The organism is Dietzia aurantiaca, from assembly GCF_021033825.1.
In the GTDB taxonomy this organism is placed as follows: Bacteria; Actinomycetota; Actinomycetes; order Mycobacteriales; family Mycobacteriaceae; genus Dietzia; species Dietzia aurantiaca.
In genome coordinates, this window is sequence record NZ_JAIFXZ010000011.1 from 1 (window position 1) to 56,209 (window position 56,209).

The 56,209-nt window shown below is 70.3% G+C and carries 52 protein-coding genes and 2 pseudogenes; 28 read left to right on the forward strand and 26 right to left on the reverse strand.

All coding sequences use genetic code 11. The features are described from left to right. Positions 1-96: 96 nt before the first annotated feature. From K3888_RS11940 to K3888_RS11950, 3 genes are read right to left on the reverse strand one after another with little or no spacing between them, the layout of a single operon-like run. Positions 97-1,713, reverse strand: a complete 1,617-nt coding sequence (locus K3888_RS11940) for an MFS transporter (protein WP_230930493.1) — start codon at positions 1,711-1,713, stop codon at positions 97-99. Beyond that, positions 1,710-2,744 (reverse strand): glutaminase A, encoded by a 1,035-nt coding sequence (gene glsA, locus K3888_RS11945; protein ID WP_230930494.1) that lies wholly within the window; start codon positions 2,742-2,744, stop codon positions 1,710-1,712. Before glsA ends, K3888_RS11940 begins: the two co-directional genes overlap by 4 nt. Then, positions 2,744-3,739, reverse strand: a complete 996-nt coding sequence (locus tag K3888_RS11950) for a carbon-nitrogen hydrolase family protein (RefSeq protein WP_230930495.1) — start codon at positions 3,737-3,739, stop codon at positions 2,744-2,746. Before K3888_RS11950 ends, glsA begins: the two co-directional genes overlap by 1 nt. Before the next feature lie 134 nt (positions 3,740-3,873). Here K3888_RS11950 and K3888_RS11955 point away from each other — a divergent pair, with 134 nt between their 5' ends. Then, on the forward strand, positions 3,874-4,302 hold the full coding sequence (locus K3888_RS11955) for a hypothetical protein (protein ID WP_230930496.1): 429 nt from the start codon (positions 3,874-3,876) through the stop codon (positions 4,300-4,302). On the opposite strand, the gene K3888_RS11960 is transcribed toward K3888_RS11955, so the two are convergent. Further along, positions 4,299-4,853, reverse strand: a complete 555-nt coding sequence (locus K3888_RS11960) for a P-loop NTPase family protein (RefSeq protein WP_230930497.1) — start codon at positions 4,851-4,853, stop codon at positions 4,299-4,301. The two genes, K3888_RS11955 and K3888_RS11960, sit on opposite strands and share 4 nt — an antisense overlap. 166 nt (positions 4,854-5,019) lie before the next feature. Here K3888_RS11960 and K3888_RS11965 point away from each other — a divergent pair, with 166 nt between their 5' ends. After that, positions 5,020-5,328, forward strand: coding sequence for a hypothetical protein (locus tag K3888_RS11965; RefSeq protein ID WP_230930498.1), 309 nt, complete (start codon positions 5,020-5,022; stop codon positions 5,326-5,328). A 122-nt stretch (positions 5,329-5,450) separates the two neighbouring features. Here K3888_RS11965 and K3888_RS11970 read toward each other — a convergent pair whose 3' ends face one another. From K3888_RS11970 to K3888_RS11990, 5 genes are all read right to left on the reverse strand, one after another. Continuing rightward, complete coding sequence (locus tag K3888_RS11970; RefSeq protein WP_230930499.1) at positions 5,451-6,323, reverse strand: alpha/beta fold hydrolase; 873 nt, start codon at positions 6,321-6,323, stop codon at positions 5,451-5,453. 86 nt (positions 6,324-6,409) lie between these two features. Beyond that, on the reverse strand, positions 6,410-7,396 hold the full coding sequence (locus K3888_RS11975; protein ID WP_230930500.1) for a glycine betaine ABC transporter substrate-binding protein: 987 nt from the start codon (positions 7,394-7,396) through the stop codon (positions 6,410-6,412). Next, complete coding sequence (locus K3888_RS11980; RefSeq protein WP_230930501.1) at positions 7,393-8,154, reverse strand: ABC transporter permease; 762 nt, start codon at positions 8,152-8,154, stop codon at positions 7,393-7,395. Before K3888_RS11980 ends, K3888_RS11975 begins: the two co-directional genes overlap by 4 nt. Next, positions 8,151-9,317 carry an ABC transporter ATP-binding protein gene (locus tag K3888_RS11985; protein ID WP_230930606.1) on the reverse strand — a complete coding sequence of 389 codons (1,167 nt, stop codon included), beginning with the start codon at positions 9,315-9,317 and terminating at the stop codon, positions 8,151-8,153. Before K3888_RS11985 ends, K3888_RS11980 begins: the two co-directional genes overlap by 4 nt. An 86-nt stretch (positions 9,318-9,403) precedes the next feature. Then, positions 9,404-10,048: an ABC transporter permease gene (locus K3888_RS11990; RefSeq protein WP_230930502.1), complete on the reverse strand. Its 645-nt coding sequence runs from the start codon at positions 10,046-10,048 to the stop codon at positions 9,404-9,406. A gap of 116 nt (positions 10,049-10,164) precedes the next feature. On the opposite strand from K3888_RS11990, the gene K3888_RS11995 reads away from it, so the two are divergent. Continuing rightward, positions 10,165-11,097, forward strand: a complete 933-nt coding sequence (locus tag K3888_RS11995; protein WP_230930503.1) for an inositol monophosphatase family protein — start codon at positions 10,165-10,167, stop codon at positions 11,095-11,097. Between the two features lie 177 nt (positions 11,098-11,274). On the opposite strand, the gene K3888_RS12000 is transcribed toward K3888_RS11995, so the two are convergent. Continuing rightward, entirely contained in the window at positions 11,275-11,889 is a 615-nt protein-coding gene (locus K3888_RS12000; protein WP_230930504.1) for a GNAT family N-acetyltransferase, read from the reverse strand. 186 nt (positions 11,890-12,075) lie between these two features. Between K3888_RS12000 and K3888_RS12005 the strand changes: the two genes are divergently transcribed. From K3888_RS12005 to K3888_RS12015, 3 genes are read left to right on the forward strand one after another with little or no spacing between them, the layout of a single operon-like run. Beyond that, on the forward strand, positions 12,076-13,569 hold the full coding sequence (locus K3888_RS12005; protein WP_230930607.1) for an MFS transporter: 1,494 nt from the start codon (positions 12,076-12,078) through the stop codon (positions 13,567-13,569). 6 nt (positions 13,570-13,575) lie between these two features. Then, positions 13,576-14,271 carry an alpha-ketoglutarate-dependent dioxygenase AlkB family protein gene (locus K3888_RS12010; RefSeq protein ID WP_230930505.1) on the forward strand — a complete coding sequence of 232 codons (696 nt, stop codon included), beginning with the start codon at positions 13,576-13,578 and terminating at the stop codon, positions 14,269-14,271. Next, positions 14,268-14,945: an APA family fibronectin-binding glycoprotein gene (locus K3888_RS12015; protein ID WP_230930506.1), complete on the forward strand. Its 678-nt coding sequence runs from the start codon at positions 14,268-14,270 to the stop codon at positions 14,943-14,945. The genes K3888_RS12010 and K3888_RS12015 overlap by 4 nt, the downstream gene beginning before the upstream one ends. Positions 14,946-15,069: 124 nt before the next feature. Here K3888_RS12015 and K3888_RS12020 read toward each other — a convergent pair whose 3' ends face one another. Together K3888_RS12020 and K3888_RS12025 are read right to left on the reverse strand one after the other, a co-directional pair. Then, positions 15,070-15,684, reverse strand: coding sequence for a malonic semialdehyde reductase (locus K3888_RS12020; protein WP_230930507.1), 615 nt, complete (start codon positions 15,682-15,684; stop codon positions 15,070-15,072). A 71-nt stretch (positions 15,685-15,755) separates the two neighbouring features. Beyond that, positions 15,756-16,511, reverse strand: a complete 756-nt coding sequence (locus K3888_RS12025) for a PIG-L deacetylase family protein (protein ID WP_230930508.1) — start codon at positions 16,509-16,511, stop codon at positions 15,756-15,758. Positions 16,512-16,633: 122 nt separating this feature from the next. On the opposite strand from K3888_RS12025, the gene K3888_RS12030 reads away from it, so the two are divergent. Beyond that, positions 16,634-17,791 (forward strand): acyl-CoA dehydrogenase family protein, encoded by a 1,158-nt coding sequence (locus tag K3888_RS12030; protein ID WP_230930509.1) that lies wholly within the window; start codon positions 16,634-16,636, stop codon positions 17,789-17,791. A gap of 170 nt (positions 17,792-17,961) precedes the next feature. Here the strand turns inward: K3888_RS12030 and K3888_RS12035 are convergent, their stop codons facing one another. Continuing rightward, complete coding sequence (locus K3888_RS12035) at positions 17,962-18,396, reverse strand: MerR family transcriptional regulator (RefSeq protein ID WP_230930608.1); 435 nt, start codon at positions 18,394-18,396, stop codon at positions 17,962-17,964. A gap of 100 nt (positions 18,397-18,496) precedes the next feature. Between K3888_RS12035 and K3888_RS12040 the strand changes: the two genes are divergently transcribed. The 4 genes from K3888_RS12040 (at position 18,497) to K3888_RS12055 (ending at position 22,543) form a co-directional block, all read left to right on the forward strand. Then, positions 18,497-20,047, forward strand: coding sequence for a SulP family inorganic anion transporter (locus K3888_RS12040; protein WP_230930510.1), 1,551 nt, complete (start codon positions 18,497-18,499; stop codon positions 20,045-20,047). A gap of 154 nt (positions 20,048-20,201) precedes the next feature. Beyond that, a complete protein-coding gene (gene ectA, locus K3888_RS12045; protein ID WP_230930511.1) occupies positions 20,202-20,717 on the forward strand; it encodes a diaminobutyrate acetyltransferase in 516 nt (171 codons plus the stop codon). 70 nt (positions 20,718-20,787) lie between these two features. Beyond that, a complete protein-coding gene (gene ectB / locus K3888_RS12050) occupies positions 20,788-22,083 on the forward strand; it encodes a diaminobutyrate--2-oxoglutarate transaminase (RefSeq protein WP_230930512.1) in 1,296 nt (431 codons plus the stop codon). A 37-nt stretch (positions 22,084-22,120) separates the two neighbouring features. Further along, positions 22,121-22,543 carry an ectoine synthase gene (locus K3888_RS12055; protein WP_230930513.1) on the forward strand — a complete coding sequence of 141 codons (423 nt, stop codon included), beginning with the start codon at positions 22,121-22,123 and terminating at the stop codon, positions 22,541-22,543. A 45-nt stretch (positions 22,544-22,588) separates the two neighbouring features. Here the strand turns inward: K3888_RS12055 and K3888_RS12060 are convergent, their stop codons facing one another. Next, complete coding sequence (locus K3888_RS12060) at positions 22,589-23,416, reverse strand: PIG-L deacetylase family protein (RefSeq protein WP_230930514.1); 828 nt, start codon at positions 23,414-23,416, stop codon at positions 22,589-22,591. Between the two features lie 60 nt (positions 23,417-23,476). Beyond that, positions 23,477-24,511 (reverse strand): DUF2332 domain-containing protein, encoded by a 1,035-nt coding sequence (locus tag K3888_RS12065; RefSeq protein WP_230930515.1) that lies wholly within the window; start codon positions 24,509-24,511, stop codon positions 23,477-23,479. 383 nt (positions 24,512-24,894) lie between these two features. Between K3888_RS12065 and K3888_RS12070 the strand changes: the two genes are divergently transcribed. The 5 genes from K3888_RS12070 to K3888_RS12090 all read left to right on the forward strand — a co-directional run bounded on the left by K3888_RS12070 (position 24,895) and on the right by K3888_RS12090 (position 28,835). Further along, the gene (locus K3888_RS12070; RefSeq protein WP_230930516.1) at positions 24,895-25,965 is read left to right on the forward strand and encodes a glutathione S-transferase family protein; all 1,071 of its coding nucleotides are present in this window, start codon (positions 24,895-24,897) and stop codon (positions 25,963-25,965) included. A gap of 74 nt (positions 25,966-26,039) precedes the next feature. Next, the gene (locus K3888_RS12075) at positions 26,040-26,573 is read left to right on the forward strand and encodes a GtrA family protein (RefSeq protein ID WP_230930609.1); all 534 of its coding nucleotides are present in this window, start codon (positions 26,040-26,042) and stop codon (positions 26,571-26,573) included. Between the two features lie 9 nt (positions 26,574-26,582). Next, positions 26,583-27,398, forward strand: a complete 816-nt coding sequence (locus K3888_RS12080; RefSeq protein ID WP_230930517.1) for a trimeric intracellular cation channel family protein — start codon at positions 26,583-26,585, stop codon at positions 27,396-27,398. 9 nt (positions 27,399-27,407) lie between these two features. After that, a complete protein-coding gene (locus K3888_RS12085; RefSeq protein WP_230930518.1) occupies positions 27,408-28,103 on the forward strand; it encodes a hypothetical protein in 696 nt (231 codons plus the stop codon). Between the two features lie 60 nt (positions 28,104-28,163). Continuing rightward, on the forward strand, positions 28,164-28,835 hold the full coding sequence (locus K3888_RS12090; RefSeq protein WP_230930519.1) for a DNA-3-methyladenine glycosylase I: 672 nt from the start codon (positions 28,164-28,166) through the stop codon (positions 28,833-28,835). On the opposite strand, the gene K3888_RS12095 is transcribed toward K3888_RS12090, so the two are convergent. Together K3888_RS12095 and K3888_RS12100 are read right to left on the reverse strand one after the other, a co-directional pair. Continuing rightward, complete coding sequence (locus tag K3888_RS12095) at positions 28,824-30,116, reverse strand: glycoside hydrolase family 3 N-terminal domain-containing protein (RefSeq protein ID WP_230930520.1); 1,293 nt, start codon at positions 30,114-30,116, stop codon at positions 28,824-28,826. The genes K3888_RS12090 and K3888_RS12095 overlap by 12 nt on opposite strands. A 104-nt stretch (positions 30,117-30,220) precedes the next feature. Further along, entirely contained in the window at positions 30,221-30,832 is a 612-nt protein-coding gene (locus tag K3888_RS12100) for a TetR/AcrR family transcriptional regulator (RefSeq protein WP_230930521.1), read from the reverse strand. Between the two features lie 147 nt (positions 30,833-30,979). On the opposite strand from K3888_RS12100, the gene K3888_RS12105 reads away from it, so the two are divergent. From K3888_RS12105 to K3888_RS12125, 5 genes are all read left to right on the forward strand, one after another. Beyond that, entirely contained in the window at positions 30,980-31,852 is an 873-nt protein-coding gene (locus K3888_RS12105) for an NAD(P)H-binding protein (protein ID WP_230930522.1), read from the forward strand. Between the two features lie 51 nt (positions 31,853-31,903). Continuing rightward, on the forward strand, positions 31,904-33,232 hold the full coding sequence (locus K3888_RS12110; protein ID WP_230930610.1) for an APC family permease: 1,329 nt from the start codon (positions 31,904-31,906) through the stop codon (positions 33,230-33,232). A 10-nt stretch (positions 33,233-33,242) separates the two neighbouring features. Further along, a complete protein-coding gene (locus tag K3888_RS12115; RefSeq protein ID WP_230930523.1) occupies positions 33,243-34,340 on the forward strand; it encodes an NAD(P)H-dependent flavin oxidoreductase in 1,098 nt (365 codons plus the stop codon). A gap of 367 nt (positions 34,341-34,707) precedes the next feature. Then, positions 34,708-34,851, forward strand: coding sequence for a hypothetical protein (locus tag K3888_RS12120; RefSeq protein WP_230930524.1), 144 nt, complete (start codon positions 34,708-34,710; stop codon positions 34,849-34,851). Between the two features lie 63 nt (positions 34,852-34,914). Beyond that, positions 34,915-35,085, forward strand: coding sequence for a hypothetical protein (locus K3888_RS12125; RefSeq protein ID WP_230930525.1), 171 nt, complete (start codon positions 34,915-34,917; stop codon positions 35,083-35,085). Positions 35,086-35,162: 77 nt separating this feature from the next. Here the strand turns inward: K3888_RS12125 and K3888_RS12130 are convergent, their stop codons facing one another. The 4 genes from K3888_RS12130 to K3888_RS12145 form a co-directional block, all read right to left on the reverse strand. After that, complete coding sequence (locus K3888_RS12130; protein WP_230930526.1) at positions 35,163-35,627, reverse strand: SRPBCC family protein; 465 nt, start codon at positions 35,625-35,627, stop codon at positions 35,163-35,165. 152 nt (positions 35,628-35,779) lie between these two features. Next, the gene (locus K3888_RS12135; RefSeq protein ID WP_182633267.1) at positions 35,780-35,920 is read right to left on the reverse strand and encodes a hypothetical protein; all 141 of its coding nucleotides are present in this window, start codon (positions 35,918-35,920) and stop codon (positions 35,780-35,782) included. 703 nt (positions 35,921-36,623) lie between these two features. Further along, positions 36,624-36,782 (reverse strand): hypothetical protein, encoded by a 159-nt coding sequence (locus tag K3888_RS12140; RefSeq protein ID WP_230930527.1) that lies wholly within the window; start codon positions 36,780-36,782, stop codon positions 36,624-36,626. A gap of 366 nt (positions 36,783-37,148) precedes the next feature. Continuing rightward, positions 37,149-37,316 carry a hypothetical protein gene (locus tag K3888_RS12145; RefSeq protein ID WP_230930528.1) on the reverse strand — a complete coding sequence of 56 codons (168 nt, stop codon included), beginning with the start codon at positions 37,314-37,316 and terminating at the stop codon, positions 37,149-37,151. 299 nt (positions 37,317-37,615) lie between these two features. Between K3888_RS12145 and argJ the strand changes: the two genes are divergently transcribed. Both argJ and K3888_RS12155 read left to right on the forward strand, forming a co-directional pair. Then, on the forward strand, positions 37,616-38,848 hold the full coding sequence (gene argJ / locus K3888_RS12150) for a bifunctional glutamate N-acetyltransferase/amino-acid acetyltransferase ArgJ (protein ID WP_230930529.1): 1,233 nt from the start codon (positions 37,616-37,618) through the stop codon (positions 38,846-38,848). Between the two features lie 23 nt (positions 38,849-38,871). Then, complete coding sequence (locus K3888_RS12155; protein ID WP_230930611.1) at positions 38,872-39,363, forward strand: nuclear transport factor 2 family protein; 492 nt, start codon at positions 38,872-38,874, stop codon at positions 39,361-39,363. Between the two features lie 262 nt (positions 39,364-39,625). On the opposite strand, the gene K3888_RS12160 is transcribed toward K3888_RS12155, so the two are convergent. Continuing rightward, complete coding sequence (locus tag K3888_RS12160; protein ID WP_372459571.1) at positions 39,626-41,503, reverse strand: long-chain-acyl-CoA synthetase; 1,878 nt, start codon at positions 41,501-41,503, stop codon at positions 39,626-39,628. Between the two features lie 107 nt (positions 41,504-41,610). Beyond that, a pseudogene (locus K3888_RS12165) lies at positions 41,611-42,210 on the reverse strand (TetR/AcrR family transcriptional regulator); the annotation flags it as partial. A 180-nt stretch (positions 42,211-42,390) separates the two neighbouring features. Between K3888_RS12165 and K3888_RS12170 the strand changes: the two are divergent. Beyond that, positions 42,391-42,558, forward strand: a complete 168-nt coding sequence (locus K3888_RS12170; RefSeq protein ID WP_230930530.1) for a DUF2613 domain-containing protein — start codon at positions 42,391-42,393, stop codon at positions 42,556-42,558. Positions 42,559-42,593: 35 nt separating this feature from the next. Continuing rightward, on the forward strand, positions 42,594-47,276 hold the full coding sequence (locus tag K3888_RS17980) for a DUF3367 domain-containing protein (RefSeq protein ID WP_372459572.1): 4,683 nt from the start codon (positions 42,594-42,596) through the stop codon (positions 47,274-47,276). Positions 47,277-47,287: 11 nt separating this feature from the next. Here the strand turns inward: K3888_RS17980 and K3888_RS12180 are convergent. Beyond that, positions 47,288-48,388 (reverse strand): annotated as a pseudogene (locus K3888_RS12180) (acyltransferase family protein); the annotation flags it as partial. A 100-nt stretch (positions 48,389-48,488) separates the two neighbouring features. On the opposite strand from K3888_RS12180, the gene pgfA reads away from it, so the two are divergent. After that, positions 48,489-49,967: a cell envelope lipid trafficking protein PgfA gene (gene pgfA / locus K3888_RS12185; protein ID WP_230930531.1), complete on the forward strand. Its 1,479-nt coding sequence runs from the start codon at positions 48,489-48,491 to the stop codon at positions 49,965-49,967. Positions 49,968-50,283: 316 nt separating this feature from the next. Here the strand turns inward: pgfA and K3888_RS12190 are convergent, their stop codons facing one another. Then, positions 50,284-51,465 carry a polysaccharide biosynthesis protein gene (locus K3888_RS12190; RefSeq protein WP_269075145.1) on the reverse strand — a complete coding sequence of 394 codons (1,182 nt, stop codon included), beginning with the start codon at positions 51,463-51,465 and terminating at the stop codon, positions 50,284-50,286. 188 nt (positions 51,466-51,653) lie between these two features. On the opposite strand from K3888_RS12190, the gene K3888_RS12195 reads away from it, so the two are divergent. Beyond that, on the forward strand, positions 51,654-53,798 hold the full coding sequence (locus tag K3888_RS12195) for an MmpA family trehalose lipid delivery protein (protein WP_230930533.1): 2,145 nt from the start codon (positions 51,654-51,656) through the stop codon (positions 53,796-53,798). 121 nt (positions 53,799-53,919) lie between these two features. Here K3888_RS12195 and K3888_RS12200 read toward each other — a convergent pair whose 3' ends face one another. Beyond that, the gene (locus tag K3888_RS12200; protein ID WP_230930534.1) at positions 53,920-55,164 is read right to left on the reverse strand and encodes a glycosyltransferase family 4 protein; all 1,245 of its coding nucleotides are present in this window, start codon (positions 55,162-55,164) and stop codon (positions 53,920-53,922) included. A gap of 185 nt (positions 55,165-55,349) precedes the next feature. On the opposite strand from K3888_RS12200, the gene K3888_RS12205 reads away from it, so the two are divergent. Beyond that, positions 55,350-56,159: a class I SAM-dependent methyltransferase gene (locus tag K3888_RS12205; RefSeq protein ID WP_230930535.1), complete on the forward strand. Its 810-nt coding sequence runs from the start codon at positions 55,350-55,352 to the stop codon at positions 56,157-56,159. The last annotated feature ends 50 nt before the right edge of the window (positions 56,160-56,209 follow it).

A 56,209-nucleotide genomic window follows, 5' to 3' on the forward strand; every position in this document is an offset into this window, starting at 1 on the left:
GACCGACCCTGCAGGCGTGAGGTCAGCCGGCCGCCGACCTGGCCGGCCCGCCGACCCGGCCGGCCCGCCGGCCCGCCGACCCGGCCGGCCGCCGACCTAGCCGACGGGGATCTCGTGCGGCCGATAGCGCGGCAGCCGCGACGCCGGCAGGATCGCCAGCGCGCTGATCCCGGCGAGGATCAGCAGCCCCATCTTGAGGGCCCGCAGGCGCTCCTCCTCGTTGAGCTGCACCGCGTAGTCGATCTGCTCGGCGGTGGCGTCGGTCCGGGCCAGCACCTCGTCGAGGTCGTCGTTGGACACGAAGTTCACGCTGTCCAGGTCCACCTGCGCGATGAGCTCCGGCGGCAGCGCCGGGTGCTCGACCACGGCCCTGCCGATGCCGACGCTGAGCAGCGCCACGAGAAGCGCGCCGACCACGGCCGTGCCGACCGCGGAGGCGAGGTTCTGGGTGCTGCCGCGGATCGAGCCCACGTCGCCGGCGAGCTCGGCCGGGGCGGAGGTGACGAGGACGTTGAACACGAGCGTCACGAGTGCACCCTGGCCGATACCGAACGCCACCAGCCCGATGATCGTGGGCAGCGTCTCCCAGTTGTTGTTCACCACGAATGACAGCCACACCAGGGCGGCGGTGGCCAGTGTGAATGCGGCGATCCCGATCGTGCGCGGGCTGAACCGTTTGTAGAAGCGCACGATCAGCGTCGCGGTGATGAACACGGTGATGTTGAAGGGCATCATCGCCAGCGACGTCTCGAACGGGGTGCGTCCCTGCACCACCTGGATGTAGAGGGGCACGGTGAAGTTCAGGGCCGCCTCGAGCGCCACCACGATGAACATCGCGTACACGGCCGCACGTTCGCGCCCCGAACCGAGAACCGACAGGTCGACCAGCGGGACCTTGCCCTCGCGGATGCGGCGCCTCGTCCACAGGAAGAACGCCTGCCCCAGGATGATGCCCGCCACGATGAGCATCGGGGCGGGCGAGATCCCCCCGAGGTCGAACGGCGCGCCGGGCCCGGCGAAGAACGCGCCCCACGCGTTGAGGTTGTTGAACCCCAGGGTGAGGACCATGATCGCGATGCCGATGAGGAACGCGGCCACCACGTCGATCGTGATCGACGAGTCGCCGCGGTCGGACCGCAGCGTGAAGCTCAGCGCGAACACGGCGACCGCGATCGCGAACACGATCCAGAAGACGGGCCGCCAGCCCACGAGGGTGCCGAGGGTGCCGCCGATGAGGAACGCGCTCACGCCGGCCAGCGCGCGGGCCGACCCCAGCGAGCCGATCGCGGTGGCCTGCTGGTCACCGCGGTAGTTTTCGGCGATGAGGGCCACCAGCGCGGGGACGATGATCGCCGCCGCGGCGCCGGCGAGCGCCTGCCCCGCGATCGCCCAGCCCACCGAGGGGGAGAAGATCATCATGAGCGAGGAACAGGCGAAGACGACGACGACGACTCGGAAGATCCGCACCCACCCGAGGCGTTGACCGAGTTTGGCCCCGGTCATCACCAGTGCCGCCACGACCAGGCCGTAGATGACGATCGTCGACCCGGCGACCGTGGGAGGGACCCCGAAATCGGAGACCATCCCGCCGATCGAGATCGGTAGCGCGGAGACGTTGAACGACATGAGGATCTGGCCGAGGAATAGCCCGACCATCGGGAGCCAGGACCGGCGTTCCTCCAGCCCCGGCATCGTGGACGTCGTGGTGGTCATGAACGTGTCCTTTCCGCAGCGACGGTCCCGCCGATCCGCGCGTCCGCATCGGAGGCGAAGAGGTTGAGCCCGAGGGCGCGCGAGAGGTAGGCGATCGCTCGCTGGCCGCGCACGCTGTTCCCGGCCGAGTTCAGGCGTGGCGAGAACGCGCCGATCGCGCCCTTGCCCGGGGCGATCGCGACGATCCCACCGGCCACCCCGGACTTGGCGGGGATGCCGATCTCGAACAGCCACTCCCCGGATCTCTCGTACATGCCGCTCGCGGCGAGCATGGCCAACGTGTCCCGGCAGACGTCGGGGGAGACCACCTGCTCGCCGGTCACCGGGTTCGCGCCGCCGTCGGCGAGTGTCGCGCCCATGACCGCCAGATCTTCGGCCGTCACCAGGAGGGCGCACTGCCGGGTGTAGACGTCGACGATCTCCAGCGGGTCGGCGTCGAGCCGACCGTAGCTCTCCAGGAGCCGCGCGATCGCGTTGTTCCGGTGGTTGGTGGCCATCTCCGAGGCGTACACCGTGCCGTCCATGGTCAGCTGACGGCCCGCGAACGCGGACAGGCCGGTCCGGATCAGCTCCCACTGCTCGGCCGGGGTGGCGCCGGGCATCAACGAGGTGGTGGCGATCGCGCCCGCGTTGACCATCGGGTTCATGGGGTGGCCGTCGTTCAGTTCGATCGCCATCACCGAGTTGAAGGGCAGGCCGGTGTTGTTGACGCCCACCCGGTCCTTGACCACCTCGTGCCCGTACTCGCGGCAGACGAGGGCGTAGACGAAGGCCTTGGACACCGACTGGACGGTGAAGGTGTGGGCGCTGTCGCCGACCCTGTGGACCGCGCCGCTGACCTCGCTCACGGCGAGACCGAACAGGCCGGGGTCCGCCCCGGCGAGGACGGGGATGTAGTCCGCGACCGTGCCGTCGTGCAGGTCGCGGTAGCGCTCGTGGGCGGTGACGGTGAGCGATTCGACCTCGTCCCAGCCGGGGAGCCGGCCGGTCGACACGCGTTGCGGGACTCCCGCCGATTCCGATGTGATCATCAATCTCCCGTCGCGGCCCGCAGGCCTGCCGTCCGCCCTGACCGCCTGTAGTAACTCCGACCCGCCAGATTCTGTTGGTGCCAGTATCCGCGCACCAGCAGCGGCAGATCCGGAATCCAGAAATCCTCTCCCGCCGGGGTGACGCTTCCCCGGGCCCCGAGCTCGACATCCGCAGAGACGATGCCCGGCCCCTCGGAGGTCCGCCGGGAGGCCAGGACGGTGCCGTCCGGGTCGACGATCTGCGTGGCCCCCACGAACTCGGTCTCGTAACTGACGGAGAGACCCGAGCCCGGTGCCAGCAGGAAGTCCGATCGGATCGATCCGCAATGGGAGGCCTGCAGCACCGGCACCCCCAGCCGCCGGGCGAACTCCGCGGGCGCGTTCTCCGACAGGACGCGGTTGCGCCGGGCGACCGGAGCCAGCGCCCGCGAGGCGAGCCCGCCCCAGTTGCTCGGCACGGTCCACCAGTGCGTGCCCGTCATCGCGATGTCGATCCGACCCCGCAGCCTGCGCACGGTCTGGTTGCGGATGAGCTCCCAGCAGCTCGCGACCCCCACCCCGCCGAGCGCGGTGTCGAACGCGCCGTCGTCGCGGCCTCCGGTGTAGAAGCAGTTCTCCCACATCGTCGGCAGGTCCTTGTCATGAGTGTGGACGCGACCATCGGGTTCGACCAGGTGATAACGGTTGTAGACCTCGTCGTCGTCGGCGATCAACATCGACCCGCCGATCGTCGCGCCGTACCGCGCGGCCAACCGTCGGAACATCTCCACCGCCGCGTTCTCGCGCGGCAGCACCGCCGCGTGGACCTCGGCGCGCATCGGCACCGGCGACGTGCAGAACTCGGGCACCGCGATGAGTTTCGCGCCCCGCTCGCCGGCCTCGACGATCATCGCCTCCAGGCGTTCCAGCGTGAGGTCGACCCGCCCGGGCACGCCCTCCAGCTGGATCGCGGCGGCGTGCACGCGGCGGAGCGGGGAGTCGACGTGATCCGGCATGGATTCTCCTGAGAGACGGTGAGCGAGATTGATGCTGCGCGGCCCTCGAGCAGGCCACGTGACCTAGGATCGAAGTCTACAAATCCCCACGGTTTGTCAGGTGGATTGTTCTCCAGCCTCCCTCGGAAGGACCCATGGAACTCGGAATCGACACCCGGCTCACGCTGCTCGCCGCCGGGCTGATCTTCCTGCTGGCGCTCGTGCTCGGTGTGTGGAAGTACCGGCAGATGGCGACCAGCCCGGAGCACTTCGCGCACCCTTACGTCGACATCGCGCACCGGGCTTCGCTGCTGTATTCGTTCGCCACGCTGCTCATCGCGGCTTTCGTGGAGCTGAGCAGCTGGCCGACGTGGGTGAACCTCGCGGCCGCCGGCGTACTGGTGTTCTTCTTCCTCGTGGCCATCGGGGCCTACATCGTCCACGGCGCGAAGCAGGACACGACCAACCAGTTCGAGAACCCCACGGCGTCGCTGCACATCGGCATGTGGGCGCTCGTCGTGGGCGAGATCGGCGGATTCGCGGTGCTGCTGGCCGGGTTCATCGCCGGGCAGTTCTTCAGCTAGCTTCTCGCCAGGGCGCGGACCCACCGTGAGGTCTGTGACGGATGCGTCAGACGGACAACGCGTAGCCCGGGAAACCGGCTCTCCAACGTCGGTATCACCGGCTTGAGCTTCTTCCGCGTACGCCAACCCCATCGCAGAATGTGGTCCTCGTCGATGAGGGCTTTCCACAGCGGCGGCTCGTAGTTCCCGTTCCAGAGTTCCTCGCGCTGCACGCGTCGGCGGACCGTCCGACGGATGAGTCGGGTCATCTGGATCCTGGTCGGGTAGTCCAGCCACAGGATGGTGTCAGCTCGGGAGACGATGAGGGGCCGCGCTTCGCGGTACTGCAATTCAACGACCCAGCACGGTGCTGAGATCAAGCCCTGTACGTCTTCGAGAAATGCCTCTCGTGGCGTCCAGTTCGGACCGTGGTAGAGACTGTCCAACTCGACGCGCCCGCAACGCAGGACTTCTGCCAGCTCATCGCACAAGGTCGTCTTTCCCGAGCCGGAGACTCCAGCTACCGCGATGCGCTTGGGGCCCCAGCTGATCGTGTCATCTGCATTGAGCACTGTCCTATTATCCGGACTTCGCAAGCAAGGAGGGCGCGAGCTTTCCAGAATCCACTTACTCGCCCGATCAAGTGGGGCACCGCTTAGCTATAGAAGACACGCCCTGGCCGTCCGGGTCGCGGCCGTCGTGGCATCGCGGGCGGGCCGCCGCCAGTACGCTGGCGGTATGCCCATGCGCCCCCGCTCGCGCGGCTCGAAGCCCCGGAATTCGTCCTCCGAGGGCATGGATCTCGGCACCCGCGCCCTGGTCCTGGGGATCGGGTCGCTGCTGTTCTCGTGGGTGCCCCTGCTCAACATCGTGGCGTTCCTCGCGGCGCTGATGGCGGTCGCCTTCGGACTGATCGCCCGCTGGCCGGCGGGCGGCATGATGGCCGGAGGCGAGCCGAACGAGCGGCGGGGCCTGTGGGGCGTGATCCTCGGCGCGATCGCGCTGGTCGTCTTTGTGGTGACCGCGGTGCGCTACTCGGTGATCTAGTACTCAGTGCTCCAGCGGCCGGGGGCCTGTTCCGGGACCTCGGGCAGGCGCTGGAGCGGATGCCGGGGGGGGATCGGGGTTCGCAGGGCGGCGCTCCGGTGAGGGGTTCCGGTGGCGGGTTTTCAGCGCCCGTTGGAGACCACCCAGCCGATCGCGGTGCGCATCCGGCTGGCGAACCGGCCCGGCTGGGTGGCGCAGACCGCGTGGCCGCCCTGGATCGGGAACACCGCGCTGTGCGGCAGCAGGTCGGCCATCTCGTCCTGGATCGACTGCGGGAACGCGATGTCGCGCATCGTCTTGACGATCGCCACCGGCAGGTCGAGTTCATGCAGCCACGAGGTGGAGTTGAAGCGCGCGACCTGACTGATCACCGTGCGATGGGCGGCGAGGGAGACCGACGACAACTCCCGCAACGCCCACGTGGTGGGGCCGGGCGCCTCCTCCTCGATCTCGCGGGCCACCTCCACCGGGACCGCGTTGAGGAGCGGTGCCGTCCGCGCGAACCCGCCGAGAGTGGCCTTCTCCAGGGCGTTGCGCTGCGCGCCGGTGCCGGTGGCGGCCAGCACCAGACCGCCGAGCCGGGAGGGGTCCGGACGGGCGGCCAGCTGCGCCACGATCCCGCCCATCGAGTACCCGCCCACCACGGGCCGCTCCAGCTCCAGGTGGTCGGCGACCCGCAGGACGTCCTCCGACAGGGTCTGGAAGTCGAAGTTCCCGGTGTGGCCCATGCCGTGATGGCGCTGGTCATAGGCGATGAGCCGGTACTCGCCGTGCAGGCGCTGGAAGGTCTGATACCAGTTGAGCATCCCGGTGGCGGCCATCCCGTGCAGCAGGATCACCGGCTGGAGGTGCTCCTCGCCGGTGTCGTACAGCCTGGTCACCACGTCGTCGGCGACGGTGACGATCCGGCCCGTCGGCAGCAGCGACATGTCCGGGGCCATCCGGGGCAGCCGCCGCGCCGAGCGGGGTAGTGCGATGAGCGGGTTGGTGCGCATGGGAATCCTCCTCGCAGACGCCTGACCGGTAGTCGTGTCAGCGATTGTCCGCCACACGCACGATCGCCGCAGCACCCACCTCCGACTCAGCCGGCAGTCACGAGCCCCTCGGCCACCAGGAAATCCCTCGCGACCAGCGCGGGGTCCTCGCCGTCCACGTCGACGCGCATGTTGAGTTCCACCATCACCTCGTTGGTGAGCAGGTCGATCAGAGGCTCCAGAACCTGCTCGATCTGCGGATGCGCGTCCAGGTAGCTGCCCCGCACCACCGTGGCGAGGTTGTAGACGGGGAAGAACCGCTTGTCGTCCTCCAGTACCACCAGATCGAGGCCCTTGACCCGGCCGTCGGTGGTGTAGACCTCGCCGAACGCGCACTCGCGGCCCACGGAGGTGGCCTGGTAGATGATCCCCGGCTGCATGATCGGCGTGGGCACCGTGGCGGCGTCGAAGCCGTAGGCCTCCGCCAGGCCGGGCCAGCCGTCCCGGCGCACCGAGAACTCGGTCTCCATGCAGCTCACGGCCGCCTGCGGATCGGAACGCACCAGGTCGGCGTACTCGGAGAACGTGGTCACCCCGGTGGCCTCGGCCGTGGCCCGGTTCATGGCGAACGAATAGGTGTTGTCCACGGTGGTCGGCGGCAGCCAGCGGATGTCGTGCTCGGCCAGGTCGGCATCGCGCACGGCCTCCCACTGCTGCTGCGGGTCCCGCACCGGTTCGTCGTTGCCGAGGTAGCTCATCCAGGCGGTGCCGGTGTACTCCATGCCGATGTCCACCTGTCCGGTGACCAGCGCCTGTCGGAAACTGTTGGAGCCGGCCAGCGACGACATGTCGGAGACTTCCATGCCGGCCGCGGCGAGCAGGAACTCCACCAGGTAGCTGGCGATTACACCCTCGGTGAAGTCCTTGCCGCCGACAGTCACCTTCACGCCCTCGAGTTCGGGGACGACACCCTGCGGACCGGGGCCCACCGAAAGTGGCACCGAGCCGCCGTTGTTCAGGCCGCAGCCGGTCGCCACGAGTACCACGGCCAGCAGGGAGGCCAACAGCCTCCGCACCCGCGCAACGCTTCTCATCGCAGCCCCTTCGGGTTGAACAGGACCTCGCCGACCGCGCCGAGCCAGTCCACGAGCAGCGCCAGCGCCACCGCGAGGACAGCGCCCACGACCATCGTCTTGTAGTCCTGGAGCCGGTACCCGGTGTCGATAAAGATGCCCAGCCCGCCGGCGTCGACGAGGAAGCTCAGCGTGGCCGTGCCCACCGCCAGCACGAGCGTGGTGCGCAGACCGGCGAGGATGAACGGCACGGCCAGCGGCAGCTCGACCGTGCGCAGGACCCGCGTCGGCGCCATGCCCTGGCCGCGCGCGGCGTCGATGAGTGCGGGGTCGACGTTGTGGATGCCGACGATCGTGTTCCGCAGCACCGGCAGCAGCGAGTAGAACGCCACCGGCAGCACCCCGATCCAGAACCCGGTCCGGTTGGTGACCAGGAACAGCAGCACGAGCAGACCGATCGCGGGCGCCGCCTGCCCGATATTGGCGATCCCGATCGCCACCGGCGCGAGGAACCGGGTGCGCCGCCGGGTCAGGATGATCCCCAGCGGCACGCCCACTGCCACCACGATCAGCGTCACCGTCACGGTGATCTGGACGTGCTGCAGGGTCCGCTCGGTGATCGACGCCGCGTTGAGCGACGCCGCCTGGGTCTCGGTCATCGGGCTCGCGAACGCCCACCACAACACCCCGACCACCGCGATGATCACCGCGACCGGCTGGATGAACAGCCGGGCGGTGTCGCCGCGGGCCAGCGTCTCGGTGGCGGTGGGAGTGCTCATGACGGGTCGCCCGGGTCGGAGCCGGCGGGAGAGGCGGGCTCGTCGTCGTTGTGCCGGTGGTGGATGCGTCGCAACTCGTCGACCAGGTCGTCGATCCCGATCGTGCCCCGGTACGCGCCGTCGCGGTCGACGACCACGGTGGTCGCACTCGCCGTCGACAGCAGCCCGTCCAACGCCTCCTGGAGCGTCGAATCGACCGTGACCGTGCCGCTCACGAGCTGGCCCCCCGAGCCCAGATCCGGCATCTGCGCCACCCGATCCCCGCGGACCCAGCGCACCGGGCGGCCGGCCTCGTCCAGCACCACGGCCCACTCGTCATCGGATCGGCGCAGGCGGGCGGCGAACTCGGCCGGGTCGTCGGACACCCTCGCCGTCGTCGTCGTCCCCAGGCCCACGTCCCCCACGCGCCGGAGGGTGAGGGTCTTGAGCGCGGCGTCGTCCCCGATGAACCCGGCGACCGTCTCGTCGGCCGGATTGGCCAGGATCGCCTCGGGGGTGTCGAACTGCAGGACGGACGAGCCGGGGCCGAGCACCGCGATCCGGTCGCCCAACTTCACGGCCTCCGAGAAATCGTGGGTGACGAAGACGATCGTCTTGTGCAGCTCGGACTGCAGCCGCAGCAGCTCGTCCTGCAGCGACGCGCGCGTGATGGGGTCCACCGCGCCGAATGGCTCGTCCATGAGCAGCACCGGCGGATCCGCGGCCAGCGCCCGGGCCACGCCGACGCGCTGCTGCTGCCCGCCGGACAGCTGCGCGGGATAGCGGTCGCGGTAGTCACCGGGGGCCAGGCCGACGAGCTCGAGCATCTCGTCCACGCGCTCGCGGGTGCGCTTCTTGTTCCACTTGAGCAGCCGCGGCACGGTGGCGACGTTCTGCGCGACCGTCATGTGCGGGAACAGCCCGGAGGCCTGGATGGCGTAGCCGATGCTGCGGCGCAGGGTGTCGGCGTCGAGCCGGCGGTTGTCCTCGCCGTCGATCGTGATGGTGCCCGAGCTGGGCTCGATAAGGCGGTTGATCATGCGCATCGTGGTGGTCTTGCCGCAGCCGGACGGCCCCACGAACACCGTCGTGTGACCGGCCGGCAGGTCGAGCGAGACGCGGTCGACGGCCGGCCGCTCCTGGCCGGGGTAGATCTTGGTGACGTCGTCCAGGACGATCGGCACGCCCGAGACAGCTGTAGTGGGACCGTCGGTGCGGGGGGCGCCCGCGTCGGTCCCGTCGGCGTGGGCCTCGCGGCCGGTGGAAGTGGTCACTGGTTCCCCCTGATGGTGAGGCGGCCGAGTAGGACGAGCAGGGCGTCCAGGACAAGAGCGAGGACGACGACGAGGACGGTCGCCGTGAGCGCCATCGGCAGGGCGGTGGGCGTACCCACGCGGGACAGGGCGGCGAAGATGAGGTTCCCCAGGCCGGGCCCCTTGACGTAGGCGGCGATCGCGAGGATGCCCATCGACATCTGCGTGGACACCCGGATGCCAGCGAGGATCGAGGGCCACGCGAGCGGCAGTTCGACCCTGCTCAGCACGCCGAGCCGGCTCATCCCGACCCCGCGCGCGGCGTCCACGGTGGCGGCCGGCACCGCGTCCAGGCCGACGATCGTGTTGCGCAGGATCGGCAGCACGGCGTAGATGACCAGGGCGGTCATGGTGGGCAGCACGCCCAGCCCGAGTAGCGGGATGAGCAGGCCGAGCAGCGCGAACGACGGAATCGTCAGCGCGGTGGCGGCGAGTCCGGTGGCCACGGCCGAGCCGGTGCGGCTGCGGTACACGGCCACCCCGACCGCCACCGACAGCACGGTCGCGAGCAGCACGGCCTGCACGGTGGCGCTGACGTGCTGCCAGGAGTCCGTGGCCAGCTGGACCCGGCGGGTCGAGAGGAAATCCATCAGGGCGGTCATCGCGCCTCGGCTCTGTTGGTGGGCGGTGTGAACACGTTAGCCGTTTCCGCACGTGTAGAGGGCCGAGTCGGGGGATCCGGTCGGCGGCGCGGCGGGGGCTGGGGCACGATGGTGTGATGACGCCACGGCCCTCCCGCCCTCTCGGACCGGATCAGATCGAGCGCCTCGACGAGTTGCTCGCCGCCAGCGGCCGGATCGCCCGCCGCCACTTCCACGGCGACCTCGCCGCGCTCGGTGCCGCCGACAAGAACGCGGCAGGCGCTGGTCCGGGCGCTGCTGGCGGCGCCGATTCTGCTGCCAGCGTGGATTCCGGCGGCGCCGATTCCGCCGGCGGCCCCGGCGCCCACCGCGGCTACGACCCCGTCACCGAGGCCGACCGCGCGATCGAGGCACTGCTGCGCGCGGGGATCAATGCGATGTCGCCGGGCGATCGCGTGGTGGGGGAGGAGAACGGCCCCACGGGCCCCGCCGACGCCCCCCGCACCTGGTACCTGGATCCGATCGACGGCACGAAGGCCTTCCTCACGGGTATGGCGGGTTGGGGCACGCTCGTCGGCGTGGTCGAGGACGGGCGCGCGGTGGCGGGCTGGATGGATCAGCCGATTCTGGGCGAGACGTTCTCGGCGGTGGGCGGCCGCGCTATGGTGCGTCGCCCGGCCGCTGACGGTGGTTCGGTGCAGATCACGGACCTGCGCACGTCGGGCTGCACGGAGCTGTCCGAGGCGATCCTGTACACGACGCATCCGTCGATGTTCGGTGACAGCGGCTCGACCCGCGACCGCTACGACGAACTCGGCCGCCGCGTCCGCCTCCAGCGCTTCGGCGGCGACTGCTACGCCTACTGCATGCTCGCCGCCGGCCGGGTCGACCTGGTCGTCGAATCCGACCTCAACTCCTACGACATCGTGGCGCTGATCCCGATCATCGAGGCCGCGGGCGGGGTGATCACCGGCCCGGACGGCCGGCAGCCGCTGGAGGGCGGCACGGTGGTCGCGGCCGCGACGCCCGCACTCGCCGAGCAGGCGTGGGCGGTGCTGGGCCGGGACTGATTCCGGAGCTGTCGCTGATCGACGGCCGCTTCTAGGCCCACCGCAGCGCCGCCGACCACGGCCCCGCCCAGCCCGGCTGGTCGACACCGTTGCGATCTTTGTTGGCGCCACTGCGGTGAAAGCAGCAAATCCTCGCAGTGGTGTCGACATTTATCCGCAACGCGAGGGTGCTGATGGTCACAGCGGGGCCGCGGCGCAGCGCATCACCCACACTGGAGGCCCGCCGGGCACCTCGGAGTGGGCGACGGTGGCGAAACCGAATCGCTCGTAGAGCCGCACGTTTCGCGGATCGGAGGTGTCCAGCGCGATTGCGTGTGCGGCGTGGGCGGCGTGTCGCGCTGCGCCCTCGAGCCCGAACCGTACGAGCGCACTGCCGAGCCCAGCGCCCTGCCGGTCAGGGCGTACGCCGAGGGTCTCGAGTCGCCACGGTGCGGGCGCCGCGGCCTCGGATTCCGCAGCCGGTGGCGCGCTGTCGCCGGGCGCGAGCCGATCCACTCGCTCGCCGTGGAGCGCGACGATCTCCTGCACGGTCGCGGGGTCGGGCTCGGGGGCGTCCGGCGGGAGGAGCGCGATCGCCCCGCCCGCCGGATCGGTGACGCCAACAATCCCGTGCTGAAGCGCATGACGCAGGTAGAGGAACTGGATCCTGCGCAGTCGCTCGGCGTAACCGTCGTCGGGGATGACGTAGCGGGTCCAGGGATAGTCGGCGAACGCGGCCGCGAGGGTGTCGGCGGCGCCAGCCAGATCCGTCGGCGCGGCGGAGCGGACATGGGTACTCATCGGGTTGATCACTCGGCGCACGCTATCCGACCCGATGGTGCCGCTACCCGCGTGCCCACGCCACCGGATGCGACGCGCGTCAACACCGGATAGAACCACTTCATGGAGCGGCGATCCCGGGGTGATGCATCCCCCGACACCAGGTCAGGACCCGGCAAGCGCAAGCTGGGCACCATCTCCACGGCGATCCCCGCCCGGATGGACCGCCTGCCCTGGGCGGGTATCCACTGGAAGGTCATCCTGGGCCTGGGGACGGTCTGGATCCTCGACGGCCTGGAGGTCACGCTCATCGGCTCGCTGGCCGCGCGGCTGGTCGAGCCGGGCAGCGGCCTGCCCATCACGGAGGGGCAGATCGGTCTCGCTGCATCGATCTACATCCTCGGCGCCTGTCTGGGCGCGCTGTTCTTCGGGCGGCTGACCGACCGGTGGGGCCGCAAGAAGCTCTTCATGCTCACCCTGGTCGTGTACTGCATCGCCACGTTCGCCACGGCGTTCTCGGTCGAGCCGTGGATGTTCTTCCTCTGCAGATTCGTCACCGGCGCCGGGATCGGCGGCGAGTACGCGGCGATCAACTCCGCGGTCGACGAGCTCATCCCCGCGAACTACCGCGGCCGCGTGGACATCCTCATCAACGGCACCTACTGGCTGGGCGCGACGTTCGGCTCGTTCTATTCGCTGTTCTTCCTCAACACCGCGTGGTTCTCCGAGGGCCTGGGATGGCGCTTCGCGCTCGGCGTGGGCGCATTGCTGGGCGTGGTCATCATCTTCGTCCGAAGGCACGTCCCGGAGAGCCCGAGATGGCTGTTCATCCACGGCCGCGAGGACGAGGCCGACGAGATCGTGGAGGACATCGAGGAACAGGTCGAGGAGGAGAAAGACGAGCCGCTGGAGCGGGTCGGCCGCGACGAGCAGATCACCATCCATCAGCGCGCGAGCATCCCGTTCACCGAGATCGCCAAGACCGCGTTCGGCAAGTACCCCAAGCGGGCGCTCCTGTGCCTCGCCCTGTTCATCGGCCAGGCGTTCCTCTACAACGGCATCACCTTCAACCTCGGCACGCTGTACCAGAACTACTACGGCATCGACTCGGGCAGTGCACCCCTGCTGTTGGCACTGTTCGCGATCGTGAACTTCCTCGGCGCGCTCACCCTGGGCCCGCTGTTCGACAGGGTCGGCCGCAAGAGGATGATCGCCGGCACCTACATCGGGTCCGCGCTGGTGACGGTGCCGCTGTACTTCGTTTTCCTGGGCGAGGTCGGGGGACTGTGGGGCTTCGTTATCCTGCTGTCGTTGACCTTCTTCATCGCCACCGCCGGCGCCTCGGCCGCCTATCTGACGGTGTCGGAGATCTTCCCCATGGAGACCCGCGCCCTGGCGATCGCCTTCTTCTACGCGATCGGCACGGGCGTCGGCGGCATCATCGGCCCGCTGATGTTCGGTAACTTCATCGAGAGCGGCGATCGCGCGTTGGTGGGCATGGGCTTCCTCATCGCGGCCGGGGTGATGGCGGTCGGTGGCATCGCCGAGATCTTCCTGGGCGTGGACGCCGAGGGCCAGTCGCTCGAGGACATCGCGGCCCCCATCACCGCCGCGGACCCGGATGCGGGTCACGGCTCGGATGCGGACCAGAGTTCGGGCACGGATCGGAAGCCGGATGTGGACCAGAGGCCGGGCACGACGAAAGGGAGCTGAGCAGGCGTGACAGAGCCGCTGTTCGGCGTCCGCCGCGAGCCGGCGATCCTCGGTCCCGGCGCGGTGCACGTGCCCGACTGGCTGAGCCGCGAGCAGCAGGAATTCCTCCTGCGGGCCTGCGCGGACTGGGCCGCGGTGCGCGCGCCGCGCTCGATCGTGCTGCCGGGCGGCGGCCGCATGTCGGTGCGTACGTTCAGCCTGGGGCGCCACTGGACGCCCTATAGATGCGACGACGACAACGCCGACGTCCCGCCCATCCCGGAGTGGCTCGTGCGCGCCGCCCGGTCTGCCCTGTCCGCGGCGGCCGCGGTCGATCCGCGCGTGGCGGAGACCGACTCGGCCCTCTATACGCCCGATGCCGCGCTGGTGAACCTCTACGGCCCAGGCGCGACGATGGGCCTGCACCAGGACCGCGACGAGGCCAGCGGCGACCCGGTGGTCTCGCTCAGCCTGGGCGACGCGTGCACGTTCCGATTCGGCACTCCCGAGTACCGCGGCCGCCCGTACACGGACGTGCGTCTGGAGACGGGGGACCTGGTGGTGTTCGGCGGGCCGTCCCGGATGGCGTTCCACGGGGTGCCCAAGGTCGTCGACGGCACAGCCCCCGCCTGGTGCCGCGACGTGCTGGGCGCGGCTCCCGGTCGGGTGAACATCACCCTCCGACGCACGCGCCCGGCGGACCCGCCTACGCTGGGTCCATGAGCGCGAGTGTGAGCACGACTTCATCTTCTGGTCGTGGCAAGGCCATCCTGCTGATCGTTCTGGTGGCGGTCGTGGCCGTGGTCGCGGCGGTGCTGACGGTGGTCGTCTCGCAGAAGACCTACGCCCCGAGCGAGCGCACGCTGAGCCCCAAGATCCAGGTGGCGGCGGGTTCTGATCACGTCGACGAGGCCGCAGGGTTCTCCATCCGCGTCCCCGAGGGGTGGCAGGCCGAGTCCGGCGACCTGCTGTTCGGGACCACTGCGTTGCTTCCCGAGAAGGTGTCGACGGACGGTGGCGCGGGCGGACTCGTCTTCATCGGTGCGCTGACCGAGGAGATGCTGGGCGGCCAGGAGATCAACAACGAGCAGGCCGCCTACGCGCTGGCCTCCGCCATCGGCCAGACCGTCCTGCCGGTCCCGGGCCAGCCCACCGACGAGAGCCTGGAGCCGATCTCGAGCCGCGTCGGCGACGGCTCGGCGTTGTCCTTCCGGGTGATCCCCATGGCCCAGCAGGCGATGCTCGGCCCGGAGGGGGCGCTGATCTACACGGCAGTCGTGGGTGAGGGCGCCGACAGGTACTGGCTCACCTACATCGGCTCGCCGGCCGACGGAAGCATGGATTCGCCGCGCGCAGAGTGGGCGGACGAGATCGTCGAGCGCTTCCGCCCGGCCTGATCTCGCGCTCCTGACCAGGCTTTTTCTCCCACCGACAGCAAAAACAGGCCGGACCCTTTCGGGGTCCGGCCTGTTCTCGTATCGCCGCGGGGGCGCGGGATCAGATCGCTGCGGGGGCGCAGGATCAGAGGGTGGTGACGACCTCGTCGTAGTCCAGGCGCGGGAGGCGGTCGAACCAGGCGTTCTCGGCAGGCTTGCCGATGTTGACCGCGACGAGCACACGGTGGCGTCCGTCGGGGAAGAACTCCTTGGCGATGGCGTCGGCGTCGAGGCCGGTCATCGGGCCGGCTGCCAGGCCGGCCGCGCGGATGCCGAGGATCAGGTAGCCGATCTGCAGGCCGGCGTTGAGTTCGGCCGTGCCGATGCGCGCGTCCTCGTCGGCGAACAGGTCGCGGGCGCCGGGGAAGTGCGGGAAGACCTTCGGCAGCTCGTCGTGGAAGTCCACGTCGGCGGCCAGCAACGCCACGGCCGGGGCGGCGGCGGATTTGGCCTGGTTGCCCTCGGCCAGGAGCGGGATGAGACGGGCCTTGGCCTCCTCCGAACGCAGCACCACGACGCGCAGCGGCTGGTTGTTCATCGAGGTGGGGGCCCACTTGACCAGGTCGTAGATCGCTTCCAGCTGCTCGTCCGTCACCGGCTCATCGGTGAAAGCGTTGGCGGTGCGGGCCTCGCGGAAGAGGAGGTCCTGGGCGGCCTCGTCGATCTGGATGGCCTGGGCGGTGTCCAAAGAAGTTGTCATGTCTAGTAGAACTGGCCGCCGGTCCGGAATGATTCCAGGACCGGCGGTGATGCTCCTCACGTGGCTCGCGATCAGGGGCGCTTACGGGTGAAGCCCACAACAGGGTTGCCGTCGGCCAGGCCCTCGACCGGCGCCACCATGCGCTCGACCTGCGTCTGCGCCTGTTCGCGCACGGGCGTCTGCGGGTCGAGCACCGACATGTACTCCTTGTGCTCGGCCAGTGCGGCGATGGCCGGGTCGACGAATCCCGTGACGTCCACGTAGTGGCTCGGCCGGGGATCGGACTCGAACCACATTTGCGGGCGCCCCTCGCGCGAGTCCACGCCGACCGCGGCCACCAGATCGTCGAAGGCGGCGCCCACTGCGTCGCCGAACTCCATGTGGTCGGACTGATTGGGCATGCCCGGGCCGAACTCCGGGCCCGAGTACAGGGACACCACGATGTCCGGCCGGTGCTTGCGGATCGAGTCGGCGATCGCGTCCCGCAACTCACCGTTGTTGACGATCCGACTGTCCGGGAAGCCCAAGAACTCGACGGTGTCCACCCCGACGTGCGCGGCCGACCGCCGCTGCTCCTCCTCGCGGATCGGCCCGGCGATCTCCGGGTCCATGCCCTCGATCCCGGCCTCGCCACTGGAGGCGAGGACGTAGACGACACTGCGCCCCTCGGCCGTCCACCGGGCCACCGCGGCGGACATGCCGTACTCGGGATCATCAGGGTGCGCCACCAGGATGAGGCAACGGGTCCAGTCGGTCGGGAAAGGTACGGGGAGGGCGCCCGTCTCGGGTTGGGAGTCCTGCTCTGGCCGGTCCGTGGGATCGCTCATGGCACGAGTATGGCCCCGCCCGCGCCCGCTGCATCCGGACTCGGCCGATACCGCGGTCGTAGACTGTCGCCGAACTCGAAGTAAATGCTGTTGTCGTCGTCGTACTTCCTTGGAGGCCCCTCGTGTCCGCACTCTTCCCCGACTACCGCCCCGCGTGGGAGACCGACGATCACCGCCTCCTCCGAGAGCACGCCCGCGCCTTCTTCGCCAAGGAGATGACCCCCAACCAGGAGAAGTGGGCCGCGCAGAAGCACGTCGACCGCGAGACCTGGGTGCGCACCGGCGAGGCCGGCCTCATCTGCCTCGACGTGCCCGAGGAGTACGGCGGGCAGGGCGGCGACGCCGGCATGGAGTACCTCGTCACCGAGGAGCTCGTCTACTCCGGCGACACCGCGTTCGGCATGGGCGTCGGCTCCACCATCACCCCGCACTACGTCGCCAACTACGCCACCGAGGAGCAGAAGAAGGCGTGGCTGCCCAAGATCTGCTCCGGCGAGTGGATCTCCGCGATCGCCATGACCGAGCCCGGCGCCGGCTCCGACCTGCAGGGCGTGCGCACCACCGCCAAGCGGGACGGCGACGACTACATCATCAACGGCTCCAAGACCTTCATCTCCAACGGCGGCTCCGCCGACTTCGTGGTGGTCGTGGCCAAGACCGACCTCGACGCCGGCCACAAGGGCATGGCCCTGTTCGCGGTCGAGGCTGACACTCCCGGCTTCGAGCGCGGCCGCGTGCTCGAGAAGATGGGTCGCCACGGCGCCGACACCGCCGAGTTGTTCTTCAACGACATGCGCGTGCCCGCCGCCAACCTGCTCGGCGGTGAGGAGGGACAGGGCTTCTACCAGCTGATGAACCAGCTGCCGCGCGAGCGACTGGCGATCGCCGTGGACGCCCTCGCCATGGCCGAGGCCGCCGTCGTGGAGACGCTCCAGTACACCCGCGAGCGGCAGGCGTTCGGCAAGCCGGTGCTCGACTTCCAGAACACCCGGTTCGAGCTGGCGCACTGCAAGACGCAGGCCATGGCGACCCGCACGTTCGTCGACTACTGCATCGAGCAGGAACTCGCCGGGGAGCTCGACGCCGTGACCGCCTCCATGGCCAAGATGCAGGCCACCGACATGCTCGACGACGTGGTGGACCGCTGCCTCCAGCTCTTCGGCGGATACGGCTACATGATGGAGTACCCGATCGCGCAGAAGTTCGCGGGCGCCCGCGTCATGCGGATCTACGGCGGCACGAACGAGATCATGAAGGAGGTCATCGGGCGGGCGCTCTGAGTTCGGTCGCCCCTTCCATCGAGCAGAGGGTTTCGCACGTATCGGCCGGGTGCCGACGTGCGAAACCCTCTTCGCGTTTACCGGTGGGGGAGGCGCGGGACGGGCCGGCGGGGATGGAGAGGTCGGCGAGGGTGGCGCGGGAGGGGGTCGGAGAGGGTCGGCGGCGGCGGTCAGCTGAGGCGGTCGATGATCTCGACGAACTCCTCGGCGTAGGCCAGGTGCTTGCGCAGGCGCTCGAGGCGCTCCGCCGCTTCAGCGCCGATCTCGGTGATCGTGGTGCGGGCGGCGGCGTTGTCGTCGTCGGACCCCTCGCCCCTCGCCGCGCCCCCGGCCGCGCCCACGCCCCCGGCCCTACCGGCCGCGCCATCGGCCCCGATCCCCTCACTCCGCGCGTCGAGGGCGCGGCAGAAGTCCTTCATGCGGTCGAGGCTGAACCCGAGCGGCTTCATGCGCCGGATGAGCAGTAGGCGTTCGACGTCGGCCTCGGTGTAGAGGCGGAACCCGCCGGGGGAGTGGGCGGACGGGCTGACGAGGCCGAGTTCGTCGTAGTGGCGCAGGCTGCGGATCGACAGCGCGGTGCGTTCGGCGACCTCCCCGATCTTCATGGTCTGCTCGCCCTGAGTTTCCCCGGCCACAACTCTCCCGCTACGGTAGGTTTTTACTCTCTCGTTGCGAGAGGGTTGACCCTTCGACTGTAGGTGATCTGTGAGAACTGAGTTTCCGACCGGTGTGCTGCCCTCGTTTCGGGCGGCGTTCTCCTCGCCGGCCAGACTGCGGACCGAGGTGTTGGCCGGCCTGGTGGTGGCCCTGGCGCTCATCCCGGAGGCGATCTCGTTTTCCATCCTCGCGGGCGTCGACCCGCGGGTCGGCCTGTTCGCCTCGGTGACGATGGCCGTGACGATCGCGTTCACCGGCGGCCGGCCCGCCATGATCTCGGCCGCGACGGGCGCGATCGCGCTGGTCATCGCCCCGGTGGTCGCGGAGTACGGGCTCGACTACCTCATCGCGACGGTCCTGCTGGGCGGCGCGCTACAGATCATCCTCTCGGTGCTGGGCGTGGCCAAGCTGATGCGGTTCATCCCGCGGTCGGTGATGATCGGCTTCGTCAACGCGCTGGCGATTCTCATCTTCATGGCGCAGATCCCGCATCTGATCGGCGTGCCGTGGCTGGTGTACCCGCTGGTGGCGGCGGGCATCGTGATCATGGTCGGCTTCCCGCGCCTGACGACGGTCGTGCCGGCCCCGCTGATCGCGATCGTGGCGATCACGGTCGTCGTGCTGGCCGTCGGCTGGAACGTGCCCGATGTGGCGGGTCAGGGTGAGCTTCCGACGTCGTTGCCGTCGTTGCTCCTGCCCGACGTGCCGCTGACCATGGAGACCCTCCAGATCATCGCGCCGTTCGCGCTGGCCATGGCGCTGGTCGGGCTCATGGAGTCTCTCATGACCGCGAAATTGGTCGACGACATCACCGAGACCCACTCCGACAAGACCCGCGAGGGCTGGGGCCAGGGCGTGGCCAACCTCGTCACCGGTTTCTTCGGCGGCATGGGCGGCTGCGCGATGATCGGCCAGACGATGATCAACGTCAAGGAATCCGGGGCGCGCACCCGGCTGTCGACGCTGCTCGCCGGCGTGTTCCTGCTCATCCTGGTGGTGGTGCTCGGCGACATCGTGGGCCTCATCCCCATGGCGGCCCTGGTCGCGGTGATGGTCATGGTGTCCGTGGGGACGTTCGACTGGCATTCGGTCCACCCGCGCACCCTCAGGGTCATGCCGCTGCCGGAGACCCTGGTCATGCTGGTCACGGTGGTGGCGACGGTGTGGACCGGCAACCTGGCGATCGGCGTGGTCCTGGGCGTGCTTACTGCGATGGTGATGTTCGCCCGCCGCGTCGCGCACATGACGACGGTGGAGAAAGTCCCCGGGCCCCGCGACGACTACGACGGCCACGACGGCCGCGACGACGACAACGACGACGACACCGAGTTCACCACCCGCACCTACCGCGTCACCGGCGAGCTGTTCTGGGCCTCGAGCAACGATCTGGTCTATCAGTTCGACTACTCCGGCGACCCCGAGCACGTGGTCCTCGACCTCACCGACGCCGACATCTGGGACGCCTCGACCGTCGCGACGCTTGATGCCGTGCAACAGAAGTACGCGGAGAAGGGCAAGACGCTGTCGGTGATCGGCCTGGACGGCGCGAGCAAGGAACGTCTCGACAGGCTCTCGGGCCGTCTCGGCGGGGCGTTCTAGCCGCTACGGCCCCGCGGTCGGGCGTTCGCGGAACCACTGGCAAGTGACCGACCTCACTCCCCGGCGATCACCTGCACACTCATCACTAATTCAGGAACGAATTGTGGAAGGTAGATGCAACTACGAGGTGGCCTCACTACGGTGGGAGACGATTATGAGCCCAGGAGAACGAGAAGTACCCCGTACCCCTGATTCCTCGGACCCGGTTTTCCGTCCGCCCACCGCGGCAGACGGGATCCGGATGTGGGAGATCGCCCGCGACAGCCGGGTCCTCGATCTGAACTCGTCCTACGCCTACGTACTGTGGGGTGCCGAGTTCGCCGGGAGTTCGGTGGTGGTCGAGGTCGAGGGCCGTGTGGTCGGCTTCGTCACCGGCTTCATCCGCGCCGACGAGCCGGACACGATCTTCGTGTGGCAGGTCGGTGTCGACGCAGATCAGCGCGGCAAGGGGCTCGCGGCCCGTCTGCTGCACAGCCTCATGGACCGCACCGGCGAGCAGCAGGGCACCGTGCGACTGCGCACCACGATCAGCCCGGACAACGACGCCTCCAAGCGCACCTTCGGAGCCGTTGCCCGCGACCGAGGGATGTCGCTGACCAGCGAGGACTACCTGGGCGCCGATCTTCTCGGAGAGGGCCACGAGCAAGAAGACCTCTACACGATTTCCTAAGGACTGGGCGCGGGCCGCCCGGCCCGCCGTCGCTGCCCGAACGCTTTTTCATTGGAGTGAGTCAAGACAAATGGCCGAGAACACGCACGATTCAAGCACCGATACCTCGATTTTCACCGACCGCGAGTCGGAGGTTCGTAGTTACTCGCGCAACTGGCCGGCGGTCTTCGACACCGCCAAGGGCACGACGCTGACGACCGTCGACGGCGAGGACTACCTCGACTTCTTCGGCGGCGCCGGCGCGCTGAACTACGGCCACAACGACGACGATATGAAGAACGCCCTGCTGGAGTACATCACCCGCGACGGCGTCACCCATTCGCTGGACAAGTACACGGTCGCCAAGCGCGCCTTCCTGGAGACCTTCTCCAGCACGATCCTCAAGCCGCGTGGCCTGGACTACAAGGTGATGTTCCCCGGGCCGACCGGCACCAACGCCGTCGAGTCCGCGCTGAAGCTGGCCCGCAAGGTCACCGGCCGCGAGGCCATCATCAACTTCACCAACTCGTTCCACGGCATGACCCTCGGGTCGCTGTCGGTGACCGGTAACTCGATGAAGCGCGCCGGCGCCGGCATCCCGCTGGTCCACGCCACCCCGATGCCGTACGACAACTACTTCGGCGGTGTCACCGAGGACTTCCAGTGGATGGAGCGCGTGCTCGTCGACTCCGGCTCCGGCATGAACCGCCCGGCTGCCGTGATCGTCGAGTGCGTCCAGGGCGAGGGCGGCATCAACGCCGCGCGCGCCGAGTGGCTGCAGGCCCTCGACGCGCTGTGCAAGCGCCACGAGATCCTGCTGATCGTCGACGACGTCCAGATGGGTTGCGGCCGCACCGGCGAGTTCTTCTCCTTCGAGTTCGCCGGCATCAAGCCGGACATCGTCTGCCTGTCCAAGTCGATCGGTGGCTACGGCCTCCCGCTGGCGGTCACCCTGTTCAACCGTGAGCTCGACGAGTGGACCCCGGGCGAGCACAACGGCACCTTCCGCGGCAACAACCTGGCGTTCATCACCGCCGACGTGGCGCTGCGCAAGTACTGGGCCGACGACGCACTCCAGAACCGCACCCTGGAGAACGGCCGCATCCTGCGCGAGCGCTTCTCGCCGCTCGTCTACAAGTACGAGGGCAAGCTCGAGCTGCGTGGCCGCGGCATGGCCTTCGGCATCGCGTTCCTCGAGGACCCGGATCTGGCCGGCCAGGTCATGGCCCGTTGCTTTGACAACAAGATGCTGGTCGAGACCGCCGGGCCAAGCGACGAGGTCGTCAAGTTCCTGGCGCCGCTGACCCTCACCGACGAGGCGCGCGACCGCGGCATCGAGATCTGCTACGAGGCCGTCGACTACGTCCTCGCGCAGCAGTACGCCTGATCCAGTAGTACGGGACCACCCCTCAAGGAGGCACCACATGATCGTTCGCACCACCGCCGAGATCACCGATACCGATCGCCACATCAAGGGCAACAACGGTAACTGGGAGTCCAAGCGCATCGTCCTGGCCAATGACCGCGTGGGTTTCTCGTTCCACGAGACCACCATCGCCGCCGGCACGACCAACGACTTCCACTACGCCAACCACATCGAGGCCGTCTGGCTCACCCGCGGCAAGGGCACCCTGCGTGACCTCACCAACGACAAGGAGTACCCGCTAGCGGCGGGCTCGATGTACCTGCTCGACGGCAACGAGAAGCACCAGGTGATCGTGGAGGAGGAGATGCAGATGCTCTGCGTCTTCAACCCGCCCGTCGTGGGCGACGAGAACCACGACGAGAACGGCATCTACCCGCTCCTGCGCCTGCAGGACGACGGGTCGGTCGTCCGCGAGAAGTAGGACCCCGCACAGCGCAACCCCGCACAGGGCCTGGCCGCGTCGACGTCAGTCGAACGGCCAGGCCTTCTGCATGTCCTGATCCAGGCCCGGCTCGATGAGGTACTCGGTGCCGAACGCCAGCGCGTAGACGGCGGGCGGCATGCCCAGCATGAGGCCGATGTCGCTGGTCTGGCTGGCGTGGCACTCCATCGCGCGGCGCTTGAGGGCGAGGACGTCCTCGGGCAGGTCGACGGCCCAGGCGATCTCCGACTCGGGCACCCCGACGGGCTGTCCGTCGTCGCCGGTGAGGATCATCTCGCGCAGCTCGGCCACGTCCGAGCCGGCGGCGGCCAGCGCGTCGAAGACCTCGGTGACCTCGGGCCGGTCGAGCATCTCCAGCTGCGCGGACTGGTTGGTGGTGGACTCCATCAGCCGCGGTCGGCGTGCCGCGAGCTCGGCGGCCCGGCGGGTGAGCCGGTGCACCGCGATGTGGTCGGGATGGCCGTAGTTGCCGTGGTGGTCGTATCCGATCACCACGTCGGCGTCCTCGCGGTCGAGGATCCGGGCGAGTCGGCCGGCGGCCTCGTCGACGTCGGCCCGGTGCAGGCACAACGGGTCGTCGTTCTGGACCCAGCCGGTCATGCCGGAGTCGCGGTATCCCAGCCAGTCGAGGCGCTCGACGCCCAGGACGCGCGCGGCCGCACGGGCCTCCCCACGGCGATGGGCGACCACGTCGCCGTCGGCGCCCATTCCTTCGGGTCGTTGGCCGTGGTCACCGTCGGTGGCGAACACCGTCACCACGCGGTGTCCGGCACGGGCGGCGAGCGCCATCATCCCGGCGGTCTGGGACGACTCGTCGTCGGGGTGGGCGTGGACAAACACGATCGTGGACACCCCGACAGTCTGCCCTCCCGCGCGTGCGCACGGCGGGTGAGGCGCCGGGGCACGTCCGGTTCAGGGCATGTCGAGGGCGCGGACCCAGTCGCCGTGGCCGTGCGCCGTGGCGAGGGGACGGCCGTTGACGGCGACGACGAAGATGCCCTTGTGTCGCCGGATCGATTCCGGGATCTGCGTCGCGATCTCGGGCAGGAGGGTCACCCCCTCGACGGAGATCCACACCGCGCCGGCGCTACGGCAGAGCTCGGTGACGCGTCGGACGAACTCGGCCCGCTCCGGGGGCTCGAGGTAGCCGAGCACCGCGGTGTGGAAGACGACGGGGGTGGAGCCGTCGGGGCAGGCGGCGACGGCGGCCTCGACCTGCTCGACGAGGTCGCCGGTGATGATGTTCGGCGGGTCGGCGGCGGCGATGTCCAGGGCCGCGTCGAGGCGGGGCACACGCTCGGCCTGCTGGCCGGGCCAGATGAGGCTGCGGAGCCAGGCGCGGGAGTCGGGGTCCGCGGGGTCGATGGGGGCCAGGTCGACCCCGCCCCGGTGGACGATCTCGGGCAGGGAGCGCGGGCGGGGGACGCCGTCGCGCAGGTCGCACTCCAGGACCGGGACCTCGGCGGGGGTGACGGAGGTGGCCAGCTCGGCGGGCTGCAGTTCGTAGGTGTGGCCGCCGCCGAGGTCGTAGCGGTAGGCGTAGCGGTCCGGGTACAGGCACAGCCCGGCGGCGGCGCCCACCTCGACCAGTGAGAGCGAGCCGGGCAGCAGTGAGAGGAACGGCAGCAAAACCGCGCAGCGCTTGGCCTCGTTGGTCTGCGTGGAGTGGGTGAGTGCGATCTGCTCGACCTCGGCCCAGCGGGCGTGCAGGAAGTCGCGGAAGGCGGCGTAGTCCTCGGTCTCGGCGGCGCCGGCGTGGCGCGCGGCGGCGAACACCAGGACGGGCTGCCGCTTGATGCGGGGCAGGCGCGCGATGAGTTTACAGGTGTCGGGATCGGCGGCGATCCCGCGGGCCCAGGACAGATAGACGGGGGTGCGGCCGCGGACCTCGTACTCGGCGAATTCGGCGTAGCGGGTCGAGACGTCGTCGACGTGCGCGGAGTCCATGGCCCCAGCGTGGCATATCGGCGAGCCACCGCGTTCGCGGAAAAAGTATCAATGCCGGGGAGGGGAAGGCGACGCCGCGTGATCGTGGTCCACGTCTCAAGCCGTCCGGCCCGGCGGCTTGAGAGGCCTCAGGCCGTCCGGCCCGGCGGCTTGTTGACACTACGGCGAAGCTTGCTTGCACCTCTGCGAGGAACGACTCGGATTTTCGCAGTGGTGCCAACAAGCTCGGGCGCACCCGAGGCAGGCGCGGCCGGACCTGCATCGCGGGCGCCGGGGCTAGCCTGAGGGCCTTCGCGCGGGTATGGTTGGTGACGTATCAACAGTTCGCCGTACCAAGAGTACGACGACGACGACCTCACGCCCGCCGACCGTAGGAGAGCCTCATGTCAGACGAGACCGAGTTCATCGCAGCGAAGAACGCCTCCACCGACGGCGAGTTCGTCCGCGACGCCACCTACATCAACGACCGCGTGGTCAAGGGTCTGAAGCCGGGCAGCGACCCGGTGGGCGAGAAGATCGGCGAGATGCGCTGGCCCGTCGAGGCCGGCCGCTACCGCCTCATGGCCGCCCGGGCCTGCCCGTGGGCGAGCCGCTCGATCATCGTGCGCCGGCTCATGGGCCTGGAGGACGCCATCTCGATGGGGCTCGTCGGCCCGACGCACGACATCAACTCGTGGGTCTTCGACCTCGACCCGGATAAGAAGGATCCGGTGACCGGCCTGCACCGCCTGCAGGAGGCGTACTTCAACCGGATCCCCGACTATCCGCGCGGTATCACCGTGCCCGCCCTGGTCGATCTGCCGACGAAGTCCGTGGTGACCAACGCGTACCAGAAGCTCAACTTCGACATGCTCTCCGAGTGGACCGACTTCCACCGCGACGGCGCCCCGGACCTCTACCCGGAGGCCCACCGCGACGAGATCGACGAGCTCGACTCCTGGATCTACCCGACCGTCAACAACGGGGTGTACCGCTGCGGCTTCGCCGCCGAGCAGGGCGCCTACGAGAAGGCCTACGACGAGCTGTGGGCCTCGCTCGACCGCCTCGAGGAGCGCCTGGCCACGCGCCGCTACCTGGTGGGCGAGACCATCACCGCCGCAGACATCCGTCTGTTCACCACCCTGGTGCGCTTCGACGCGGTCTACCACGGTCACTTCAAGGCCAACCGCAGCAAGATCACCGAGATGCCCGCGCTGTGGGGCTATCTGCGCGACCTGTTCCAGACCCCCGGCTTCGGCGACACCTGCGACTTCCCGCAGATCAAGGAGCATTACTACAACGTCCACCGCGACGTGAACCCCACCGGGATCGTGCCCAAGGGACCGGACCTGGCAGGCCTCCTCACCCCGCACCACCGTGAGGAGCTGGGCGGCAGCCCGTTCGGCAGCGGCACCGCCCCGGGCCCCATCGCGGAGCCCTCCGAGCGAGTCCCCGCCGGTCACGGAGCGGAGTAGGCCTAGACTGGCACGCTGTGACCCCGGCGCCCCCCGCGATCGGCCGCTATCGCCGCAGCCTCCGACAGTTCATCATGTTCGGGATCGTCGGCGGCTCCGGCATGGTCGTCAACATGATCGTCACGGTCTTGATGAACAAGGCCAACGGCGGCACCCAGAACGCGCAGGACGTCCTGTTCCCGATCTCCGGCACGGAGTTCAACTTCCGCTTCACCACGCTGGTGTGGATCGTCGCGTTCCTGGTGGCGAACTTCTACAACTTCATGCTCAACCGGAACTGGACCTTCGGCGCGGGCGCCAAGGCCCCGTTCTGGCAGGAGTTCTGGCCGTTCCTGGTGGTGGGGTCGGTGGCGGCGATCGCGGGCATCTTCATCAAGCTCGCGTTCACCAACCCCACCTCGCCGCTGTACCTGCCGGAGCCGTTCTGGCATGAGGACGCGGGCATCCACTCCCGTGAGTACTGGAGCCAGCTGCTGACGATCGTCATCACGATGCCGATCAACTTCATCGTCAACAAGCTCTGGACGTTCCGCGCGGTGCGCAACCGCCATCAGGCGCGCACGGCGAGTGTGGACGAGCCCGCGCCGGCGCCGGACGCCGTGACCTAGGGGCGCCTCGTGGAGTCCTCGCCGCTGCTGTTGTGGTTCGACCTGACGGGCGTGTTCTTCTTCGCGTTGTCCGGAAACCTGCTGGCGGCGCGCAAGGACATCGACATCACCGGCGGCCTCGTGCTGGGCCTGCTGGCCGGCCTGGGCGGCGGCATCATCCGCGACGTCCTGCTGGGGGTCACGCCGCTCGCGCTGGCAAAGCCGGTCTACCTCATCCCGCCGGTCGTGGCGGCGGTGGCGGTGTATCTGATCGGCCCGATGGTGCACCGGGTGTCCACGCTCATCGTGGTGTTCGACGCGGCCGGCCTGGGGCTGTTCTGCACGTTCGGCGCCGCCCGCGCGCTCGATCACGGCATGCCGGTGGCCTCCGCGATCGGGCTGGGCGTGGTGACGGCGGTCGGCGGCGGGCTGATGCGCGACGTGGTGGCCAATGAGATGCCGGCGGTGTTCAGCGGGTCGAACCTGTACGTCGTCCCGGCCGCGACGGGCGCGGGCCTGACGGTGGTGGCCGTGGAGACTGGCACGTGGGGGCCGATCACCGCGACCGCCCTGGCCGCGTTCGTCATCGCGTTCCGCCTGCTCGCCTGGTGGCAGCAGTGGCGCGTGCCGCTGCAGATGCGCGGCTGGACCGTGCGTGACCTCGACGTGCTCCGCCGCCGGGAGAGGTCGGTGTACGGGCGTCCCGCGCGAGGCGGGGACGGTGTTGCTGGTCCGGCGCACGACCCCGAGGGCGACGACGACAACGCCCCCACCCACGGCCCCGACACCCGCGACGGTGACGGTGACGACGCCGGCGAGGGGCCCGGGCCGGGCCGCCGCCGGTAGGGTGTGCCGGTGCAGTATTACCTCAGCCTGCTGGGTTTCGCGGCGATCGATTCGCTCAACCTCCTGGCATTCGCCGTCATCGCAGGGCTGTGGCTGACTGCCGCCGGGAGCGGTCAGCCGTTCGCGCCCAAGGCGGCGCGGTTCACGGGCGGCGCGTTCTGCGGCATCGTGCTGTTGTCCCTGGTGTCCGTCTGGGTGATCGGCAACAACCAGGAGTTCGTCCGGAGCCTGTTCTACAACGTCTGGGCGATGGTCGTTCTGGCGGTGATCGGGCTGGTCATCACGGTGATGGGGATGCGCAAACCCGCGGAGGCCGCGGAGGAGAACGTCGAGGCCCCGCTCGCCCAGACGGTGTTGCAGAAGTTCGGCATCCTGGCCACGGGTGTCTCGCTCGGGGTGATCCAGTCGGGCACGTCGGCGCCGTTCGCGGCCGGCATGGTGCTCATCTCGTTCGCCGAGGAACCGTGGTGGGCCCAGCTCCTGCAGATCTTCTTCTTCGGGGTGATCGCGATCCTGCCGAGCGTCGCCCTGATCGTCACTCTTGCGCGCGTCAGCTCCTCGAGGGTGGCCACCGCGACGCAGAAGATCGGCCGCTTCCTCTCCTTCGGCCGGGTGGCCGGGCGGATCCTCACACTCGTAGTGGGGATCGCGCTGCTCGTGGTGGCGGCGGTGCGGATCGTGCAGCTCACCGGGGTGTTGTCGTAGACCGCGCCTAGTGTGCCGGCCACCACCGCACCGGTGGGATGCCGAACAGACGGAGATCTCATGCAGAACGACACGCAGGACGGGGCCACCGCCGCTACCGCCGACGCCACTACCGCCCTCGCCACCGGGAGCGGCTCGGTGCTGTGCGAGGACGGGCTGCGGCGGCCACCGTGGGCGGCCCGCGATCCGCTACTGCGGGAGTACTACGACACCGAGTGGGGCATGCCCGTCCACGACGAGGCCGGGCTGTACGAGCGGCTCGTGCTGGAGGGGTTCCAGTCCGGGCTGAGCTGGGTGACGATCCTGCGTAAGCGCCCGGCGTTACGGGAGGCTTTCGCGGGGTTCTCGCCCGATGCGGTGGCGGCCTTCGGCGCCGATGACGTCGAGCGGCTCATGGCCGATCAGCGCATCGTGCGCAACGGCCGCAAGATCGATGCCGCGATCAGCAACGCCCGCGCGGTGGTCGAGCTCCGTTCCGACGGCGGGCTGTCGCAGCTCATCTGGTCGTACCGGCCCGAGGCCACGCCCGAGCCGCGGGTCATGGAGCAGGTGCCCACGCAGTCGCCCGAATCGGTCGCGTTGGCAAAAGAGCTCAAGCGGCGGGGCTTTCGCTTCGTCGGGCCGGTGACGGTGTTCGCACTGATGGAGGCCATCGGGGTGGTGGACACCCACCTCATGGATTCGCACCGCAGGGGCACGTCCGGGATCTGGGCCTCCGGTTCAACGGGGTAGTGGGGCGAGGTCCGCGGCCCGTGATGAGGTGGCCGGCGGGGCGCCCGGACCGGGAGCGACTGGTTCGATAGGGGCGGCCAGCGAGCCTGCTGCGGACATCCTGCCGGTGACCGGGCCGTTCGCGCACTCCGGGATTCCGCGCACCTCGGCCATCCGCTCCAGCGATCGGTCGAGGGCGTCGGTGGACAGTGCCCCGTTCGCCAGTGCGCCCTCGACCGAGTCGAGCGCCTCGCCGATGCCGGCGGTGGTGATCCACAGCGGGGAGTCGGCGCCGGCGATCAGGGCTTCGGTCACCGACCGGGGCAGCGGGAAGGAGTCGGAGACGGCCTTCATCCCGGAGAGGTCATCGGTGAAGATCGGCCCCTCGAACGCGGGGGCGCCGTAGCCGCGCCCCTCCCGCAGCAATCGGTACGCGGCGCGGGAGAGCGACGCCGGCCGGTCCGCGCCCGTCAGGCCGGGGACCAGTTGGTGCCCCAGCATCATCCCGGCTCCGGGCGTGGCGGCCAGCTCCGCGAAGGGCCGCAGGTCGTGGGCCGCGAGCTGGTCGAGCGGCGGCACCGTCACGGTGGTGAAGTGGCTGTCGCCGGAGGAGCGGCCGTGCCCGGGGAAGTGCTTGAACACCGGGGTGATCCCGGCGTCCTGCAGCCCGGCGGCGAACGCGCGGGCATACTCGGTCACACGGGCCGGGTCGGGGGAGAAGGAGCGGTCGCCGATCACGGCCTGGTCAGGTTGGTCCGATACGTCCAGAGACGGGGCGAAGTCCACCGTCACACCCATGCGGTTCAGGAACTCACCGCGCGTGCGGGCGGTCGCCCGGACCTGCTCGGGACTCATGGTGGAGGCCATGACCCGTGCCGAGGGCATCGGCCCCGCGTACGGCGCGATGCGGGAGACGCGGCCGCCCTCCTCGTCGATCGCGACCAGCAGCGGCAGCGGGGCGGTCTTCTGGAGCTCGGCCAGGCCACTGCCGGAGACCGCCTCGCCGACGACGCCCGAGCCGATGAACACACCGCCGATGTTGTGCTGCTCCACGGCCTGGCGGGCGTCGGCCATCGAGCTCACGCCCACGGTGAACAGCTGCGCGATCCGCTCGCGTTGGCTGAGTGCGGCGAACGGCGAGTCGCACGGCGCGGTGGGCGGCGCCGTGGCGACGTCGGCTGGGGTGGTGTCGGCCGCGGGCGGGGGCGCCTGATCCGCGGGCTCGCCGGTACCGCAACTGACCAGCGCTAAAGCGGTGATCGAGGCGGCAGCCGTCAGGCGGAGCCGGCGGAGACGAAACACGCTCTCCAATGTATCGGCCGTTCGCTCATCCACCGCATCGCCGACGTGGCAGGGCCGGGCTCACGCCGGGTCGGAGCGACACCGAGCATGACCGGGGCGGGTCGCTAGTCAGTCTCGGATAGGGGGCGGGCCTGGTTCGACCCGTTGCCCGGACAGATTCCGCCGAGGATGAGCTCCGTTCGTCGGTCGTAGTCGGCGCGGGCTGGCCGCGTACGACCGTGTTTCAACGCGAGGGCGTTGTCTGTGGTCAACATCTGGAAATCGCCAGCCGTGACTTCGGGGGCCAGGACGCCGGCGGAATGCCCGTCCGCGACGAGTTCGCAGTGGAAGGCGTCCCCGGCGCGACACAGTTCCATGAGTGGCTCGGAATCCGGGAACTCCTGCACGAGGACATCATTGACTGCAGGCAGCGAGTGTTGCAGGGTGCGAATCGCACGGACATACGCGACTACTCGTTCCCGTACTTCTCCGATTGACCGGGCCTCATCGATGACGTTCATGAGTTCGACCGCCACCACTTCGTCTATGACGGCATCGATCAGGCCGACCCTCCCGCCGAAACGGTTGAAGATGGTCGCCTTGCTCACGCGAGCGGCCGCGGCGATGTCCTCGAGCGGTACAGACAAGCCGCGCTCTCGGAACAGTTCCACCGCGGCAGCGCGGATCGCGTCGACATTGCGGCGGGCATCGGCGCGCAGTGTTGAGGACGACGACATGTAGCCACAGGGCCTTCCTGGTCGCAGAGGCAACTTGACCAGTCGGGTCAATTTCCCTCACCATGGTACCCGGCAACAAGTTGACCCACCTAGTCAATTTGTGGACGCCAGACCCGGCGCGCGCCTTCCCGGCGAAAGGACCTACGTGTGATCATCGTGACCGGAGCAACAGGCGTGCTCAACGGGGCGACCGTCGAGCGCCTCCTCGAGCGCATCGACCCGAGTGGCATCGGGGTCAGTGTTCGAGATCCCCGCCGGGCTCAGCACCTGGCCGAACGAGGGATCCGAGTACGGCAGGGGACCTACGACACCCCGGATGCTCTCCGTGCCTCGTTCGCCGACGCAAAACAGGTGCTGCTCGTTTCTTCCAGTGACCTCAGCGCGGACGTCGTCCGACAGCACCGGTCTGCGATCGATGCAGCTGTAGCGGCCGGAGCCGAACGGATCCTGTACACGAGCGCTCACGGGACCGGGTTCGGCACGCCCTACCCGCCACTCGAGATCCACGCTGCCACCGAGGACTACCTGGCGGGTTCCGGAGTCGCGTGGACTGCCCTGCGAAACGGCTTCTACGGCGATCTCGGACAGCTGCTCGGCCCGTGGCGGAAGACGGGGACGATAGCCAAGCCCGCAGACGGGCCGTTCTCCTGGGTCGACCGCCGCGACGCCGCAGATGCCGCGGCCGCGATCCTCACTGCCGACAGACAACCGGACGGTCCTGTGGATCTGACTCTGTCGTCACCCGTCACCCTCGCAGATTTCGCTTCCGCGGCCTCTGAGCTCACCGGGCGCCACATCGAACGAGTCGTCGTCGACGATGAAGAATGGGTGGACGGCGAAGTGGCGAACGGAATTCCCGAGCCGGCAGCGCGCTTCACACTCTCCATGTTCCAGGCGACACGGAGCGGCCATTTCGCACAGCCCGGCTTCACGCTCGCGCGATTGCTCGGTCGGGAGCCGCGCAGCATTGCGGAGCAGTTGGCCGATCAATCCACAGGGGTGTGCGACGCGCGCAGCTGACGAGTTCACCGGCCGTCAACCTGAATGTGTGACTGTGCGCGGGTGAACCAGATGCTTGATCGTCGGCTCGGTCTGACCGACGCGGTGGTGGTGGGGCTCGGCGCGATGATCGGCGCCGGCGTGTTCGTGGCGTTCGCCCCCGCCGCGGCCCGCGCCGGCTCGCTCGTGTGGGCCTCGCTCGCGATCGCCGCGCTGGTGGCGGTCTGCAACGCCCTGTCCTCGGCCCGGCTGGCCGCCCAGTTCCCCGCCGCCGGCGGAACCTACGTCTACGGCCGCGAACTTCTGGGCCCGCTGCCCGGGTTCCTCGCCGGCTGGGGATTCATCGTGGGCAAGACCGCCTCGTGCGCGGCCATGGCCCTCACCGTGGGGCTGTACATCTGGCCGGGGCACGCGAAACTCGTCGCGGCGGCAGCCGTTCTCCTGCTCACCGTGCTCTCGGTGCTGGGGGTGCAACGCACGGCGGCCGTGGCCAAGGTGCTGGTGGCGATCGTGCTGATTGTCCTCGCGGTATTTCTCGTGATGGCCTGGGTCGCGCCGTCCGGCGGCGGCACGGAGGCCGTCGCGGCCGGGTCGGGCACAGCCGGAATGGGTGCCGCGGAGGCGGGGCTTGTCCCGGTGCCCGCGGTCGACGGCGAGGCATGGCCCGCACGGCTACTCGGCGTCCTCGGTGGCGCCGGCTTCTGCTTCTTCGCTTTTGCCGGCTATGCCCGCATCGCCACGCTCGGCGAGGAGGTGCGCGACCCGGCCCGCACGATCCCGAAGGCCGTGGTGCTGGCGATCTCGCTGGTCATCGTGGTTTACGCGCTGGTGCTGGCCGCGATCATCCACGTCCTCGGGGTCGGCGGTGTCGCAGCCGGGGCCGCACCGGTGCTCGAGGCAGCGGAACGCATCGGCGGCGGCGAGCTCGCCCCGGTCGTGCGGATCGCCGCAGGGATCGCCGCGCTCGGTGCGTTGCTCGGCGGGATCCTCGGCGTCTCGCGCACGACGCTCGCGATGGCCCGCGACCGGCACCTGCCCGCGCCGCTCGCCTCCGTCCACACCACGCGCCGGACGCCGTACGTCGCCGAGATCTGCGTGGGTGTGCTCGTCGCGGTGATCGTCCTGCTCGCCGACGTACGCCAGGCGATCGGATTCTCCTCATTCGCCGTGCTCGTCTACTACCTGGTGGCCAACACCGCGGCCCTGCGCCTGGACCGCAGATGCCGGCGGTTGCCGGCCTGGGTGCCGGTGCTCGGGGCGCTCGGCTGTGTGACGGTCGCCGGGAGTCTGCCGTGGGAGTCGGTGGTCGGCGGTGTCGTCGTCTTCGTCGTCGGCGGAGCGGTGTACGCGGTGACCCGGCGCGGCATGGTGCAGCCCGCCGCGCGATCCCACCAGGCGTAACGTCGGGAACATGACCGACGCCGAACCACACGCCCGCCTGCTCCCGTCGCACCTGCGCCGTCCCGTGATCGGGGCGCCCATGGCCGGCGGGCCCACCACCGGAGAGCTCATCGCCGCGGTCGGCGAGGCCGGCGGGCTCGGACTGATCGGCTCCGGATACCTGGATGCGCAGGCCACCCGCGCCGAGATCGCGCGCGTCCGCGAGCTCACCGACGCGCCGTTCGGCGTCAACGTTTTTCTGCTTGACAGGGCCGACTCCGAGGCGGCCCTCGACGCCGCGGGCGGCATGGCCGGGCTCGAGAAGTACGCGGAGGGCTTGCAGCCCGTTGCCGAGCGGCTGGGCATCGCGCTGGCCGAGGACCCGCAGTTCACCGACTTCGACCAGGACGCCACCATCGACGCGCTGGTCGAGGAGGCGGTGCCGGTCGTCTCGTTCACGTTCGGGATCCCGGGCGCCGATGTGGTGAAGCGGCTGCAGGAGGCGGGGTCGGCGGTGGTCGTGACCGTTGCCGGCGTCGAGGATGCGCGGCGGGCCGTCGAGGTGGGGGCGGACTGGTTGTCCGTGCAGAGCGCCGAGGCCGGCGGGCACCGATCCACCACGGCGGTGGGGGAGGAGCCCGACGACATCACCACCGTCGAGCTGGTGCGGGCCGTCCGCGCGGCACTGCCGGACGTGGAGTTCGTGGCCGCCGGCGGAATCGTCACCCCGGAGGACGTTTCCGCTGCGCTGGCCGCCGGTGCGACCGGCGTGCAGCTCGGGACCGTGCTGCTGCGCACGCCCGAGGCCGGCACGAGCGCGCTGCACAGGGCGGCACTGGGCGATCCGCGGTTCACCGAGACGCGGCCCACCCGCTGCTACACGGGGCGCTACGCTCGCGCGCTGGTCAACGACTTCGTGGCCGAGCACCACGACGCAGCCCCGGCCGCGTATCCGCACTTGCACATCCTCACCGGGCCGATGCGTAAAGCCGCCGTCCAGGCGGGCGACATCGACGTGCCGCCGCTGTGGGCCGGGTCGCGGTGGCGGGCTGCTGATGCCTACGCCGATCGGCCGGCCGGCGAGGTGGTTGCCGAGCTTTGGGATGACGCGCGGCCCTCAGTGGGCTGATTCTTCAGCCGGGAGCCCCCCGGATTCCGCAGCCTCGAGTCGGCATTCGTTGGCCTCGGAGCGGCCGGAGGGTAGGCAGCGAATTCTCGTGTACTGAGGCGGGCCTGGCTCCAGGGAACCCGAACGGGCGCTGCCTGTGTGAGGACCCCGCCTGAAGATCGCCTGAGTTTCGGTGGCGCGCGCTCGGGCCGATCACAAGTTCGAGGAGTGGAACTTAATGGGCAACGATGGCGCGGCTTCCGAACGACCAGCGAAGTTGTGCGACATGACCCGACTATTGTGTCGTAGATCACTGCATGCTACGTTCTGGTAACACTGTTCGTGAACGTCAACAATCTTTGACGTTGACTCCCGGAAGGGGAAAAAGATGGGTTCACTCACGGCGTCCACTGAAGCTATGGGCGGCGGCGTCCTGGATCTGCTCACCATCATGGCCGGCATCGACGGACTCGTTGGTGCCATGTTCGGTTCCATTGGCGACCTCATCGGTGTCGGCAACGGTGCCGTCTGACTCTGGCTAGTCGGCAATAACTGATCGCCATCCACTCACATCGCAGAATGCAAAGGAAGCACCATGCTATTCGGATCAATTGACAACGTCTTCGGCGCCGTCGAGGGCAGTGTCGCGGGCTTCGGAGAGTTCATCGGAACCCTGCTCGGCACCGGCACAGGCAGCGTTGCCGGCCTGTTCTCCAACGTCCTCGAGGCGATCTACGCCGGTAGCGGCCAGGAAATCCCGGTCTAAAGCTTCGAGTTCGTAGCGAATACTCCGATCGACCCCCGGGCAACAACCTGGGGGTCGATCGATTTGGGTGCGTGGCGTCAGGAGTTGGCGCGGCGCTCGGCCTCGCTCCCGATGTCGGCCAGATCCTGCTCCATGGTCTTGCGGGTCGAGTTCAGCGCGACCTTGCCCATCGCGCCCATGACTACCCGGGAGATGGCCGGGGCGTGCGCGGTTTCCGCGCTGAAGTGCATGAACAGGGTTGTGCCCCCGTCGGCGTCGGCAGTCAAGGTGAACACGGTCTTGTATTCGGTCCCGCCGTTCTCGGCAACGATCGTGGTGGAGTGCGGTGCGTCCGCGGTCTGCACCATCATCTCCTCGGTCGATTTCATGCCGAACATCTTGCGGGTCTCGCGCCAGCGAAAGCCCGGCTCGTAGACGCCGGCGGTCAGGATCTCCACTGACAACACACCGGAAAGGGTGCGGTGTGCGTTGGGGATGTCGGTGAGGACGGCCCACACAGTGTCGGGGTCGGCGTCAACGTGGCGGGACAGGTCAAGCTGCATGGGCTCGAGTGTAGTGCCGCTCGGCGTCTCAATCGGGGCAGCGGGGAACACGGCGTCGTGAAATGCACGGCGCCGGCATCCCTTCCCCATGAGTGGATGCCGGCGCGATGCCGACCGGTCAGCGGGCCAGCCCGCTAGTGGTCGTTCTTGGGTCAGGATCCCCAGTTGGCGAGGTTACCGCCGAGGACCCAGAGGATATTGCCGAGGAAGCCGGTGCTGACATCGAGGATGCCGGAGCCGGTGTTGAACATGACTGAACCCCAGCCGAGCTGGTTGAGAATATCGGAGAACATAGTGGTGGTCCCTTCGACGGAGGTGCGGCGTGGACACGTCGCGTTGAACTGAGTTCGCCGCTGGGTCTCAAGGGCCCCGTGGTGGACTCGCCCCACATATCTGTGATTCGAATCACAGTGTTACGGCCAGTCTTCGGCACGTTGCTCTGGTAGACGAGGTTCTCCGCGCAGTCGGACATCTGAGATTTACAGATGCCCTGTTCGCCAACAGCTGTGGCCACCGTCGCCGCGATTGTTTCGATCGAGTCACAAGCGTCAGGTCGTCGCCATGTAGGCGGGCAGTCGGCGATGCGTGGGAGCTGGAGAGCTTGGTGTATCGCTAGATCCGGTGCGGCCGGAGTGTCGGCGCGGGGACGAAGTCGACCACTGTTGTGGGAGGCCAGCGGTTCACTGTGTCGCGCTTGGTGCGATGGGCCGGGCGGAGATGCGTCGAGCGACGCGAGGTGGAGTTGCCGGTCATGCATCCCGGCGAAGGAGTCGTTCGCGATGGCGCGGGGAGGCACCGAAGGGGGTGTCGCTAATTTAACGCCTTCGGTATGGCGCGCGTAACGAGGCGTTGGCGAGAATTCGCCCTCTTACGGGGTTCGCGACGGATCGAGCTACCCAAGCTGGAGCCGGCGAAATGGCCAGCGCTGGCACCGCCCGAAGGCGATGCCAGCGCTAAGGCGTTGAGGCTGCGCTAACTAAGCGCAGCCTGGTCGGATCACTCCGACAGCGAGCCGGTGGCCTGTGCGACCAGGTCGCCGAAGAAGCTGAGGACGTCGCCGAAGAGGCCAGCGCCACCGTCGACCACGGCGGAGCCGGTGTCAACGGCGTTGGAGCCGGCGGCGAGGCCGGGGAGGAAGTCAGCGATGGAACCCATGTGGTGATCCTTTCGTCGTGGGCGGCGCGAGGGTGCACCGCTCCCAGTGCGGTCGAGTCGTTGAGAACGCTGGGGTTCGCCAATGACTCACGTCAGGACGTTACGTATGGGGTGCGGTGCCGTCATCCGTAGAGCGAGAATGAAATTGAGGAAACGTCGGCACTTTCTTTATAGCGGCAGCTAGTTCGGCGCGCGGATCTTCATGTGTAATTTGGCTCATAATGTCCACAGTGCCTGCCTGGTTCGCAGCGCGAGTTGTTGAGTTGCGCATCTCCGAAATACACAACGCCGGCATCCGTCCGAAGACGAATGCCGGCGCTGTGTTGACCGGTTAGCGGGCTGGGCCGCTAGTTGGTCGGAGTGAAATCACTCACCGACGACGATGCCCTCGAGCGAACCGGTGACGGTGTCGAAGATGCCGTTGGCGGCGGCGGAGCCGGTGCCAAGGAAGCCGTTGGCGGCGGCGGAGCCGGTGCTGACGAAGCCCTCGATGGCGCCGAGGAAGGTCTGGAAGATGTCGGTGATGGAACCCATGGTGGAGTCCTTTCGTTGTGAGCGGCACCGTGCTGCGCCGCTGCTCTCGTATTGCGGTCCGTGATGGACTCGTGAAGTACATCCCGAACTCGCTACGAAACGTTACGTCGGAACCCCGACATCTCCATCTTGAGGGGTTGTCGCACAGGGGTTCTCGGATGTGGGGCGACTTATCGACGCTGGTTAGCGCCCCAAACTTGGACGTCTGTAATGTACGTCACAAACCAGAAAATCTGTGTAATCGGCGTACGCATAGCCCTTCGCCACCGCCCGCCGGGCCCGCGGGGGACAATGGCCGCATGACTGCGCACCCGCCCGCCTCACCCGCGACCGTCCCCCTGCCGGCCGGCTTCCGAGCCCATGCCGGCTCCGCGGGTCTGCGCGAGGAGGGTGATGACGTTGTCGTCGTCGTCAACGAGGGTCCCGCCCCCGCGTCGTCGGCCGTCTTCACCCGGTCCCTCTTCGCCGGCCCCTCGGTGGTCCTCAGTCGCGCCAACGCCGCCTCCGGCCGCGCGCGGGGCCTGGTGGTGGTGGCCAAGAACGCCAACGTCGCCACCGGTGAGCAGGGCATGGCCAACGCGCGCGAGGTGCTCGACCGCGCTGCGGCGTCCGTCGGCGTGCCGCCGGAGGACCTACTCATCGCCTCCACCGGCGTGATCGGCCGCCAGTACCCCATGGACCTGCTGCGCACCCACCTCGACGGGCTCGCCGGCGCCGAGTTCGGCTCCGACGCCCTGGCCGTGGCCGCCGCCATGATGACCACCGACACCCACCCCAAGACCTCCGTGCGGGAAATGACGACGACCACGGGGTCCACCGCCCAGGTCGTGGGCGTGGCCAAGGGGGTCGGAATGGTCGAGCCCGACATGGCCACGATGATCGCCGTGATCTTCACCGACGCCGCCGTGGAGCCGGGCGTGCTCGATGCGGCGTTCCGGGCCGCGGTGGACGACACCTTCAACTGCCTGTCCGTCGACACTGACACCTCCACCTCCGACACCGCGATCGCGTTCGCCAGCGGCACGGCGGGCGAGGTGGCCGAGGACGAACTCCGCGACGCGCTCACGGCCGTGTGCCTGGACCTGACCCGGCAGCTCGCCCGCGACGGCGAGGGCGCCACCAAGCTGCTGACCGTCGAGGTGACCGGCGCGCGCGACCGCGACCAGGCCAAGCGGGTTGCCAAGGCGATCCTCAACTCGCCGCTGGTCAAGACCGCCGTGCACGGGGCCGACCCCAACTGGGGCCGCGTCGCGATGGCGATCGGAAAATGCAGCGACGACACCGACATCGACCCGGAGCGCGTGACGATCGTCTTCGGCGACCTCGAGACCTACCCCGCCTTCCCCGGCGAGGCCGAGCTCGAGCGGCTCACCGAGATCATGCGGGCCGAGGAGGTCACCATCGCCGTGGACTTGGGCGTGACGGGCGGTGCTGACGGTTCCGGGGATGGGTCGGCGGGCGGTTCCTGCACCGTCTACGGCTGCGACCTCACCCGCGAGTACATCGCCATCAACGCGGACTACACGACGTGACGGGCGGATCCGGTGCTGCCGGGATCGGCGAGCCCGAGGCCCACGGCGGGTCTGCGCTCTCCACCGCCGACCTCGAGGCGATCCGTGCCGTGTTCGCCCGCCGCCTCTACGTCATGGACACAAAACAGTGGGACGGCTACGGGCCGTGCCACACCGAGGACGTGGTGAGCAAGTCCTGGGCGGCCGGCGGCGGCGAGGCGCAGGTGCAGGGACGGCAGGCACTCACCGCGAAGATCCGCGACACCCTCGACGGGGCCTCGCCGGTCACGAGCGTCCACCACGGGCACACGCCGCTGATCGAGTACGCCGGGCCCCACCCGGAGACGGGCGAGCCGACCGCCACCGGAATCTGGGCCATGGAGGACCGCCTGTGGTGGCAGGTCGACGGCCGCGAGCGCTGGCTGCACGGCTGGGGCCACTATCACGAGCGCTACCGCCGGGTGGACGGCCACTGGCTCATCTCGTACCGGCGGCTCGAGCGGATCCGCGTGGACACCGGCTGGTCGCAGGACTGAGCGGCCCGGCCCCTGCACGCGTTATACCCGCACCCCCGGTAACCGCCGGACGTCGCCCGGCCCTCGGTTGCAAGACATCGACCTACGGTTGCACGACTTCTCGTTCGAGGATCGGGCAGATTTCGCCATTCTTGTCGTGCAACCGGGGCGGGGTGTCTTGCAACCGCGGAGGCGGGGCGGGGTGTCTTGCAACCGCGGAGGTGGGGCGGGGTGTCTTGCAACTGCGGAGGTGGGGCGGCGCCGTCCGGCGGCTGCGGCCGCGTCAGGCGGTGCCGTCGACCAGTTCGCGCTCGGCGCCCTCGTATAGAGGGACGTAGCCGTTCTTCCTGGTGAGCACGTAGACCGGCTCGTCGAAGGTGCTGGTGTCGAAGGCCTGCTCGCGCAGCTCGGTCTTGCGGCTCTTGAACGTCGAGGTGTGCTCGAGTTCGGCGGAGAGGCGGATGAACGCCGGGACCGCGTACGCCGGCAGGGACTTGCGCAACGCGTCGGCCATGGCCTGACCGTCGAACTCCGCGCTGTCGTGCAGGCGGATCGCGGCCATGCCGGCCTTGCCGTCGGCGCCCGTGACCGGCACGCCGTAGACCACGGCCTGGTCCACACCGGGCTGGGTGCCGACCGCGGCCTCGACCTCGGTCGTGGCCACGTTCTCACCCTTCCAGCGGAACGTGTCCCCGAGCCGGTCGACGAACGAGGCGTGCTTGAGGCCCTGGTTCATCATGAGGTCGCCCGAGATGAACCAGGCGTCGCCGTCGGCGAACGCGTCGCGGACGATCTTCTTCTCGGTGGCCTCCGGGTCGGTGTAGCCGTCGAAGGGCTGCGACGCCGATATACCACTGAGGAGCAGGCCCACACCGCCCTTGCCGACCTTCGACAGGCGACCATCAGCGCCGCGGCGGGGCTCGCCGGTCTCCGGGTCGTAGTCCACGATCGCGAAATCCATCGGGCAGTAGCCCGTGGACCGCGGCACGTTGAACGCGTTGACAAAGGCGATGTTGCACTCGCTGGCCGCATAGAACTCGCAGATCCGGTCGATGCCGAACCGCTCGGTGAACTGGTCCCAGATCTCGGGGCGCAGGCCGTTGCCGGTCATCACGCGGATCGAGTGGTCGCGATCGCCGGGTCCGGGCTCCTGATTGAGCAGGTAACGGCAGATCTCGCCGATGTAGATCGCGGCGGTCGCCCCGGAGGCACGCGCCTGATCCCAGAACTTGGAGGCGGAGAAGTGCTCCTCGATCGCCATGCAGGCGCCCGCGGCCAGGACGCAGCCGAGCCCCACCGTCAGGGCGTTGTTGTGGTACATCGGCAGCGGGCAGAGCAGGACGTCGTCCTTCTTCAACCGCACTCCGGACAGGCCGAAGCCGGCCAGGGCCCGGTTCCACCGGTAGTGCGACATCGTCGACGCCTTGGGCAGGCCCGTCGTACCGGAGGTGAAGATGTAGTACGCGGTCTCGGTGCCGACGGTCTGGGCGGCGTCCGGGAAATCGGTCTCGCCCACCGAGTCCTCGAGCGCGGCGAGCTCGTCCTCGAGCCACGTCAGATCGGACATCGACTCCGGCCGGTCACCCGCGATGAGGCCGCGCTGCGGCAGGTCGACGGGCGAACTGACCGCGATGAGCGTGCCGCTCCAGTCCTCGCGCGGAATGGAGTTGACGGTCTCGGCGCACTCGGCGCCCGCCAGCACCACCTTCGACTCGATGATCTTCTGCGAGTGGTCGAGCACGTCGCCGCGCTGATGGTGATTGAGCAGGCCCACCGACGCGCCGGCCTTGGCCGCGCCCAGGATCGCGAGCATCACCTCGGTGCGGTTGGTCATGCACACGCCCACCGTGTCGCCGCGGGTGACGCCGTGATCCTTGAGGACCGCCGCTACGCGGTTGGCGCGCAGGTTGGCCTCGCCGTAGGAGACCTCCGTGCCGAGGAAACGCAGGAACGGGGCGTCGGGCTGCGAGGCCGCCAGGGACTCGAACCGCGTGCCGATCGACACGTGGTCGCTCGGGCGGGAGGTCCGCACGATCCGCAGCCCGTTCAGCACGGACGGCAGGTCCGCGATGATCGACGGGAGCCCCTTGGCCAGGTCCATCGGGCTTAGCGTGCGGGCGCCTTCGACACCGCTGGTGGTCGCTGAGGTCTTGTCTGTCACGGCTGCTCCTCGGTGGCGGCGGGGCGGTGGGTGGACGTACCGACGGTGTCCGCATTGTCGTCGTCATCGACGGTCTTGTGGGGGTCTTTCGCACCGACCGCCCCGGACAGGTCCCGGACGGGGTCGCCGGCGAGGCCGCGCCAGGCCAGGTCCACGACGACCCGCGCGGCCACCGACGTGGGCATGGCCCCGTGGGCGACCCGGTCGCCCACCGCCTCACCCGCGCCGACCAGCGCGGTGGCCACCACCTCGAGGTTCTCGCGGCTGCGCTCGTCACCCCAGTGCTGCTGCAGGACGTCCGTGGTGAGATCGACCAGGCCCGAGCGGATCTTCTCGACCTCCCCGCGGAAGGCCGGCTCGGCGAAGGCCTGGCGGTAGACGACGTTCCACGAGTCGGGGTGCTCGTCGACGTACTCGAGGAACGACTGCACCACGCTCTCGAGGCGGCCGCGCGGACCGGAGCCGGCGAGCGCCGCGGCGGTGAGCTGGTCGATTAGCCGCCCGGACTCGCGGACCACGCAGGCCGTGAACAGCTCCTCCTTGGAGCCGTAATAGAGGTAGAGCATCGGCTTGGAGATCTTCGCGTCGCGCGCGATGGTGTCCATGGAGGCGGAGCGGTAGCCGAGGTCGGCGAACACGCGGATCGCGGAGTCGAGCATCTGCTGCTCACGGATAGCGCGTGGGATGCGCTTGGTCCCGGTCGACACAGGGCTCCTCCCGGCGGGTCGTGGGTGTGTTCTGCCACACTAACTTACCCGCCAGTAAGGACTCGTGGTCAGCGCTACCTACGAAATGGCGCGAAGCGGGGTGCTAGTCTTTCGGCGTCGGGGTGCCCCTGAGGTGCCCGCGGAACCGCATCTTTTTTCGTGAATCGCAGGGAGAACTCGATGAGCTTCGGCACCGGAGCGCTCGCCAGCGCAGTAGGCGGAATCGTCCTCGGCGGCATCGTTGCGTTCGGGCTGAACACCTCGATGGCCGAGAACACGATCCCCGAGGTGCCGCAGCCGCCCGCCGACCAGGCGCTGCTCGGCCAGGTCGAGTACGGCGCGCGCTAGCCGCCCGCCCCCTGTCAATCCTTCCTCCGGCCTAGGTGATCCGCGGGATCCGTCTCGGCGCCGGTGCGCGCGACGGCGTCGTCGCATTTCTCGCGTTCCTTCTCCTCGCCTGCCTGCAGGCCCCGGGGCAGATCGTCCCCGACACCAAGTACGACCTGGTCGCTGACCCGGTCCGTTTCCTCGCCGGCGCCACCCACCTGTGGACCGGGATGTCCTTCGGCGGCCAGGTCCAGAACCAGGCCTACGGCTACCTGTTTCCGCAGGGGCCGTTCTTCGCGCTGTTCGACCTGGTCGGGATGCCGGCCTGGCTGACCCAACGCCTGTGGTGGGCGGTGCTGCTCACCGTGGCCTATGTGGGCGTGGTGCGCGTGGCGGCCGCGCTGCGGATCGGCACCCGCCAGACCCGCGCGGCCGCCGGGATCCTCTACGCGCTCGCCCCGCGCATGCTCGGCGACCTCGGCTCCATCTCCTCGGAGATCTGGCCCGTCGCGCTGGCGCCGTGGGTGCTGCTGCCGGTGATCCGGGTGCTGCAGGGCCGCATGTCGCCGCGCCGCGGCGGGGCGGGGGCGGCGCTCGCGCTGGCGCTCATGGGCGCGGTCAACGCCGTGGCCACCGCCGCCGCGTGCCTGCCCGCGATCTTGTGGTGGGTCATGCATCGCCCCGACCGCACGTGGGCACGCCTGGCCGCATGGTGGCTGCCGCTGTCCGCGGCGGTGTGCGTGTGGTGGGCGGTGCCGTTGGTGCTGCTCGGCCGGGTCTCGCCGCCGTTCCTCGACCACATCGAGTCCGCCGAGGTGACCACCCGCTGGTCCTCGGTGACGGAGGTGCTGCGCGGCGCCTCGACGTGGGTGCCGTTCGTCTCCACCGACCGCATCGCGGGCGCCGCCCTCACCAGCGAGCCCGTGTACGTGCTGGCCACCGGCGTGATCGCGGCCGTCGGCGTGGTGGGACTGCTGCGCCGGGGCATGCCCGCCCGCGGCCGACTGCTGGTGATCGCCGCCGTGGGACTGGTCGCGATGGCCGCGCCGTGGGTGGGTCCCGCCGGCGGCGGCCTGGCGGAGACGGTGCGCGCGTTCCTTGACGGCTCCGGCGCCCCGCTGCGCAACGTCCACAAGTTCGAGCCGCTGCTGCGCCTGCCGATCGTGTTGGGCGTGGCGCATCTGCTCGCGCACCTGCTCGCGCGGGTCGGCGGGGACCGCCGTCAGGTGGCCGACACGCTGGCGCACCCCGAGCGCGACCGCTCCGTCGCGCTGGCGATGGTCGTGGTGCTGGCGGCGTCCGTCGCGGTGGCCCCGGCGTGGCTGGGCAAGCTCGCCCCGGTCGGCGCGCACGAGCAGGTGCCCGACTACTGGCCCGAGGCCGCGGCGTGGCTGTCGGAGAACGCGCCGGTGGCGGGGCCCGACGGTACCGATGACCCCGCCGGCACCACGCGCGCCCTCGTCGTGCCCGGCGCCTCCTTCGCGCGCCAGGTGTGGGGCGTGACCCGCGACGAGCCACTTCAGCCGCTCGCCGACACCCCCTGGGCCGTCCGCGATTCGGTGCCGCTCCAGCCCGCCCCCGCGATCCGCGCCCTCGACGCCGTCCAACGCCGCCTCGCCGACGGCCGCCCCGCGCCGGGCATGGCCGCCACGCTCGCCTCGCTGGGCATCGGGTACCTGGTGGTGCGCAACGACCTCGAGGGCACCGACGCCTCCGCCTCCGCCGCCCCGCGGCCCGCACTGGTCCACCAGGCGCTCGAGGGTTCGCCCGGCCTGGTGCGGGTCGCCGACTTCGGTGCGCCGGTCGGCGGCGCCCGCGCGCCCGAGGGGGACGACGACGCCGACGGAGACAATGCCGACGACGACAAGGCCGACGACGACAACGCCGAGGACCCTGAGCCCGTCGTCGTCCCGGATTCCGGGCTCCGGCCCGCGTATCCCGCGATCGAGATATACCGCGTCGACTCCCGGCTGGGCTCCGATGCGACCGCCCCGGGTCCGCCGCGCTCGGCCACGGCGCCGTACACCGTGGAGGTCCGCGACCTGCCGGTGGTCGCGGGCGGCCCGGAGTCGCTCGCCGCGCTGGACGACCTTGGCGTCGGGAGCGACACGACCGGCTCCCCGGCCCGGGTGACGCGCCTGCTCGAGGCCGACGCGCTCGCCGCCGATGTGGGGCCCGGATCGGACCCGTTCCCGCGGCCGCGGCCGGTGAACTCGATCGGGCCGGTGCTCACCGATTCGCCGATGGACCGTGAGACCGACTTCGGCCGCCTCGACCACCACTCGTCCGCCGTGCGGGCCGAGGGCGATCCCCGCCGCAGCCGCGGCACGATCCCCGACTACGCGGCCAGCGTCGCGGACGAGCAGCCACCGCTGGCCCGGGCGCGCTGGTGGGATGCGCGGGTGACGGTGTCGTCGTCCGCGGCGGACTCCGCGCAGACCGGCCCGGTGCGCCCGTCGCATTCGGTGGCCGCGGCGGTCGACGGCGACCCGGACAGCACGTGGCGCTCCGGCGGAATCGGCTCGGCGTTCGGCGAGTGGATGGAGATCGAGCTGCCCGAGCCCGTCGACCGCGCCGTGCTCCGGCTGACCGTGCCCGAGCCGACCGCCGGGGCCGCGCTGACGAGTCTGCAGGTGCGCACCGACACCGGCACCACCACGGTGTTCCCGTCGCTCGGCGAGGAGACGACCATCGCGTTGCCGCCGGGCGAGACCGAGCGGGTCCGCGTCACGGCCACCGGCTTCGCCGACGGCGGTCGCGGCACCTACTTCGAGATCGCGGACATCGGGCTGACCACCGGCGGCGAGGACGTCCCCCTGCTGCGCACGATCGCGCTGCCCGATCGGCCCGACCCCGCGCCGGCCCCCTCCGGGTGGCTGCTGCGCCAGGAGCTGCCCGGCCGCTCGGATTGCGTCCACGGCGGCTCCCCGGTGGACGGGCTCGCCGGTGCCGAGGAGGAGACGGGCGCCGTCCGCTGTGCGCCCGAACTCTGGATCGAGGCCGAGGAACCGGGGCGTTTCGCCCGCCTCCTCGACGTCCCCGCCGACACCGAGGTCGTCCCGCAGCTGCTGGTCCGCCCCCGCTCCGGACCCGCGCTCGACGACGTCCTGCGCGGCACGCCCGCCAGCCGCTTCCGGCAGGTCCGCGCCTTCGGGGACTCCGAGGTCACCGACCCCGCCGGCGGGCCGAACGCGGCCGTCGACGGCGACCGCGCCACCAGCTGGCACGCCCCCGACGGGCCTTCGCCCACCCTCGAACTGCGCCTTCCCGGCCGGCACCTCGTCGGCTCGCTGCGCCTGTGGGCCCCCCGCGCCGCGGCCCCCGCGGCTCCTGCGGTCGTGACGATCGACACCGGCGTGCAGCGCACGAGCATCGACCTGACCGAACTCGCCACGGAGGAGGACGGCTCCGTCGTCGTCGACCTTCCCCCCGACTACACCGACCGCGTCACGCTCCGCCTCGACACCACCGCCGACGTGCGCGACCCCGGTGGGGCGCCCGTGCCCGGCGGACTGGCCGAGGTCTGGGTGCAGGACGACACAGGCGCCCGCATCGGCGCACTGCCCGCAGCAGACAGTGAGCCTGTCACCCTGACCTGCCAGGACGGGCCCCGGATCCACATCGGCGACCGGATCGTCGGAACCCGCATCAGCGCCTCGCGTCGCGACCTGCTCTCCGGCGCCGCCGTCCCGGCCGAACTGTGCGACAGCCGGCCTGTGGAGCTCGCCGCGGGCCCGCAGGAGGTCTCGGTCGACCCCGGGGAGGCGTTCACGGTCGACGCGGTGGGGCTCCGCGTCGCCCCCGGCAGCGAAGGCGGGCCCGCTGGCTCGGGCGGCCCAGGTGGCGAGGGCGGACGCGGCGGCGAGGGCGCGGCCCGCAGCGCCGCGCCGCTCGGGGGCGGCCTCCAGGCCACGCGCGCCGTCGGCACCGTGGCCTGGGAGGACTCCCGCCGCGAGTTGTACGTGTCCGGCTCGGCGCGCGAGCGGGTGCTGGTCATCCCCGAGTCGGTCACCCCGGCGTGGCAGGCAAGGCTCGTGGCCGACGACGGCACCGAGCTCTCCGACCCGCGGCCCGTGACGATCGACGGCTGGAAGCAGGGCTGGGTCCTGCCCGCCGCCGACACCGGGATGACGCTCGTCCTCACCGTGCCGCTCGACCGCCCGTACCGGGCTGCACTGCTGACCGGGCCCATCGCGCTGCTGCTGGTGCTCGTGCTGTTCCTCGTGCGCGGTCAGCACGACCGTGCCGGGACGCGGACGACCCCGCGGCGGGCCGGCGGCGCCGTGATCGTGGCTGCGACTGCGGTCTTCGGGTTCGCCGTTGCCGGGCCGGTGGGGCTCGCCCTGACCGCCGGTCTCACCGGTGCGGCACTGGTGACCAGCAGGTACCTGGGTGCGGGACGGGCGCGGCGCTGGCTCGTCGTCGGCAGCGGGATCGGGATCGTCGGCGGCGCGGCGCTGCTGGCGCGTGCCCCGTGGCCGGACCCGCTCGGCTACGCCGGTGACGGCTGGGCGCCTCAGGTGGCGACGGTGTTCGGGCTGGTCTGCGCGGGGTTGGCGGCGGGCTGGCCGTCGGTGGGGGTGCCGTCGGTGGGGGCGTCGTCGTCGGACCGGTCTTCGGCTGGGACTTCGTCCCGGTCGTTGGCTCCGTCGTCGGACCGGCCGTCTGACACCGGCAGCGCGCCCGGGTCGCGGCGCGGCGACAACCAGCGGCGCGACGGCTCCTCCACCAGCGAGTAACTCACCGCGGCGATCACCGTCGACACCGCCGCGGTGAGCAGCCAGATCTCGAGCATCCGCCCGGAGAACATCGGCACGAACGCGATCTGGAACGCGAAGTGCAGCACCAGCACGTGCCACAGGAACACCCCGTACGACCAGCGGCCGAGCATCGTGACCGGCCCCGAGCCCAGGACCGCGAAGCGCTGGTCCTCCGGCGCGAGCACGACCGGGGCGAGCAGGAAGAACGCCACCGCTGCGCCGAGCGCGGTGCGGGCCGCGAACTCCAGGCCGGACGGGTGGACGAAGCCCTCGGTGAACCACTGCGGCACCGTCGAGGCGAGGAACGCGGCCGCCGCGAGCGCCCACCAGCCCCAGCGCGCGTGGCGGTGCCGGGCCAGGGCGGCGATGCGGCCCTGCGGGGCGGCGACCAGTTCGGCGAGAATCATGCCCGCCGCGAACCAGGAGGCGAAGGCCAGCGGCAGGATCTGGTCGTTGAGCCGCTCGGGCAGCCCCAGCTCATACCAGGGCACGAGCGCCCACCCGAGGCTGAGCACCCCCGCCCCGGCGATCACCGGGATCCGCCACCGCGCGGCCGCACCCCGCAGCCGGGCCAGCGCCCACCACAGCAGCGGCAGCACGAGATAGAAGGTCATCTCCACCGACAGCGACCACGCGTGCGTCAGCCCCTCGGCCAGCGAGTCCGGGACGAACACCTGTGTCAGCGTCAGGTTGGCCGTCCAGGTTGTCAGCGGGCTGGAGGCGTTCTGGGGCAGGAGCAGGAACGCGGCTGCCACCAGCAGGAGGTAGGCGGGCATGATCCGAACGACTCGCGAGCGCAGGTAGGTGCGGGCCGGGCGGGCGGTGCCGGGGGCGCCGGAGCGGGCGTGCAGGGCGTGGACGCGCCACAGCAAAAAGCCCGAGAGCGCGAAGAACACGGCCACCGACAGGTCCATGCGGCCCCAGACCCGGTGGATCGCCGACCCGGTCGAGGAGGCGGTCTGGAAAGCGACATGGGTGGTGAGAACGGCGAAGGCGGCCATCGCGCGCAATCCCTCGAGCGCCGGGACGAACCCGCGGGCGGCCGGGAGAGTGCCGACTCGGTGGTCGGGGGTGCCGTTTGCGTTCTTCATCACTGTTAATCTTCTCCTGATGATGGTCCGGCCCGGGCGATCGCCCCGGTGAACCCCGGGCGGTGGGCGGACCGACGGCGATACTCCAGGAGGACTACCGATGGCACGTCAGAGCAGTTCCGCGGGACGGAGGTCGACTGTTCCCGCGCTGGTCCTGGTGGGGCTCGGGACCTTCCTGATCACTATCGCACTCGCGCTGGTGTTCTTCGTGGTGCCGGCGCAGAAGAAGACGCCGCTGGACATCAACTCCACGACGGTCACCGAGGTCTCGCCGGGCGCGGTGCTCGTGGGACTGTCGCTGGCGACCAACACGCCGACCGATCTCAACGCCGATCGCGAGGAGTGCCGCGTGCCCGACGCGAGCGGGGACGACGCGGCTGCCGGTGAGGGCGCTGCCGAGGGCGGGGACGTCGAGGCGGTCGGCGACGACGAGGCCGACGACTCCGAGGTCCAGCTCGCCGTGAGCTGCTTCATCGACAACGACATCCCGCTGTACTCGCAGCGTCGCGTCACTGCCGTCGAGCCCTCGGACTCCGACGTGATCACCATGCAGGCCGCGCAGTCGCTGCTGCGCGAGGACCTGGCCGATGGTGGCGACAACGCCGCGCTGATCAACGCCACCGTCGACCGCATTACCCTCGACCGCGTCACGGCCATGCCGATCGACGAGGCCACCAGCACCATGCAGGTCGTCGCCGCCGGTGGCGAGGAGTCCGCCCCCGTCGGCTTCGTCCGGGATGGCCTGCAGTACAAGTTCCCGTTCGACACCGAGCAGAAGTCGTACCCGTACTTCGACGCCAGCACCTTCACAACCAATCCGATCGAATTCGTCGGGGAGACCACCGTCGGCGGCGTCGAGGCGTACGAGTTCCGCCAGGACCTGGGCCCCATCGACATGTGGTCCTCGATCCGCGACCACTTCGCCTCGATCTCCGAGGGCTACGACCCGGCCGTCGAGTCCGTCCTGGCCAGCTACCGCCGCGACGGCATGACCGCCGGCCAGTGGGGCCTCGAGGGTGACCCGGAGCGCGAGGTCGACATGCGGCGCTTCTACACCAACACCCGCACCATCTGGGTGAACCCGTCCACCGGCCAGATCGTCAACGGTTCCGAGGACATCTTCCAGTTCTTCGCCGAGGACCAGGCCGAGGCCGACGCCTTCTTCAACGACAAGACCGCCGTGGAAGAGGAGAGGGCCGAGCCGACCCGCACGGCCGTCCGCTTCCAGTCCGGCTGGAACGAGGAGACCCAGGAGATCACGCTGGCGGGTGCGCAGGACAGCGCCGACACCCTCAACACCTTCGGCCGCGTCGTGCCGATCATCCTGGGCATCCTGGGCGTGCTGTCGCTGATCGGCGGCATCGTGCTCGGTGCTCGCGGCGGCGGTGCCGGAAGCTCGCGCACCGCGGGCCGCAGGCCGGGCGCGTCGCGTTCCGCCGGGCGCGCCGGTTCTGCTGGTCCCGCTGGTACTGCTGGCCCTGCCGGTTCTGCTCCGGGCGGGTACGGCTCCGGCGGGCCTGCGGGTCCCGCTGCTGGCGGCTCCGGTCCTGTCGGTCCAGGTCCGGACGCCCGCGCCTGATCTGGCGTTCGGGGCCGGGGCTGTAGTCGCCCGCAGCCCGGCCCCCGCCCGCCTGCCCCGGTCCGTTCGCCTGGCCCGCCCGCCGGATATATCGACAAGAGCGTTCCGCACACAACGTCCGAGAGGACAGTGTGCGGAACGCTCTTGTCGTTGACTCCAATTCCGCCCCGCCGCCCCCGTATCGATCCGTTGGCCAGCCCACCGGGGCGCAGACAGAAATCCGCCGGTCGAACTGCGATCTGCCGCCGGAGCTCCTGCGGCAGATCGCGATTCGAGCGGCAGATCTCAGGGGCGGGACCCCAGGCGGGGTGATTGCTCAGGCGGGCCGGACCCGGAGTGCGCGCCAGCCGGCGACGACCGTGGTGACCAGCACGACGACAAGCGTCGCCCCCAGAACCCCGGTCACGTCACGAGGTGCGAACCACACGACGACCGCCGTGAGCGCCAGCCCGCACCAGGCGACGCCGGCCTCGACGGTCCGATTCGTGGCGATGGTGGCCAGCAGGAACGCCTGCAGCACACTGAGCACCACGCCGAGTGCGGCGAAGGCCCAGAGCAGCCCGGCGACCGGCTGGTAGTCGGCGCCGACGAGTACCGGCACGAGCGGGGCGGCCACTGCGGCACCGAGCACCACCACCGCGCCGATCCCCAGCAGCACACCGACTGCGGAGCGGACAGCACCCCGGTGCCCGGCGGGATCGGCCATGCGGGGATAGAGCACGGTGCCGACGGCCTGGGGGAGCCAGAAGGCGGCCTTCGCAGCAACGGCCCCGAGCGCGTATCGACCCGCATCCTCGGGGGAGAGGAGAGCTCGGGCCAGAAGTAGGTCGACCGAGGTCAGCGCCATCATCACCAGCTGGACCTGCCCGGCCGCGAGTACGGCGGCCACCCCGGGCGACGACGGCCCGGGCGACAACGGTCCGGCTTCGCGACTGAGGAAGGCGGAGGAGTCGGACGAGCCAGACGAGACGGCGAAGCTGGCGCCGGCCGCCACGATCCGGCCCGCCACCAGCCAGGCCGCCGCCACACCGACCGCCCCGGCCGCGAGTGCCGTACCGACTCCGCCGCCGGCCGCGAGCACGCCGACCGCCGGCACGACCTTTCCCGCGCCGGCCAGTGCCAGCACCGCGCCCAGCGCCCGGAACCGTTCGGCGCCCTGGAGCAGGCCCTGCTCGGTCGCGAGAAGACACAGCACCGGGCCCGGCACCAGGGCTGCGGCGGTGGCGAGCACGGGCGTGTCCAGCAGAAGCGACACCGGCACCACGGCCAGCGCCGCGACGAGCGCGACCAGCAGCGCGACCCGTCGGCCGAGCGACCGCAACGTTTCGCTCGGCACGCCGCGCACGAGCTCGCGCGCCACGACCGCCTGCAGCGCGAGCGACGGCACCGCCACCAGCAACTGCGCTGACAGCAGTGCGGCAAAGGCGCCGTAACCCTCCGGCCCCAGCCAACGCGAGGCGGGCAGATGTAGCAGGTAGGCGGCGATGTTGGCGAGCATCGAGCCCGCCGTCACCGCTCCTGCGCCGGTCAGGAAGCGCCTGGTGGCGGAGTCGGGTGCCGCCGTGCGTTCCTGATGTTCCACACGGGTGATCGTAGGCGGATGCGGGAGACGAGCCCATCCCGCGGTACGGAGGCCGAGCAGGCGCGAGCGCGGATGCCGCTCTGACGACGTGATGGAATGTCCGCATGTCAGCCAGCGCCGGGGTCCGCGGTCGGGTCGGCGCGGCCGCGCTGACGGACGCCGGCATCGGTCTGGTCGTGACGGCCCTGCTCCTGGCGGGACTCGCGCGCCCGGGCTTCCCGCTGTTGCGGGACTGGGTGGCCACCCCGAGCCCGCCGCTGTCTGATGCGGCTCTCGGGCTGGGGGAGTCGGCCGCGCGGGCGGTGCCGCAGGAAATCGCGATGGTGTGGGCGAGCCGGACCCTGGACGCGGTCGGGCTGCCGATCTGGCCGCTGACGGGCCTGCTCACGGCGATCTTCTGCGTGTGGCTCGCGGTCGCGGCGGGCGCCCTGGTCCGGCAGGTCATGCCGGTGCTCGGCGGGGCAGGCGGAGTGGACGCCGCAGGTTCGGCGGGCTCTGCGGGTTCGGCGCGGGCGGCGGGCGCTGCGGGTTCGGCGCGGATCGCAGGCTCGGCGGTCTGGATCCGGCTGCCGGCGGTGGTGGGCGCGGTCTGGAATCCGTTCGTGGTGGAGCGGCTGCTGCAGGGGCATTGGTCTCTGCTGGCGGGCGTCGCGGCCGTGATGACGATGCCTGTGTTCCTCGCGCGTGCGGACCCCGGAGACTTACGCGCCCCGAATGGTCCAATCCGGGCGCGCAAGTCCGTGGAAAACGCGCATTCCGGGCGCGCAAGTCGGGCGGGCCGCGGGGCCGGGGGAGCGCGTGGCGGGCTGCGTATCGCCGGGGCCTGCGCTGCGCTGGCAATCGCCGGTCTCACGCCCACCGGGTGGGTGCTGGCCGTCATCGCTGCGGCAGTGGCGCTGATCTGCGCGGACGTGTCGCCTGGCCGTAGGGCGTGGGCCGGTGCGCGAGCGCGTGCGGCCGTGGCGCTCGCGGCAACGGCCGCGGTCACCGCCCTGCCGTGGTTGCTGGCGACGGCCTTGGCCAGCGGTGCGGGACCGGCAGGCGGCGCCGGACCTGCAGGCGGCGGGGGGCCAGCCGGTGCTGCGGCGACCGGGGTGGCCGCGTTTGCCGCCCGCGCCGAGCCCGGCATCGGCACGCTCGGCTCGGTCGTCGGGCTGGGCGGAATCTGGAACTCGCAGGCGGTGCCGCCGTCGCGCGCGACGTGGTGGGCGGCCGCCGCCCTGGTGTTGCTCCTGCTGGTCTGGGCGCTCGCGGCGCGCGGGTTGTGGCGCTCCCGGCACCTGCCGGCGGTGCGGGCGACGATCCCGACCGCAATCCTCACCTGGTTCCTGGTGACGTTGGCCGCGACGGGACCGGGAATCGCTCTGCTGGACGCGCTGGTCGGGACTGTTCCGGGCGCGGGCCTGCTGCGGGACACGCAGAAGTTCGTGGCGCTCGCCCTGCCGGCGACGGTCCTCGCGCTGGCGTTCGCGACCCGCGCCCTCGCCACGCGCCTTCGACCGATCGGCGCGGCCATCGCAGTGACGGCCATCGCGATCGCCGCGGTCCCCGACGCCCCCCGTGTTCTGTGGGGCCAGCTGCGGCCGGTCACGTTCGGCTCGGGCTGGGCGGAGGTGGCCGCCATCGTCGACGGCCAGCCCGGCGATCTGTTGGTCCTGCCGGCCGGGTCGTTCCGTTCGACGCCGCTGTGGGCGGACGGCCGCGCAGTCCTCGACCCGGCGCCGCGACTGCTGGACACACGCGTGTTGGTGCCGGGCGATCTCGTGGTCGGTGGCGCGGGCCAGGCTGCGGTCACTGGCGAGGGGGATCGCGCGCGCCGGGCCACCGAGGCGCTGATGCGTGGCGAGGATCCGCAGGTCCTGGCATCGATGGGCATCCGCTGGGTGCTCGACGAGCGCACGTCCGCCGGGCCCCGCGGCGAGTCGGCGCGGACCCTCACCGCGGAGGACGCCCCCCGAGAAACCACGACGACGACAATCTTCTCCAACCCAGAACTCACCCTCTACGAGCTGCCGCCGCCGGCCGGGGCGAATCTGCCGGACGCAGCGGGTCTGACGACTGAGTCGAGTGCCGACGAGATTGCGTCGACCTGGAAAAACACCCTGTCCGAGGCATCCGCAGCCCCGGCCTCGGGAGCCGCCCGCGGGGTGGTGCTCGCGGCGCACGCACTGTGGCTGATCGTCCTGGTCGCCTCGATCGCGCTGGCCACGGTGCATGTACGGGCGGGCCGGGTCGACCGCAACAGCTGACGCCGCAATGGGTGCCTACACCGCGGAGGTACACCGCGGAGGCGACGGCTCGGACCCCGCACGTGCAGCACTCGACGTCGTCGCGATCGCTGGACGTCGACGCGGGCCGCGATACCCGGCGCTATTCGCCGCTGACCGCGCCGCTGATCACACCGCTGACGCGCCGACCCTCGCCGACCGCCCTGAGGACCTGTTCCATCGCCGACGCGGTGGCGGGCCACGACATCCCCGCGGCCTTCCGGCGGGCCGCCTCGCCCATCCGGTCACGAATCCAGGGTTCAGCCAGGAGACGGTCCACGGCGACTGTCATCGCGGTGACGCCGTCGACGAGGAGGCCGGTCTCGTCGTCGTCGATCGAGTCCCGCAGCCCCGCCGCGTGGTGGTAACCCACGGTCGGCACCCCGTGCTGCGCGGCCTCGGAGACGGCGAGCCCCCACCCCTCCTTGCGCGACGGCATGAGGTGCACGGCCGCGTCGGCGAGGAGGCGATGCTTGGTGGGCTCGTCGACGTGGCCGTGGAACACGACGGCGCCCGCGGTCTCGGGGGGCCCGTCGGCGTCGAGGCCGTGCTCGGCGGCGTAGTCGTGCAGCTTCTCGGCCCACCAGCCGCTGCCGATCACGTCCAGCACCAGCCCGGGATGGCGCGGCCGCAGCGCGGCGACCACGTCGAGCGCGTCCTCGACATGCTTGTGCGGCACCAGACGCGAGAGCACCACCAGGCGCGGGGCGGCGGGCGCGGGGCCGGGGTCGCCAGCAGGCGCGGCATCGGGTGCATCGGCCGGCGCGTCATCCCCCGCGAAGCCCTCCGGCAGCGGGTCGAGACCGTTGCGCACCACCGCGATCCTCGCGGGGTCCACGCCCAGCTCGGCGAGCTCCTCGGCCGACGGCAGCGAGACGGTCACGTACTGACTGCGCGCGTGCACCCGCGGCGCGAGCCACGACTCGATCCACCAGCCGATCGGCGCCACGAGCCGCCCCGCGACCGGCCACTGCTCGCGGTGGATGTGGTGGACGAGCAGGACCACGGGGGAGCGGGTGACCAGGCGGGAGAAGAAGGGGACGCCGTTCTGGGTGTCGACGACGACGTCGGGCCGTCGCAGAACCCCGAGCGGTCCCAGACCGGCGCGTCCCAGGAGCATCGCCGCCAGGGCCCGTGGGTAGACGGAGAAGCGGCCGCCGGCCCTGCTGAACCGAACCCCGGTGGGGCTGGTCTCGGAGCGGGCCGCGCCCCGGGACCGGGAGGTACGGAAGACCACGGTGTGGCCGGCGGCGGCCAGGCCGTCGGCGACGTGTTCGAGATACCGCTCGCTTCCGCCGCCCTGCGGGTGCGTGCTGTCTCGCCAGCACAGGAGCAGGATTCGGGACACGCGGACACTGTACGCAGCGGCCCGTCCGTGCTCGCCGCCCGCCCGCACCCGCCCCCACGTCCCCACATCCCCACATCCCCACATCGAGAAGCGGGTTCGGCGCAGGTGGTTCTCGGGCTTTGTGGGCGGAAGGCTCTTGGCGAGTGGGGGGTGGAGGGGAGGGCGCCAGCGGTATCGTCACCGCCGTGATCACAGACGCCGTCCACCGCTCGGACGCCCTGCGCTCGGTGGCCCGCCGCGCAACCCTCGGCCGGTCGCTCGGACTGCTGCGGTCGTTCCCCCAGGAGCAGTCCGACCCCGACGTCTTCTACTCCGGTCTGGCCCGCGACACCGTCGAGCTCGTGGCCGATCTGTGGGAGCAGGCCGGCGACGGGGTCGCCGGTGCGAACGCTGGCGGGCGGCTTCCCGGGCTGACCGTCCTCGACGTGGGCGGCGGACCCGGTTACTTCTCCGAGGCCTACGACGCCGAGGGCGCCCGGTACGTCTCGGTGGAACCCGACGTCGGAGAGATGGCCGCCGCCGGCATCACCCAGACGGGCTCGGTCCGGGGGAGCGGCATGGCGTTGCCGATCAGGTCGGACAGCGTCGACATCTGCATCTCCTCCAACGTGGCCGAGCACGTCCCCGAGCCCTGGACGATGGCCGAGGAGATGTGCCGGGTGACGCGACCGGGCGGCCTCGTCGTCATCTCCTACACCCTCTGGTACGGCCCCTTCGGCGGCCACGAGATGGGCCTGACCCACTACCTCGGCGGCGAGCGCGCGCGGCGCATGTACGAACGACGGCACGGCCACCCGCCCAAGAACTACTACGGCGAATCGCTGTTCGAGGTGGGCTGCGCCGAAGGGCTGGCGTGGGCGCGCGACACCCGCTCGGCCGAGCTCCTGTCGGCGTTCCCGCGCTACCACCCGCGGTGGGCGTGGTGGCTCGTGCGCGTGCCGGGCCTGCGCGAGGTGCTGGTCTCCAACCTGGTGCTGGTGCTCCGCGCGCGGTAGCCAAGGTGCCACGGCGCGGTAGCTACGGCGCGGTGGCGCGGCGGCGACCG

Excerpts from the sequence above, each read along its gene's own strand:
- K3888_RS11940 (WP_230930493.1), bottom strand. The coding sequence starts at position 1,713 with ATGACCACCACGACGTCCACGATGCCGGGGCTGGAGGAACGCCGGTCC.
- glsA (WP_230930494.1), bottom strand. The coding sequence starts at position 2,744 with ATGATCACATCGGAATCGGCGGGAGTCCCGCAACGCGTGTCGACCGGC.
- K3888_RS11950 (WP_230930495.1), bottom strand. The coding sequence starts at position 3,739 with ATGCCGGATCACGTCGACTCCCCGCTCCGCCGCGTGCACGCCGCCGCG.
- K3888_RS11955 (WP_230930496.1), top strand. The coding sequence starts at position 3,874 with ATGGAACTCGGAATCGACACCCGGCTCACGCTGCTCGCCGCCGGGCTG.
- K3888_RS11965 (WP_230930498.1), top strand. The coding sequence starts at position 5,020 with ATGCCCATGCGCCCCCGCTCGCGCGGCTCGAAGCCCCGGAATTCGTCC.
- K3888_RS11970 (WP_230930499.1), bottom strand. The coding sequence starts at position 6,323 with ATGCGCACCAACCCGCTCATCGCACTACCCCGCTCGGCGCGGCGGCTG.
- K3888_RS11975 (WP_230930500.1), bottom strand. The coding sequence starts at position 7,396 with ATGAGAAGCGTTGCGCGGGTGCGGAGGCTGTTGGCCTCCCTGCTGGCC.
- K3888_RS11980 (WP_230930501.1), bottom strand. The coding sequence starts at position 8,154 with ATGAGCACTCCCACCGCCACCGAGACGCTGGCCCGCGGCGACACCGCC.
- K3888_RS11990 (WP_230930502.1), bottom strand. The coding sequence starts at position 10,048 with ATGACCGCCCTGATGGATTTCCTCTCGACCCGCCGGGTCCAGCTGGCC.
- K3888_RS11995 (WP_230930503.1), top strand. The coding sequence starts at position 10,165 with ATGACGCCACGGCCCTCCCGCCCTCTCGGACCGGATCAGATCGAGCGC.
- K3888_RS12005 (WP_230930607.1), top strand. The coding sequence starts at position 12,076 with ATGGACCGCCTGCCCTGGGCGGGTATCCACTGGAAGGTCATCCTGGGC.
- K3888_RS12015 (WP_230930506.1), top strand. The coding sequence starts at position 14,268 with ATGAGCGCGAGTGTGAGCACGACTTCATCTTCTGGTCGTGGCAAGGCC.
- K3888_RS12020 (WP_230930507.1), bottom strand. The coding sequence starts at position 15,684 with ATGACAACTTCTTTGGACACCGCCCAGGCCATCCAGATCGACGAGGCC.
- K3888_RS12025 (WP_230930508.1), bottom strand. The coding sequence starts at position 16,511 with ATGAGCGATCCCACGGACCGGCCAGAGCAGGACTCCCAACCCGAGACG.
- K3888_RS12035 (WP_230930608.1), bottom strand. The coding sequence starts at position 18,396 with ATGAAGATCGGGGAGGTCGCCGAACGCACCGCGCTGTCGATCCGCAGC.
- ectA (WP_230930511.1), top strand. The coding sequence starts at position 20,202 with ATGAGCCCAGGAGAACGAGAAGTACCCCGTACCCCTGATTCCTCGGAC.
- ectB (WP_230930512.1), top strand. The coding sequence starts at position 20,788 with ATGGCCGAGAACACGCACGATTCAAGCACCGATACCTCGATTTTCACC.
- K3888_RS12055 (WP_230930513.1), top strand. The coding sequence starts at position 22,121 with ATGATCGTTCGCACCACCGCCGAGATCACCGATACCGATCGCCACATC.
- K3888_RS12065 (WP_230930515.1), bottom strand. The coding sequence starts at position 24,511 with ATGGACTCCGCGCACGTCGACGACGTCTCGACCCGCTACGCCGAATTC.
- K3888_RS12070 (WP_230930516.1), top strand. The coding sequence starts at position 24,895 with ATGTCAGACGAGACCGAGTTCATCGCAGCGAAGAACGCCTCCACCGAC.
- K3888_RS12075 (WP_230930609.1), top strand. The coding sequence starts at position 26,040 with ATGTTCGGGATCGTCGGCGGCTCCGGCATGGTCGTCAACATGATCGTC.
- K3888_RS12090 (WP_230930519.1), top strand. The coding sequence starts at position 28,164 with ATGCAGAACGACACGCAGGACGGGGCCACCGCCGCTACCGCCGACGCC.
- K3888_RS12100 (WP_230930521.1), bottom strand. The coding sequence starts at position 30,832 with ATGTCGTCGTCCTCAACACTGCGCGCCGATGCCCGCCGCAATGTCGAC.
- K3888_RS12110 (WP_230930610.1), top strand. The coding sequence starts at position 31,904 with ATGCTTGATCGTCGGCTCGGTCTGACCGACGCGGTGGTGGTGGGGCTC.
- K3888_RS12115 (WP_230930523.1), top strand. The coding sequence starts at position 33,243 with ATGACCGACGCCGAACCACACGCCCGCCTGCTCCCGTCGCACCTGCGC.
- K3888_RS12120 (WP_230930524.1), top strand. The coding sequence starts at position 34,708 with ATGGGTTCACTCACGGCGTCCACTGAAGCTATGGGCGGCGGCGTCCTG.
- K3888_RS12125 (WP_230930525.1), top strand. The coding sequence starts at position 34,915 with ATGCTATTCGGATCAATTGACAACGTCTTCGGCGCCGTCGAGGGCAGT.
- K3888_RS12130 (WP_230930526.1), bottom strand. The coding sequence starts at position 35,627 with ATGCAGCTTGACCTGTCCCGCCACGTTGACGCCGACCCCGACACTGTG.
- K3888_RS12135 (WP_182633267.1), bottom strand. The coding sequence starts at position 35,920 with ATGTTCTCCGATATTCTCAACCAGCTCGGCTGGGGTTCAGTCATGTTC.
- K3888_RS12140 (WP_230930527.1), bottom strand. The coding sequence starts at position 36,782 with ATGGGTTCCATCGCTGACTTCCTCCCCGGCCTCGCCGCCGGCTCCAAC.
- K3888_RS12145 (WP_230930528.1), bottom strand. The coding sequence starts at position 37,316 with ATGGGTTCCATCACCGACATCTTCCAGACCTTCCTCGGCGCCATCGAG.
- argJ (WP_230930529.1), top strand. The coding sequence starts at position 37,616 with ATGACTGCGCACCCGCCCGCCTCACCCGCGACCGTCCCCCTGCCGGCC.
- K3888_RS12170 (WP_230930530.1), top strand. The coding sequence starts at position 42,391 with ATGAGCTTCGGCACCGGAGCGCTCGCCAGCGCAGTAGGCGGAATCGTC.
- pgfA (WP_230930531.1), top strand. The coding sequence starts at position 48,489 with ATGGCACGTCAGAGCAGTTCCGCGGGACGGAGGTCGACTGTTCCCGCG.
- K3888_RS12190 (WP_269075145.1), bottom strand. The coding sequence starts at position 51,465 with ATGCTCGCCAACATCGCCGCCTACCTGCTACATCTGCCCGCCTCGCGT.
- K3888_RS12195 (WP_230930533.1), top strand. The coding sequence starts at position 51,654 with ATGTCAGCCAGCGCCGGGGTCCGCGGTCGGGTCGGCGCGGCCGCGCTG.